General features: G+C 52.8%; 49 protein-coding genes, 1 other RNA gene, 2 pseudogenes and 1 other annotated feature (2 of these 53 only partly in view). Of the genes and pseudogenes, 31 read left to right on the top strand and 21 right to left on the bottom strand.

What is annotated here, in order from left to right:
- From cyoA to ACO7SM_RS16405, 3 genes are all read right to left on the bottom strand, one after another.
- Positions 1-828, bottom strand: partial view of a cytochrome o ubiquinol oxidase subunit II gene (gene cyoA / locus ACO7SM_RS16415; protein ID WP_203358667.1) — the 5' portion only. 129 nt of this gene lie to the left of the window's left edge; only the first 828 of its 957 coding nucleotides appear in the window; it begins with the start codon at positions 826-828; the stop codon falls past the left edge of the window.
- Between the two features lie 455 nt (positions 829-1,283).
- On the bottom strand, positions 1,284-2,759 hold the full coding sequence (gene ampG, locus ACO7SM_RS16410; protein WP_490468410.1) for a muropeptide MFS transporter AmpG: 1,476 nt from the start codon (positions 2,757-2,759) through the stop codon (positions 1,284-1,286).
- 43 nt (positions 2,760-2,802) lie between these two features.
- A complete protein-coding gene (locus ACO7SM_RS16405) occupies positions 2,803-3,381 on the bottom strand; it encodes a lipoprotein (protein WP_162378947.1) in 579 nt (192 codons plus the stop codon).
- 319 nt (positions 3,382-3,700) lie between these two features.
- Between ACO7SM_RS16405 and bolA the strand changes: the two genes are divergently transcribed.
- From bolA to ACO7SM_RS16355, 10 genes and pseudogenes are all read left to right on the top strand, one after another.
- On the top strand, positions 3,701-4,018 hold the full coding sequence (bolA, locus tag ACO7SM_RS16400; protein WP_192611381.1) for a transcriptional regulator BolA: 318 nt from the start codon (positions 3,701-3,703) through the stop codon (positions 4,016-4,018).
- 347 nt (positions 4,019-4,365) lie between these two features.
- The gene (tig, locus tag ACO7SM_RS16395; RefSeq protein WP_490468409.1) at positions 4,366-5,664 is read left to right on the top strand and encodes a trigger factor; all 1,299 of its coding nucleotides are present in this window, start codon (positions 4,366-4,368) and stop codon (positions 5,662-5,664) included.
- 247 nt (positions 5,665-5,911) lie between these two features.
- Entirely contained in the window at positions 5,912-6,535 is a 624-nt protein-coding gene (clpP, locus tag ACO7SM_RS16390; RefSeq protein ID WP_003021624.1) for an ATP-dependent Clp endopeptidase proteolytic subunit ClpP, read from the top strand.
- Between the two features lie 126 nt (positions 6,536-6,661).
- Positions 6,662-7,936: an ATP-dependent protease ATP-binding subunit ClpX gene (gene clpX, locus ACO7SM_RS16385; RefSeq protein WP_203358665.1), complete on the top strand. Its 1,275-nt coding sequence runs from the start codon at positions 6,662-6,664 to the stop codon at positions 7,934-7,936.
- A 184-nt stretch (positions 7,937-8,120) separates the two neighbouring features.
- Positions 8,121-10,475, top strand: a complete 2,355-nt coding sequence (gene lon, locus ACO7SM_RS16380) for an endopeptidase La (protein WP_203358664.1) — start codon at positions 8,121-8,123, stop codon at positions 10,473-10,475.
- Between the two features lie 208 nt (positions 10,476-10,683).
- Positions 10,684-10,956 carry a nucleoid-associated protein HU-beta gene (gene hupB / locus ACO7SM_RS16375; RefSeq protein ID WP_003021629.1) on the top strand — a complete coding sequence of 91 codons (273 nt, stop codon included), beginning with the start codon at positions 10,684-10,686 and terminating at the stop codon, positions 10,954-10,956.
- A gap of 201 nt (positions 10,957-11,157) precedes the next feature.
- Positions 11,158-13,032: a peptidylprolyl isomerase gene (gene ppiD, locus ACO7SM_RS16370; RefSeq protein ID WP_490468408.1), complete on the top strand. Its 1,875-nt coding sequence runs from the start codon at positions 11,158-11,160 to the stop codon at positions 13,030-13,032.
- A gap of 145 nt (positions 13,033-13,177) precedes the next feature.
- A complete protein-coding gene (locus ACO7SM_RS16365; RefSeq protein WP_490468407.1) occupies positions 13,178-13,552 on the top strand; it encodes a helix-hairpin-helix domain-containing protein in 375 nt (124 codons plus the stop codon).
- A gap of 103 nt (positions 13,553-13,655) precedes the next feature.
- Positions 13,656-14,054, top strand: a complete 399-nt coding sequence (fadM, locus tag ACO7SM_RS16360; RefSeq protein ID WP_490468406.1) for a long-chain acyl-CoA thioesterase FadM — start codon at positions 13,656-13,658, stop codon at positions 14,052-14,054.
- A 4-nt stretch (positions 14,055-14,058) separates the two neighbouring features.
- Positions 14,059-14,223: pseudogene (locus ACO7SM_RS16355) on the top strand (hypothetical protein); the annotation flags it as partial.
- Here ACO7SM_RS16355 and queC read toward each other — a convergent pair.
- Together queC and ACO7SM_RS16345 are read right to left on the bottom strand one after the other, a co-directional pair.
- Entirely contained in the window at positions 14,163-14,858 is a 696-nt protein-coding gene (gene queC, locus ACO7SM_RS16350; RefSeq protein ID WP_490468405.1) for a 7-cyano-7-deazaguanine synthase QueC, read from the bottom strand. The pseudogene ACO7SM_RS16355 and the gene queC sit on opposite strands and share 61 nt — an antisense overlap.
- 26 nt (positions 14,859-14,884) lie before the next feature.
- The gene (locus ACO7SM_RS16345; RefSeq protein WP_490468404.1) at positions 14,885-16,621 is read right to left on the bottom strand and encodes an SgrR family transcriptional regulator; all 1,737 of its coding nucleotides are present in this window, start codon (positions 16,619-16,621) and stop codon (positions 14,885-14,887) included.
- A gap of 98 nt (positions 16,622-16,719) precedes the next feature.
- On the opposite strand from ACO7SM_RS16345, the gene cof reads away from it, so the two are divergent.
- A complete protein-coding gene (gene cof / locus ACO7SM_RS16340) occupies positions 16,720-17,538 on the top strand; it encodes an HMP-PP phosphatase (RefSeq protein WP_490468403.1) in 819 nt (272 codons plus the stop codon).
- A 59-nt stretch (positions 17,539-17,597) separates the two neighbouring features.
- On the opposite strand, the gene ACO7SM_RS16335 is transcribed toward cof, so the two are convergent.
- The gene (locus ACO7SM_RS16335) at positions 17,598-18,650 is read right to left on the bottom strand and encodes a PLP-dependent cysteine synthase family protein (RefSeq protein WP_490468402.1); all 1,053 of its coding nucleotides are present in this window, start codon (positions 18,648-18,650) and stop codon (positions 17,598-17,600) included.
- A 115-nt stretch (positions 18,651-18,765) separates the two neighbouring features.
- Here ACO7SM_RS16335 and decR point away from each other — a divergent pair, with 115 nt between their 5' ends.
- The 5 genes from decR to amtB all read left to right on the top strand — a co-directional run bounded on the left by decR (position 18,766) and on the right by amtB (position 24,714).
- Positions 18,766-19,224, top strand: a complete 459-nt coding sequence (gene decR / locus ACO7SM_RS16330; RefSeq protein ID WP_490468401.1) for a DNA-binding transcriptional regulator DecR — start codon at positions 18,766-18,768, stop codon at positions 19,222-19,224.
- Between the two features lie 44 nt (positions 19,225-19,268).
- Positions 19,269-21,041 (top strand): SmdA family multidrug ABC transporter permease/ATP-binding protein, encoded by a 1,773-nt coding sequence (locus tag ACO7SM_RS16325; protein ID WP_490468400.1) that lies wholly within the window; start codon positions 19,269-19,271, stop codon positions 21,039-21,041.
- Positions 21,034-22,812: a SmdB family multidrug efflux ABC transporter permease/ATP-binding protein gene (locus tag ACO7SM_RS16320; RefSeq protein ID WP_490468399.1), complete on the top strand. Its 1,779-nt coding sequence runs from the start codon at positions 21,034-21,036 to the stop codon at positions 22,810-22,812. Before ACO7SM_RS16325 ends, ACO7SM_RS16320 begins: the two co-directional genes overlap by 8 nt.
- Positions 22,813-23,056: 244 nt before the next feature.
- Positions 23,057-23,395, top strand: coding sequence for a P-II family nitrogen regulator (gene glnK / locus ACO7SM_RS16315; protein ID WP_192611395.1), 339 nt, complete (start codon positions 23,057-23,059; stop codon positions 23,393-23,395).
- Between the two features lie 32 nt (positions 23,396-23,427).
- The gene (gene amtB, locus ACO7SM_RS16310) at positions 23,428-24,714 is read left to right on the top strand and encodes an ammonium transporter AmtB (RefSeq protein ID WP_490468398.1); all 1,287 of its coding nucleotides are present in this window, start codon (positions 23,428-23,430) and stop codon (positions 24,712-24,714) included.
- A 76-nt stretch (positions 24,715-24,790) separates the two neighbouring features.
- Here the strand turns inward: amtB and tesB are convergent, their stop codons facing one another.
- On the bottom strand, positions 24,791-25,651 hold the full coding sequence (tesB, locus tag ACO7SM_RS16305; RefSeq protein ID WP_490468397.1) for an acyl-CoA thioesterase II: 861 nt from the start codon (positions 25,649-25,651) through the stop codon (positions 24,791-24,793).
- A gap of 212 nt (positions 25,652-25,863) precedes the next feature.
- Between tesB and ACO7SM_RS16300 the strand changes: the two genes are divergently transcribed.
- The gene (locus ACO7SM_RS16300) at positions 25,864-26,385 is read left to right on the top strand and encodes a YbaY family lipoprotein (RefSeq protein ID WP_490468396.1); all 522 of its coding nucleotides are present in this window, start codon (positions 25,864-25,866) and stop codon (positions 26,383-26,385) included.
- Between the two features lie 763 nt (positions 26,386-27,148).
- Here the strand turns inward: ACO7SM_RS16300 and ACO7SM_RS16295 are convergent.
- Positions 27,149-27,538, bottom strand: a pseudogene (locus ACO7SM_RS16295) (MGMT family protein).
- 84 nt (positions 27,539-27,622) lie between these two features.
- On the opposite strand from ACO7SM_RS16295, the gene ffs reads away from it, so the two are divergent.
- An RNA gene (gene ffs / locus ACO7SM_RS16290) (signal recognition particle sRNA small type) lies at positions 27,623-27,719 on the top strand.
- Positions 27,720-27,747: 28 nt separating this feature from the next.
- Here ffs and yczR read toward each other — a convergent pair.
- Positions 27,748-29,175 (bottom strand): MocR-like transcription factor YczR, encoded by a 1,428-nt coding sequence (yczR, locus tag ACO7SM_RS16285; RefSeq protein WP_490468395.1) that lies wholly within the window; start codon positions 29,173-29,175, stop codon positions 27,748-27,750.
- Between the two features lie 84 nt (positions 29,176-29,259).
- Between yczR and yczE the strand changes: the two genes are divergently transcribed.
- Together yczE and ACO7SM_RS16275 are read left to right on the top strand one after the other, a co-directional pair.
- On the top strand, positions 29,260-29,889 hold the full coding sequence (gene yczE, locus ACO7SM_RS16280) for a membrane protein YczE (RefSeq protein ID WP_490468394.1): 630 nt from the start codon (positions 29,260-29,262) through the stop codon (positions 29,887-29,889).
- Between the two features lie 65 nt (positions 29,890-29,954).
- A complete protein-coding gene (locus ACO7SM_RS16275) occupies positions 29,955-30,308 on the top strand; it encodes a DUF1428 domain-containing protein (protein WP_490468393.1) in 354 nt (117 codons plus the stop codon).
- Between the two features lie 39 nt (positions 30,309-30,347).
- On the opposite strand, the gene ACO7SM_RS16270 is transcribed toward ACO7SM_RS16275, so the two are convergent.
- On the bottom strand, positions 30,348-31,898 hold the full coding sequence (locus ACO7SM_RS16270) for an EAL domain-containing protein (protein ID WP_490468392.1): 1,551 nt from the start codon (positions 31,896-31,898) through the stop codon (positions 30,348-30,350).
- Between the two features lie 347 nt (positions 31,899-32,245).
- Between ACO7SM_RS16270 and ykgO the strand changes: the two genes are divergently transcribed.
- Entirely contained in the window at positions 32,246-32,386 is a 141-nt protein-coding gene (gene ykgO, locus ACO7SM_RS16265; RefSeq protein WP_192611404.1) for a type B 50S ribosomal protein L36, read from the top strand.
- Positions 32,387-32,458: 72 nt separating this feature from the next.
- Here the strand turns inward: ykgO and ACO7SM_RS16260 are convergent, their stop codons facing one another.
- The 6 genes from ACO7SM_RS16260 to acrA all read right to left on the bottom strand — a co-directional run bounded on the left by ACO7SM_RS16260 (position 32,459) and on the right by acrA (position 39,266).
- A complete protein-coding gene (locus ACO7SM_RS16260; RefSeq protein ID WP_490468391.1) occupies positions 32,459-32,929 on the bottom strand; it encodes a YlaC family protein in 471 nt (156 codons plus the stop codon).
- Between the two features lie 114 nt (positions 32,930-33,043).
- Positions 33,044-33,595 (bottom strand): maltose O-acetyltransferase, encoded by a 552-nt coding sequence (gene maa / locus ACO7SM_RS16255; RefSeq protein WP_490468390.1) that lies wholly within the window; start codon positions 33,593-33,595, stop codon positions 33,044-33,046.
- A gap of 183 nt (positions 33,596-33,778) precedes the next feature.
- Positions 33,779-33,997 (bottom strand): hemolysin expression-modulating protein Hha, encoded by a 219-nt coding sequence (gene hha, locus ACO7SM_RS16250; protein WP_002892050.1) that lies wholly within the window; start codon positions 33,995-33,997, stop codon positions 33,779-33,781.
- A gap of 27 nt (positions 33,998-34,024) precedes the next feature.
- Complete coding sequence (tomB, locus tag ACO7SM_RS16245; RefSeq protein ID WP_012133514.1) at positions 34,025-34,399, bottom strand: Hha toxicity modulator TomB; 375 nt, start codon at positions 34,397-34,399, stop codon at positions 34,025-34,027.
- 501 nt (positions 34,400-34,900) lie between these two features.
- Positions 34,901-38,050, bottom strand: coding sequence for an efflux RND transporter permease AcrB (acrB, locus tag ACO7SM_RS16240; protein ID WP_490468389.1), 3,150 nt, complete (start codon positions 38,048-38,050; stop codon positions 34,901-34,903).
- A 22-nt stretch (positions 38,051-38,072) separates the two neighbouring features.
- Positions 38,073-39,266, bottom strand: coding sequence for a multidrug efflux RND transporter periplasmic adaptor subunit AcrA (gene acrA, locus ACO7SM_RS16235; protein WP_490468388.1), 1,194 nt, complete (start codon positions 39,264-39,266; stop codon positions 38,073-38,075).
- Between the two features lie 139 nt (positions 39,267-39,405).
- Here acrA and acrR point away from each other — a divergent pair, with 139 nt between their 5' ends.
- A complete protein-coding gene (acrR, locus tag ACO7SM_RS16230) occupies positions 39,406-40,059 on the top strand; it encodes a multidrug efflux transporter transcriptional repressor AcrR (protein WP_490468387.1) in 654 nt (217 codons plus the stop codon).
- A gap of 120 nt (positions 40,060-40,179) precedes the next feature.
- Complete coding sequence (gene mscK, locus ACO7SM_RS16225) at positions 40,180-43,542, top strand: mechanosensitive channel MscK (RefSeq protein ID WP_490468386.1); 3,363 nt, start codon at positions 40,180-40,182, stop codon at positions 43,540-43,542.
- Positions 43,543-43,581: 39 nt separating this feature from the next.
- Here the strand turns inward: mscK and ACO7SM_RS16220 are convergent, their stop codons facing one another.
- The 3 genes from ACO7SM_RS16220 to priC form a co-directional block, all read right to left on the bottom strand.
- A complete protein-coding gene (locus ACO7SM_RS16220; RefSeq protein WP_490468385.1) occupies positions 43,582-44,517 on the bottom strand; it encodes an Rpn family recombination-promoting nuclease/putative transposase in 936 nt (311 codons plus the stop codon).
- Between the two features lie 69 nt (positions 44,518-44,586).
- On the bottom strand, positions 44,587-44,754 hold the full coding sequence (rsmS, locus tag ACO7SM_RS16215) for a pleiotropic regulatory protein RsmS (RefSeq protein WP_490468384.1): 168 nt from the start codon (positions 44,752-44,754) through the stop codon (positions 44,587-44,589).
- Between the two features lie 14 nt (positions 44,755-44,768).
- Positions 44,769-45,296 carry a primosomal replication protein N'' gene (gene priC, locus ACO7SM_RS16210; protein WP_490468383.1) on the bottom strand — a complete coding sequence of 176 codons (528 nt, stop codon included), beginning with the start codon at positions 45,294-45,296 and terminating at the stop codon, positions 44,769-44,771.
- Between the two features lie 69 nt (positions 45,297-45,365).
- On the opposite strand from priC, the gene ACO7SM_RS16205 reads away from it, so the two are divergent.
- The 6 genes from ACO7SM_RS16205 to htpG all read left to right on the top strand — a co-directional run bounded on the left by ACO7SM_RS16205 (position 45,366) and on the right by htpG (position 51,558).
- A complete protein-coding gene (locus ACO7SM_RS16205) occupies positions 45,366-45,743 on the top strand; it encodes a DUF454 family protein (protein WP_490468382.1) in 378 nt (125 codons plus the stop codon).
- A gap of 151 nt (positions 45,744-45,894) precedes the next feature.
- Positions 45,895-46,446 carry an adenine phosphoribosyltransferase gene (gene apt / locus ACO7SM_RS16200; RefSeq protein WP_490468381.1) on the top strand — a complete coding sequence of 184 codons (552 nt, stop codon included), beginning with the start codon at positions 45,895-45,897 and terminating at the stop codon, positions 46,444-46,446.
- A gap of 209 nt (positions 46,447-46,655) precedes the next feature.
- Complete coding sequence (dnaX, locus tag ACO7SM_RS16195; protein WP_490468380.1) at positions 46,656-48,584, top strand: DNA polymerase III subunit gamma/tau; 1,929 nt, start codon at positions 46,656-46,658, stop codon at positions 48,582-48,584.
- Positions 47,917-47,981, top strand: a sequence feature (DnaX frameshifting element). (Overlaps the previous gene by 65 nt.)
- 53 nt (positions 48,585-48,637) lie before the next feature.
- Positions 48,638-48,967, top strand: a complete 330-nt coding sequence (locus ACO7SM_RS16190) for a YbaB/EbfC family nucleoid-associated protein (RefSeq protein ID WP_003021764.1) — start codon at positions 48,638-48,640, stop codon at positions 48,965-48,967.
- On the top strand, positions 48,967-49,572 hold the full coding sequence (gene recR, locus ACO7SM_RS16185; protein ID WP_490468379.1) for a recombination mediator RecR: 606 nt from the start codon (positions 48,967-48,969) through the stop codon (positions 49,570-49,572). The genes ACO7SM_RS16190 and recR overlap by 1 nt, the downstream gene beginning before the upstream one ends.
- Positions 49,573-49,683: 111 nt before the next feature.
- Positions 49,684-51,558, top strand: coding sequence for a molecular chaperone HtpG (gene htpG / locus ACO7SM_RS16180; RefSeq protein WP_490468378.1), 1,875 nt, complete (start codon positions 49,684-49,686; stop codon positions 51,556-51,558).
- A gap of 171 nt (positions 51,559-51,729) precedes the next feature.
- Here the strand turns inward: htpG and ACO7SM_RS16175 are convergent, their stop codons facing one another.
- Together ACO7SM_RS16175 and ACO7SM_RS16170 are read right to left on the bottom strand one after the other, a co-directional pair.
- Complete coding sequence (locus ACO7SM_RS16175; protein WP_490468377.1) at positions 51,730-52,416, bottom strand: GntR family transcriptional regulator; 687 nt, start codon at positions 52,414-52,416, stop codon at positions 51,730-51,732.
- Positions 52,417-52,453: 37 nt separating this feature from the next.
- The gene (locus ACO7SM_RS16170) at positions 52,454-54,367 is read right to left on the bottom strand and encodes a PTS fructose transporter subunit IIABC (RefSeq protein WP_490468376.1); all 1,914 of its coding nucleotides are present in this window, start codon (positions 54,365-54,367) and stop codon (positions 52,454-52,456) included.
- A gap of 243 nt (positions 54,368-54,610) precedes the next feature.
- Between ACO7SM_RS16170 and ACO7SM_RS16165 the strand changes: the two genes are divergently transcribed.
- Complete coding sequence (locus ACO7SM_RS16165; protein ID WP_490468375.1) at positions 54,611-56,902, top strand: pyruvate formate lyase family protein; 2,292 nt, start codon at positions 54,611-54,613, stop codon at positions 56,900-56,902.
- A gap of 8 nt (positions 56,903-56,910) precedes the next feature.
- Positions 56,911-57,671 carry the 5' portion of a glycyl-radical enzyme activating protein gene (locus ACO7SM_RS16160; protein WP_490468374.1) on the top strand. The gene runs 145 nt beyond the window's last position, so the window shows 761 of its 906 coding nt (coding positions 1-761); its start codon is at positions 56,911-56,913; the stop codon falls past the right edge of the window.

Genomic DNA, 57,671 nt, shown 5'->3' with positions numbered 1-57,671 from the left:
GTCTTTAAACAAATCCGGTTTCACAGTGGAGAAATATTCCACCTGGTTGTATTCGCTTGGTGCAGCCACTTTATCGAACGCTGCCATGTCATTCATGGTGTTCGAAGACTGTTTCGCTTTAGCAACCCATTGATCGAATTCGGCGCGGTCCTTTGTTGCGATAGCCTTGAACTTCATGCCGGAGAAGCCTGGTCCGCTGTAACTTGCGGAGATACCATCATAAGTACCGACTTCGTTGGCAATCAGATGCAAACGTGTTTGCATACCGGCCATGGCATAGATCTGGCTGCCCAGACGCGGGATAAAGAAGGAGTTCATCACGGAGTTGGAGGTCACTTTGAACTCAACCGGTGTATTCGCCGGGAAGGCGATTTCATTTACGGTTGCAATGCCCTGTTCCGGGTAGATGAAGAACCATTTCCAGTCCATGGAAACCACTTCGATGGTAATCGGCTTCTCGTCATGCGCCAGCGGTTTGCTTGGCTCAAGAGCGTGAGTGGTTTTCCAGGTCAGTACGGCAAGGAAGATGATGATTAAGATAGGCACCGTCCAGACCACAGCTTCCACTTTATTGGAGTGTGACCAGTTCGGGCTGTACTTCGCATCTTTATTGCTCGCACGGTACTTCCAGGCGAAACCAACAGCCATCAAGATGGCGGGAATAACGACAATCAACATCAGGCCAAATGCCGTCAGTATCAATGAACGTTGTTCCAGTCCAATCTGTCCTTTAGGGTCAAGCAGCGCAGAATTACAGCCACTGAGTAATGCAGTGCCTGCAATTAATGACAACCATCCCAAACTTTTATTGTATTTCCTGAGTCTCATTTAACGACCTCAATTCCACGGGACCGGGTGGCGTTTAAAGTGTGTGGGCATTTTACGGGAAGGTTACATTACTGTAAACATCATTGGATCTGTGTTACTGGTTCTGCCGCACGTGTCACATATGTTGCATGGTGTGTTGAATTGACTTTAAGAACCTGTTGCAACATGACGTTATAACGAAAGTGGGTGATCCGATGAGTCAGGGAGGGCAATTGGTATAACCAATGTGAAAATAAAACAATTAATTAACAATCCATTATCAATAAATGGACAATTAAAAAACGGAAAATTAAATACTCATTGGCTGAATCGTGTAAGGAAAATAGGGGGGGTGAAATTGTCAATAATTTCCAAATTCTATTGAGCACAAAAGAACAAATATAATTTTTATCAATTGGTGGTTATTTGACCGTTATAATTACGGCATGTTATTACAACGGCAAATAACATTTTCTTTACAGCAAGCGTGTTTTCCGTAGCGCCAGATAATCGAGCAATCCGCCGAACACAATACCGCACACGGCGACCACCACGCCCGTTTCCAGCATCTCAGGCAGGAACGAGAAATTGGTGTAATCTGCAGCATTCATTGTCAGCAACAGCAGCCACACAACCAGTAAGCAACAGCCTGTTGTCAGCGTGAGCAACGCCAGGCTATAGGCTCTGCGAAATTCCGTTCGCGGAATAAAGTTTTCGCTCTCCCAACTGTGTTCCAGCGTTTGACGACAAACCAACAGCAGCAGCAGCCCCGGAACGGCGGCGACGACGGAAAAGAGATAGAACGTTGGCCAGCCGTGAGCCTCGACAAACCAGCCCGCGACGGGGCCGACATAGACGCGGCCAACCGCAGAGAGCGCGGAGAGAAGGGCAAATTGAGTGGCGGAAAATGATTTGTTGCACAAGGTCATGAGCAGCGCGACAAAAGCTGCCGTCCCCATACCGCCGCACAGGTTTTCGAAAAACACGGCCGCGCCCATGCTGAACATGTGCTTATCGGTGACGGACAGTAACCAATACCCGGCATTTGACGCGCCCTGAAGCATGCCGAAAATCAATAACGCGCGAAACAGCGAAAGACGCTGCATCAAAACTCCGCCGTACAGCGCACCGACAATGGTCGCCAACAATCCCAGCGTTTTATTCACCACGCCAACTTCACCAGCGTCAAAACCGACACCGCGAATCAAAAAGGTGGTGGTCAGACTCATGGCGAAGGCGTCGCCCAGTTTATAGAGCACGATGAGCAGCAAAATCAGCCAGGCGTTGTTACGACCAAAAAAGTCGCGCAATGGCGCAGCGACCGCCTGTTCCAGCGTTTTGGGCACCGGGATGCTATCGGTGGGTTCAGGGGCGAGCAGCGTGGCAATAATGCAAGGGATCAGTAAGGCCGCCATCAGCCAGTACATGCCTTGCCAGCCGAGCCAGCGGTCTGCCATCCAGAGTGCCAGCCCGCCGGATACCAACATCCCCAGACGATAGCCTAACACGCTGATTGCCGCGCCAGTTCCACGTTCCTCGGCGGGCAGCACATCGGTCTTCCAGGCATCAAAAACAATATCCTGTGACGCAGAGCAGAAGGCGATAACAACCGCCAGCGCGGCCATCCAGCGCAATTGCGTGCCGGGTTCCAGGAAACCCATTGCCGCAATTGAAATCAGCAACAGAAACTGTGTGGTGAGCAGCCAGCCGCGACGACGACCTAAGAAAGGCGGCGTGTAGCGGTCCATGATCGGCGACCAGAGAAACTTAAAAACGTAGGCCTGTCCCACTAAGGAAAAGAAGCCAATGGTTTTAAGATCGATGTTCTCAACGGTCATCCAGGCCTGGAGCGTGCCTGACGTCAGCGCGAGAGGTAAACCGGAAGCAAACCCCAGAATCAACAGGATAGCGGAACGCGGTTGCTGAAATATACGTAAATAGTGACTGGACATGGGCTTCTACGGGCCCGGCGTATGCCGGGCCTGAGGGCAGAAATTAACGTGCGTTCTGCTTAATGAAATCGTGAACGCTGGTGTCCTGAGACATATCAGCGATGGTGTCGGTCAGCACGCTGTTAACGGCGTCAGCGATATTTTTGTTAGAGGCCTGCAGTGCGCCTTCGACAGAGTAGCTGGCACGGTAGTTTTTGGTCATCTTGTTCCCGTTTGCCGCCGTCGCGATGATAGCGATGTCGGCTTTGGTCGCGATGTTGTAGCGGACGCTGCCCTGAGACACATCGGCGTACAGTTGGCTCACAATGATTTGCAGGTTAACCGGGCCGTTCGGTCCCACCATGTAGCCACGCGCGGTCATCTGTTTTTCCAGAACTTCTTGCAGCAAGAAACGCAGATCGCGAGACGCGGTCAGAGTCACCATCTGGTTGTCGCGGGTCACTTTCGCCAACGCCTGATCCGGACGCTGATCGGCACCGTTAATGCTGACGGTAACGCCCATCAGACTCGGGTCCTGCTGCGGCAGGGAAATTTTGGGAGAGACATCAATCGTTGTTGGCGGTGTTGCGCATCCTGCCAGCATAACCAGAGCAACTAACGGAAAGAGGATTTTTTTTAACATGTTCGAACTCTCAGTGACTCTTAAACGTGATAGAAATTAAGCGTGATAGAAAAAATTCACGCCATCATAACATCGCTAACGGCGAGGGGAAGTGCTCAACGCATGTAAATTCATTGCGTTGTCGGTTTTCTGACCCACACGGCACAATGCCCCGGTTGTTGGCCATCAAATGGGCAGGTAAGTCAGTAAACTTCATACGTTTGAATGAGAAAATCAGACGAACGCTAAATTTTTGTTGTAAGAGTGTAATGGAAGCGGTAAAAGCGGCTAGTATTTAAAGGGATGGGTGACATCTCAGCGTTGTCGGAGGAGATATTTCATGATGATACGTGAGCAAATAGAAGAAAAATTAAGGACAACGTTCCAACCCGTGTTCCTTGAAGTTGTGGATGAAAGCTATCGTCACAATGTTCCGGCAGGCTCTGAAAGCCATTTTAAAGTTGTGCTGGTCAGCGATCGCTTCATTGGCGAACGTTTTCTTAATCGTCATCGGATGATTTACGGTACGTTAACGGCGGAACTCTCCACAACCGTACATGCGCTGGCGCTGCATACCTACACCATTAAGGAGTGGGAAGGATTGCAGGATACGATATTCGCGTCGCCTCCCTGTCGTGGAGCGGGAAGCATCGCGTAGAAAAACGCATTTGCAACAACTGACGCTTTTCCAGTATGTTGCTACAGATTATGTGAAAACGGCCTGCGGGCCGTTTTGTTTTGTCTGAATTTTGAACGCGCAGTACAGTATTCAGACCAAAATTAGCCGGGAATTGTGAAAAAAGCCGCAGCAACGCGCGATAACCGTTCTCGACTCATAAAAGTGATGCCGCTATAATGCGGCGTCTTATTTTTCGGAATGTCTTCGGGATGATTCTGACGACAGGGAATGTGATTGATTAAGAGAACATCCCAGTTCCGCTAAGCTAACAACCTGTGCTTGCGGAGTAGAGTTGACCGAGCACTGTGATTTTTTGAGGTAACAAGATGCAAGTTTCAGTTGAAACCACTCAAGGCCTTGGCCGCCGTGTAACGATTACAATCGCTGCTGACAGCATCGAGACCGCTGTGAAAAGCGAGCTGGTCAACGTAGCGAAGAAAGTACGTATTGACGGCTTCCGTAAGGGCAAAGTACCGATGAATGTTGTTGCTCAGCGTTATGGCGCTTCTGTTCGCCAGGACGTTCTGGGTGACCTGATGAGCCGTCACTTCGTTGACGCGATCATCAAAGAAAAAATCAACCCGGCGGGTGCTCCGAACTATGTTCCGGGCGAATACAAGCTGGGCGAAGACTTCACCTACGCGGTAGAATTTGAAGTCTATCCGGAAGTTGAGCTGTCAGGTCTGGATGCAATCGAAGTTGAAAAACCGGTTGTTGAAGTAACTGACGCTGACGTTGATGTGATGCTGGATACTCTGCGTAAGCAGCAGGCGACCTGGAAAGATAAAGACGGCGCTGTTGATGCAGAAGACCGTGTTACTGTCGATTTCACCGGTTCTGTAGACGGTGAAGAATTCGAAGGCGGTAAAGCGACTGACTTCGTACTGGCAATGGGCCAGGGTCGTATGATCCCGGGCTTCGAAGACGGTATCAAAGGTCACAAAGCGGGCGAAGAGTTCACCATCGACGTGACCTTCCCGGAAGAATACCACGCTGAAAACCTGAAAGGTAAAGCGGCTAAATTCGTTATCAACCTGAAAAAAGTTGAAGAGCGTGAGCTGCCGGAACTGACTGCAGAATTCATCAAACGTTTTGGCGTTGAAGATGGTTCCGTAGAAGGTCTGCGTGCTGAAGTTCGTAAAAACATGGATCGCGAGCTGAAAGGCGCGGTACGTAACCGTGTTAAATCTCAGGCTATCGAAGGTCTGGTAAAAGCGAATGACATCGACGTTCCTGCTGCACTGATCGACAGCGAAATCGACATTCTGCGTCGTCAGGCTGCTCAGCGTTTCGGTGGCAACGAGAAACAAGCTCTGGAACTGCCGCGTGAACTGTTCGAAGAACAGGCTAAGCGCCGCGTTGTTGTTGGCCTGCTACTGGGCGAAGTGATTCGTACCAACGAGCTGAAAGCTGACGAAGAGCGTGTTAAAGGCCTGATCGAAGAGATGGCTTCTGCTTACGAAGATCCGACAGAAGTTGTTGAGTTCTACAGCAAAAACAAAGAGCTGATGGACAACATGCGTAACGTCGCTCTGGAAGAACAAGCTGTTGAAGCCGTTCTGGCGAAAGCGAAAGTGACTGAAAAAGCCACTTCCTTCAACGAGCTGATGAACCAGCAGGCGTAATTCGTTGCTTAAATAGCGCGAAATTCGCACAAAAGCCCGTCACCGCCCGGTGGCGGGTTTTTTTTTGTCACGCATTTTGCATGGGAAGAGTGCGAAAACAGCGTTTCAGTGTTAGCGTTACAACAAAAGATTGTTATGCTTGAATTATGGCGATGCCGTACCCATAACAGAGGGACTAGCTGATAATCCGTCCATAAGGTTACAATCGGTACAGCAGGTTTTTTCATTTTTTATCCAGGAGACGGAAATGTCATACAGCGGCGAACGAGATAACTTTGCACCCCATATGGCGCTGGTGCCGATGGTCATTGAACAGACCTCACGTGGTGAGCGCTCTTTTGATATCTATTCTCGTCTACTTAAGGAACGTGTCATTTTCCTGACCGGCCAGGTTGAAGACCACATGGCTAACCTGATTGTGGCGCAGATGCTGTTCCTGGAAGCGGAAAACCCGGAAAAAGATATCTATCTGTACATCAACTCCCCTGGCGGGGTGATTACCGCAGGGATGTCTATCTATGACACCATGCAGTTCATCAAGCCGGACGTCAGCACCATTTGTATGGGCCAGGCGGCCTCAATGGGGGCGTTCTTGCTGACTGCAGGCGCAAAAGGTAAACGTTTCTGCCTGCCGAATTCTCGCGTCATGATCCACCAGCCTCTGGGCGGTTACCAGGGCCAGGCGACGGATATTGAAATTCATGCCCGTGAAATTCTGAAAGTGAAAGGGCGCATGAATGAACTTATGGCGCACCATACGGGTCAATCTCTTGAGCAGATTGAGCGTGATACTGAGCGCGATCGCTTCCTCTCCGCTTCTGAAGCGGTGGAGTATGGATTAGTCGACTCGATTTTGACCCATCGTAATTGATGCCCAGGGCGCAAGTGTGCCGCTATAATATCTAAGGGCGGCACAACGCTGATAAGCGACTTGCGCCTGAGAATGGCATTTGCGTCGTCGTGTGCGGCACAAAGAACAAAGAAGAGGTTTTGACTCATGACAGATAAACGCAAAGATGGCTCGGGCAAATTGTTGTACTGCTCTTTTTGCGGCAAAAGCCAGCATGAAGTGCGTAAGCTGATCGCCGGTCCATCCGTGTATATCTGCGACGAATGTGTTGATTTATGTAACGACATCATTCGCGAAGAGATTAAGGAAGTGGCACCGCACCGTGAGCGTAGTGCGCTGCCGACGCCGCATGAAATTCGCAATCACCTGGACGATTATGTTATCGGCCAGGAGCAGGCGAAAAAAGTGTTGGCGGTCGCGGTATACAACCATTACAAACGTCTGCGCAACGGCGATACCAGCAATGGCATCGAGTTGGGCAAAAGTAACATTCTGCTGATTGGTCCAACGGGTTCCGGGAAAACGTTGCTGGCCGAAACGCTGGCGCGCCTGTTGGACGTACCGTTCACCATGGCCGATGCCACCACCCTGACCGAAGCGGGTTATGTGGGTGAGGATGTTGAGAACATCATTCAGAAGCTGTTGCAGAAATGCGACTACGACGTGCAGAAAGCACAGCGCGGTATTGTCTACATCGATGAAATCGACAAGATTTCCCGTAAATCAGACAACCCGTCCATTACCCGTGATGTTTCCGGTGAAGGCGTACAGCAGGCACTGTTGAAACTGATCGAAGGGACGGTTGCCGCGGTTCCGCCGCAGGGCGGTCGTAAACACCCGCAGCAGGAATTCTTGCAGGTTGATACCTCTAAGATTCTGTTTATCTGTGGCGGTGCGTTTGCGGGGCTGGATAAGGTTATCTCCCATCGTGTGGAAACCGGGTCGGGCATTGGTTTTGGTGCGACGGTGAAAGCGAAGTCTGATAAGGCCAGCGAAGGCGAACTGCTGTCGCAGGTTGAGCCAGAAGATCTGATCAAATTCGGTCTGATCCCTGAGTTCATTGGTCGTCTGCCGGTCGTCGCAACGCTGAACGAACTGAGCGAAGAAGCGCTGATCCAGATTCTGAAAGAGCCGAAAAACGCGCTGACCAAGCAGTATCAGGCGCTGTTTAATCTCGAAGGCGTAGATTTAGAATTCCGTGATGAAGCGCTGGACGCTATCGCCCGTAAAGCGATGGCGCGTAAAACCGGGGCGCGTGGCCTGCGTTCTATCGTAGAAGCCGCTCTGCTCGACACGATGTACGATCTGCCTTCAATGGAAGATGTTGAAAAAGTGGTGATCGATGAGTCCGTCATCGGCGGCCAGAGCAAGCCGTTGCTGATTTATGGTAAGCCAGAAGCGCAGCAAGCATCTGGTGAATAATTAGCCATTTCATACAATCAGTTAATCAAAAAGGGGGGATTTTATCCCCCCTTTTATTTTTCCTGTAAACATGCCGTTGAATGTATGGGAAACATCCCCATATACTGCTTACATGTTAATGGTTGTGTGAAACACAGTCGCATAACCAGATTACCTGGCGGACACTAAACTAAGAGAGAGCTCTATGAATCCTGAGCGTTCTGAACGCATTGAAATCCCCGTATTGCCGTTGCGCGATGTGGTGGTTTATCCGCACATGGTCATACCCTTATTTGTAGGGCGGGAAAAATCTATCCGTTGTCTGGAAGCGGCTATGGACCATGATAAAAAAATCATGCTGGTCGCCCAGAAAGAAGCATCAACGGATGAGCCGGGTGTAAACGATCTTTTCACCGTCGGGACCGTGGCCTCTATTTTGCAGATGTTGAAACTGCCTGACGGTACCGTAAAGGTTCTGGTCGAGGGGTTACAGCGCGCGCGTATTTCTGCGCTGTCGGACAATGGCGAGCATTTCTCTGCGAAGGCAGAGTACCTCGAGTCGCCTGCCATTGACGAGCGCGAGCAGGAAGTGCTGGTACGCACCGCGATTAGCCAGTTCGAAGGCTACATCAAACTGAACAAAAAAATTCCGCCAGAAGTGCTGACATCGCTCAATAGCATTGACGATCCTGCCCGTCTGGCTGACACCATCGCTGCGCACATGCCGCTGAAACTGGCAGACAAGCAATCTGTGCTGGAAATGTCCGACGTCAACGAACGTCTGGAATATCTGATGGCGATGATGGAGTCCGAAATCGATCTGCTGCAGGTTGAGAAACGCATTCGCAACCGTGTGAAAAAGCAGATGGAGAAATCTCAGCGCGAGTACTATCTGAACGAGCAAATGAAAGCTATTCAGAAAGAACTCGGCGAAATGGACGACGCGCCGGATGAAAACGAAGCGCTGAAACGCAAAATCGACGCGGCGAAAATGCCGAAAGAGGCAAAAGAGAAAGCGGAAGCAGAACTGCAGAAGCTGAAAATGATGTCTCCGATGTCGGCAGAAGCGACCGTGGTGCGCGGCTATATCGACTGGATGGTGCAGGTTCCGTGGAATGCGCGTAGCAAGGTCAAAAAAGATCTGCGTCAGGCGCAAGAAATCCTCGACACCGATCATTACGGTCTGGAACGCGTGAAAGACCGCATCCTTGAATACCTCGCGGTACAAAGCCGTGTGAACAAAATCAAGGGGCCAATCCTGTGTCTGGTGGGGCCGCCGGGGGTAGGTAAAACCTCTCTGGGTCAGTCTATTGCGAAAGCGACCGGGCGCAAATACATCCGTATGGCGCTGGGCGGCGTGCGTGATGAAGCCGAAATTCGCGGTCACCGTCGTACGTATATCGGCTCAATGCCGGGCAAACTGATCCAGAAAATGGCGAAAGTGGGGGTTAAAAACCCGCTGTTCCTGCTGGATGAGATCGACAAAATGTCGTCCGACATGCGTGGCGATCCTGCTTCTGCATTGCTTGAAGTACTGGATCCTGAACAGAACGTGGCGTTCAGCGACCACTATCTGGAAGTGGACTACGATCTCAGTGACGTGATGTTTGTCGCGACCTCTAACTCCATGAACATTCCGGCGCCGCTGCTGGATCGTATGGAAGTGATCCGTCTGTCCGGTTATACCGAAGACGAGAAACTGAACATTGCGAAGCGTCACCTGCTGCCGAAGCAAATTGAGCGTAACGCACTGAAAAAAGGTGAATTGACGGTCGATGATAGCGCCATTATTGGCATTATTCGTTACTACACCCGTGAAGCGGGCGTGCGTAGCCTGGAGCGTGAAATCTCCAAATTGTGCCGTAAAGCCGTTAAGCAGTTGCTGCTGGACAAATCACTGAAACACATTGAGATCAATGGCGATAACCTGCACGACTACCTCGGTGTACAGCGCTTCGACTATGGTCGTGCGGACAGCGAAAATCGCGTGGGTCAGGTGACGGGTCTGGCGTGGACTGAAGTAGGCGGTGATCTGCTGACCATCGAAACGGCCTGTGTACCGGGTAAAGGGAAACTCACCTATACCGGTTCTCTGGGCGAAGTCATGCAAGAGTCTATTCAGGCTGCGCTGACGGTGGTGCGTGCGCGTGCGGAAAAACTGGGTATTAATCCGGACTTTTACGAGAAACGCGATATCCACGTTCACGTACCAGAAGGTGCGACGCCGAAAGACGGCCCGAGTGCCGGTATTGCGATGTGTACCGCGCTGGTTTCCTGTCTGACCGGTAACCCGGTTCGCGCTGATGTGGCAATGACCGGTGAGATAACCCTGCGTGGTCAGGTGCTGCCTATCGGTGGTTTGAAGGAAAAACTGCTGGCTGCGCACCGTGGCGGGATCAAAACCGTGTTAATTCCTGACGAAAATAAACGTGACCTGGAAGAGATCCCGGACAACGTTATTGCCGATCTTGATATTCACCCGGTAAAACGTATTGAGGAAGTTCTGGCGCTTGCGCTGCAAAATGAACCCTCAGGCATTCAGGTTGTAACCGCAAAATAGTGACCTCGCGCAAAGAGCGCTAATAAAAACAGGGCTGGCAGGCCATTTCGGACTTGCCAGCCTTTTTTTGTATCGCTAACTTAGATGCTGAATTAGGCTTGCCATCATTCACGGGTGTTGTAAGGTTATGGCAGGCCTGATATAACTGCTGCGCGGTCGCACTTTGAAGGATTCTGGTGCGATATAAATTATAAAGAGGAAGAGAAGAGTGAATAAATCTCAACTGATCGACAAAATTGCTGCAGGGGCTGATATCTCTAAGGCTGCTGCTGGACGTGCGTTAGATGCAATTATTGCTTCTGTTACTGAGTCTCTGAAAGAAGGGGATGATGTTGCACTGGTAGGTTTTGGTACTTTTGCTGTTAAAGAGCGTGCTGCCCGTACTGGTCGCAACCCGCAAACAGGTAAAGAGATCACCATTGCTGCTGCTAAAGTGCCGGGTTTCCGTGCAGGTAAAGCGCTGAAAGACGCGGTAAACTAAGCGTGATCCCCTTCCGGGGATGGGAGACAGTACAAGGGCGCATCATTTGATGTGCCTTTTTTATTTTTGAACCGATTTTCTACACGTTGTGGGCTGACAATTGCCCTCGTTTCTTGTCACAATAGGTCTTTCCGCGCAGCGTTCTGGAAACGCTATGCTGCGTGAGGTTTTACATCACCTACAGCGGAGTGTGGTTACACCATGATGGACAACTTACGCACGGCTGCTAACAGTCTCGTGCTCAAGATTATTTTCGGTATCATTATCGTGTCGTTCATTTTGACCGGCGTGAGTGGTTACCTGATTGGCGGAAGCGATAACTACGCCGCAAAAGTGAATGGCCAGGAAATCAGCCGCGGGCAGTTTGAGAATGCGTTTAACAATGAACGCAACCGCATGCAGCAACAGTTAGGCGAGCAGTTCTCTGAACTGGCAGCGAACGAAAGCTACATGAAAACGCTGCGTCAGCAGACGCTGAACCGTCTTATCGACGAAGCGCTGCTGGACCAGTATTCACGCGAACTCAAACTGAACATCAGCGATGAGCAGGTCAAGCAGGCTATCTTTACCACGCCAGCCTTCCAGGTCGACGGTAAATTTGATAACAACCGCTATAACGCGATTGTTAACAAAATGGGAATGACGGCCGATCAATACGCCCAGGCGCTGCGTAACCAACTGACGACGCAACAGGTGATCAACGGCGTTGCAGGCACTGAGTTTATGCTGAAAGGCGAAACTAACGAACTGGCGGAATTGGTTGCCCAGCAGCGTGTCGTTCGTGAAGCAACGATCGATGTGAATGCCCTGGCGGCGAAGCAGCAGGTGACCGATCAGGAAGTTTCCAGCTACTACGAGCAGAATAAAAATAGCTTTATGACGCCGGAGCAGTTCCGCGTGAGCTATATCAAACTGGATGCCGCAGCGATGCAGGAGACGGCCAGCGATGCCGATATCCAGGCATATTATGACCAGCACCAGGATCAGTTCACTCAGCCGCAGCGTAACCGTTACAGCATCATTCAGACTAAAACGGAAGATGACGCGAAAGCAGTACTGGATGCGCTGAACAAAGGCGGTGATTTTGCTGCCCTGGCGAAAGAGAAATCCGCTGACATCATTTCGGCCCGTAACGGTGGCGATATGGGGTGGCTGGAAGACGCCACGACGCCAGATGAGCTGAAAAATGCCGGCCTGAAAGAAAAAGGCCAGTTGTCCGGTGTCATCAAATCGTCTGTCGGTTATCTGGTGGCTCGTCTGGATGACGTCCAGCCTGCAAAAGTCAAACCGCTGAGCGAAGCGCGCGACGACATTGCCGCGAAAGTGAAGCAAGAAAAAGCACTGGATGCGTACTATGCGTTGCAGCAGAAAGTGAGCGATGCGGCGAGCAATGACAACGAATCTCTGGCGGGCGCAGAACAGGCCGCTGGCATGAAAGCAGTTATGACCGGTTGGTTTAGTCACGACAGCTTGCCGGAAGAACTGAATTTCAAACCGGTTTCTGATGCGATCTTTCACGGTGGCCTGGTGGGGCAGAACGGTACGCCGGGGAACAACTCCGACGTTATCACCGTTGATGGCGATCGTGCTTTCATACTGCGTGTTGCTGAGCACAAAGCAGAAGCGGTTAAACCGCTGGCTGAAGTGAAGGAGCAGGTGACTGCGCTGGTTAAGCACAACAAAGCGGTGCAACAGGCGAAGCTGGATGCCGACAAACTGCTGGTTGAGCTGAAAGCCGGTAAAGGCGATGAGGCGATGAAAGCGGCGGGTCTGAGCTTTGGTGAGTCTAAAACGCTGAGCCGTACGGGTCAGGATCCGGTGAGCCAGGCTGCGTTTGGTCTGAGCCTGCCAGCGAAAGATAAGCCTGTCTACGGTGTTGCCAATGACATGCAGGGTAACGTGGTTCTGCTGGCGCTGGATGCAGTGAAAGCGGGTTCAATGCCGGAAGAACAGAAAAAAGCGATGGTTCAGGGGATCACCCAGAACAATGCGCAAATTGTCTTTGAAGCACTGATGAGTAACCTGCGTAAAGCGGCGAAAATTAAAGTGGGTGATGCGCTGGAACAGCAGCAGTAATCGAGACGCTTCGCAAAAACTTGCAAAAAATTGTAATCCCCAAAGGCCGCTTTCGCGGCCTTTTCCATTTCTGATATTTGTCGTTTGTACCTGTTTCTTCGTGCCGTTATCGTGGCTTCGCTGTTAATAAACAAGGAGAAACAGTATGAAACGTGGAATCAAAACTTTGCTGGTAGCGCTGTCCCTGACCTGTACTGGCGTGACAGGCAGCTCGCTTGCCGCTGAGTCAGCGGCAAAAAATCCGGCTGTACAAACCAAGGCTGAAGCACCTGCTACGGCGCAAACTAAAGCGTCAGCCCCTGCGAAAGCCAGCGATGAAGAGGGTACCAGGGTGAGTATCAATACCGCTTCAGCAGAGGCGTTAGCGCGGGCAATGAATGGTGTTGGGTTGAAAAAGGCGCAGGCTATCGTCAGCTACCGGGAAGAGTACGGCCCGTTTAAAACCGTTGATGATTTAAAACAGGTGCCAGGGATGGGGAGTTCGCTGGTGGAACGTAACCTGGCGGTTTTAACACTTTAATAACTTGCGTAGTGGCAAAAATTTGCCATGCTATAGAGGTCATACCAGTTGTGGCCTCTATACAGTCATCTTACCCATAAAAACACACTAAGGTTTCTGCGCTATGCAAACACAGATTAAAGTCCGTGGTTATCATCTTGATGTCTATCAGCATGTCAACAATGCCCGCTATCTTGAGTTTCTGGAAGAGGCGCGCTGGGACGGCCTGGAAAACAGCGACAGCTTTCAGTGGATGACGGCCCATAACATCGCTTTTGTGGTGGTAAACATCAATATTAACTACCGTCGCCCGGCGGTGCTGAGTGACTTGCTGACCGTGACCAGTCAGGTGCAACAAATCAACGGGAAGAGCGGTGTGTTAAGTCAGGTCATTACGTTGGAGCCAGAAGGGCAAGTCGTGGCGGATGCGCAGATTACGTTTGTATGTATTGATTTGAAAACGCAGAAAGCGCTGCCGCTGGAAGGCGAGTTACGCGAAAAACTGGAACAGATGGTTCAGTAACGTCTTATTGCCTGATGGCGCTGCGCTTATCAGGCCTACATGTTCATCTTGCGTAACGAGTAGGCCGGATAAGGTGTTTACGCCGTCACCTGGCAAAACCGGGAGAAATTACTTCAGTCCGGTTTTTTGCTTCATCGCCGCCATGACTGCGGGTTTATCTGCCAGATAGTGGGTCAGTCCGTTCGCTCGCAGGGTACAGGCGGCACAGTGTCCACAGCCGTCGCCTTTGATCCCGTTATAGCAGGTCAACGTCTCCTGACGGACGAGTTCCAGTTTGCCCCAGTAATCGGCCAGCGCCCAGGTTTCGGCTTTATCAATCCACATCAACGGCGTTTCAAAGCGGATATCCTTTGCCATCCCCAGGCTAACCGCGTGATTTAGCGCTTTGACAAACTCATCGCGACAATCGGGATAACCGGAGAAATCCGTTTCACACACACCGGTGATCACTGCCTCGGCTTTTACCTGGTAGGCGTAGATGGCCGCCAGCGTCAAAAACAGGATATTGCGCCCAGGCACGAAGGTGTTGGGAATGCCATCCGCGTCCGGTTCGTAGTCCGGCACCGGAATGTTGTCGCGAGTCAGGCTGCTGACCGCCAGTTCGTTCAGTAGCGTGACATCGAGCACTTTGTGCGAACGGGCACCGAGTTTTAAAGCCAGGTCACGTGCGACATCAATCTCAGCGCGATGGCGCTGACCATAATCAAAGGTGACGCAATGGACTTCATCATATTGATGTAGTGCTTGCGCCAGGCAGGTTGTGGAGTCCTGACCCCCACTGAATACTACGACGGCACGTTTCATGGCTTATCCAGACAAATGATAAAACGCTATGGTAGCGTCTGAGGAGGACGCCGACCAGCTTCTTCATGACGAGGGGGCGGCAGCCATGCTTCGGTGAAGTCAAACCAGCCTCGTGCGTTCAACCGGACTCCATTGACGCCCGGCGGTGCGCTAATGCGATAGTGATAATTGAAGAGTGGTGTGAGCGTGGCATCATTCATCAGATTTGCGAACACCTGCGCAAGTGCAGCATTACGATCTTTTTCGTCGGGTTGAACCTGTAGCGCATCCAGCGTTGCCTGTAGATGGGAGAAGGCGGGCGCGTCTAAGACATGCGGCCATAGCTGATCGCAGCGTAGCCATTGCTCAAGCGTGTACTCTGGCGCTTCGCCAATGAGTCGGTCGCCCATCATCAAATCGGCATATGCCAGAATAGCGCTGTTGTCCCAGTTCTTAGCGTTATGAAAAATAAGCGTTAATTCGCAGCCGAGCGCGGACAGATAGTGTTTGAGCTGTTCTGCCATGGTATGCAGTTCAACGGGCAGATGGTAGACCAGCGTGAGTCTTTCCGGCAGTTCTACCTCATCCAGACCTTCCCACTGGGGTATGCTCCAGTCGGGCAGCAACGCCTGGCTTGGCGTAATCAAATTTTCATCAACAGGCAGCGTTTGCAGGAGCGATGTGTGATGGATGATATCCACCAATCTTCTCGCCTGTTGCAGACTCAGCCCCGGCCCTTTCTTGAGGGTTAAATAACAAAATCCGAGGCTGATTCCGCTACTTACCTGAGTGAGCGTGGTCAGTTCTTCACGTTTCCCGATCGCTATCTGCACCGGGTGACGGCAACTGGTTCCCAGGTCTTGTGCAAAAAGCTGCGGTGTTATCCAGTATTCAACTGCCTTTAGCAGCGGGTGGCTCCGATGAAAATGGTCGTGACTTTCAAGGCGAACCAGCTCCGGCGTAAATAATGCCAGCCGAAAAGGGCCTGTACCGACCAGTGGTAATTGTGGATGCGCCAGACGGCTGCAGTAGCTCGCCAGGCGGTGCGCCAGCCAGTAATCAGGTCGATGCAGAATGAACGTCAGACATTGCGGGTGGCTTTTCTCAATACGCTTCACGCTAATGAACAGCTTATTGAGCGCCGGGAGGTTGAGCAGCATCAGCAGTTGTTCATGTAGCTGCGAGGTTGCCACCACATCGCCATTATGCCAGTAGAGCGTAGAGCGAATATAAAAATCCCAGCGTAAACCGTCGGGGGAGACATCCCAGTGATGCGCCAGATCGCCACACGGGCGCTGATTATGACTGTCGAAACGGGTTAATCCGGAAAAAATCTGCCCGGCGAGATGTTGTTCCGCGCGCCCGGGGAGAAATCCCGGTTGGAGTGGATCAAGCGGGCGATAATAGGGAATACGTAGCGTCGGCGTATCGTTTTGCCATTGCCCGCCCATAAACGGTTGCAACATTGTGCGCAGTTCGCCTGGCGCCAGTTGCGCCAGCTCCAGCACATTGAGTTGCTGCCCTTTCTCCAGCGCTTGCTCCATCATGGTATTGCGCAATGATTCCGGCGTGACCAAAAAGCGGAGTTGCCCGCGTTTACCCCGCCCGGACTGCGACTCCCACGTCAGCCATCCTGCGTCCTGCGACTGGCGAAGCAGTGTTCGTACATGACGTTCGCTGCAAAAACAGCGTTCAGCCAGTTCGCTCACGGTAACAAACTGAGGTTCGCCAGCGGAAGGTTGCCAGAGGCGCTGGTATTGTTTGAGTCGATTAAGCAGTCGCATAAACCCGGAACAATTCCTTTTATCTATTCACTATTACTTCCGTATATCTCAGGTGATACTGAACCACAAGTTAACCGTGTCACAGAGTGGAGAAAGAGATGGCTCGTCTGGCAGCATTTGATATGGATGGCACGCTACTGATGCCAAACCACCATTTGGGCGATGAAACCCTTTCAACTCTGGCGCGATTGCGTGAACGCGACATTACCCTGACCTTTGCGACGGGGCGACATGTGCTGGAGATGCAGCATATTTTGGGCTCGTTTTCGCTGGAAGCCTTCCTGATAACCGGTAACGGCACGCGCGTTCATTCGCTGGAGGGCGAGGTTTTGCATCGCCAGGATCTTGACCCGGACATCGCGGATATTGTGCTGCATCAGGCGTGGGACACGCAGGCCAGCATGCATATTTTCAATGACAACGGCTGGTTCACGGGAGCGGAAATCCCGTCGATGTTGCACGCGCATGTCTATAGCGGTTTTCGGTATCAGATTGTGGATGTCAAACGGATCCCGGCTCATCAGGTGACGAAGATCTGTTTCTGTGGCGATCACGACTCCCTGATCCGGCTTCGTATTCAATTAAACGACGCGCTGGGCGAGCGGGCAAACCTCTGCTTTTCCGCGGTCGATTGCCTGGAAGTTTTACCTCTGGGCTGCAATAAAGGCGCCGCCCTGACGGTACTGAGCAATCATCTGGGCTTTACCCTGGCGGAGTGTATGGCGTTTGGCGATGCCATGAACGATCGCGAAATGCTGGGGAGCGTCGGGCGCGGTTTGATCATGGGTAACGCCATGCCGCAGTTGATTGCCGAGCTACCTCATTTATCGGTGATTGGGCATTGCCGTAATCAGGCAGTCTCTCACTATTTAACACATTGGCTGGATAATCCACATCTACCTTATTCCCCCGAATGAGAGATCCCTTCCAGCAAGCCAGACATGAGTACTCATTGTCTGGCTTTTTTTATACGGGCTTAGCGGACGTTCAGCATCCCGGCAAGTTCCGCCTGCCACGGCGCTAAATCGCCGATATGTGCGCTGACCCATTGCGGGTTGTAGTAGGTGTCGAGATAACGTTCGCCGCTGTCGCACAGCAACGTCACGAGAGAACCGGTTTCTCCGGCATCGCGCATACGGGCCGCGAGTTGCAGCGTTCCCCACATATTGGTGCCGGTTGAGGCGCCCACTTTACGACCCAACTGCGTTTCCAGCCAGTGCGCGGTGGCGATACTGGCAGCATCCGGCACACGTAACATCTCATCCACCACGTCCGGAATGAACGACGGCTCCACGCGTGGGCGGCCGATACCTTCGATTTTACTGCCGACCGGACTGCGCAATGCGGCATCACGTTCCTGCCAGTAGGGTAAAAAGACCGAGTTTTCCGGGTCAACGACCATCAGACGCGTGTCGTAGCCCTGGCAGCGAATGTAGCGGCCAATGGTGGCTGAAGTCCCGCCCGTGCCTGCGCTCATAATAATGTGTCTGGGCACCGGGTTTGGCTCGCACTGCATCTGGCGAAAAATACTGTCGGCAATGTTGTTATTCCCGCGCCAGTCGGTAGCGCGTTCAGCATAGGTGAACTGATCCATATAGTGACCATTCAGTTCACGCGCCAGGTGTTCTGAGGCGGCGTAAATTTCGCAGGCGCTTTCAACAAAATGGCAGCGGCCGCCGTAAAACTCTATTTGTTCAACTTTGCGTTTTGCCGTGCAGGATGGCATGACAGCGATAAAAGGCAGCCCCAGAAGCCGGGCGAAATACGCTTCGGAAACCGCGGTTGAACCGGAGGATGATTCAATGATTGGCGTGCCTTCTTTGATCCAGCCATTACACAGTCCGTACAGGAACAGTGAACGAGCCAGTCGATGTTTCAGACTGCCGGTGGGGTGTGTACTTTCATCTTTCAGATAGAGCTGAATCCCCGGGAACGCAGGCAGCGACAGTCGGATAAGATGCGTATCTGCTGAACGCTGATAGTCGGCGTTAATTTCGTTGATTGCGTTTTTAACCCAGGCGTTATTCATCGGTATTTTCCATTTGTCATTTTGTGCCCAGATTAGCGAAAAGCACGGAAAAAATTGTTGCCATTTAACCTTTAAAATAGAATGTAGGGAGAAAATTCTTCTCTGTGAGGTGGGCATGTTAGATAAAATTGACCGTAAACTGCTCGCCTTGCTGCAGCAGGACTGTACCCTCTCTTTGCAGGCGCTAGCCGATGCCGTTAATCTGACCACCACACCCTGCTGGAAACGACTGAAGCGTCTGGAAGATGACGGTGTTCTGGTGGGCAAAGTCGCGTTGCTGGACCCCGAAAAATTGGGGCTGGGCTTAACGGCCTTTGTGCTGATAAAAACGCAGCATCACAGCAGCGAATGGTACTGTCGATTCGTGACCGAAGTCACCGGGATGCCGGAAGTTCTGGGCTTTTGGCGCATGGCGGGTGAATACGACTATCTGATGCGGGTTCAGGTGGCTGACATGAAACGCTATGACGATTTCTACAAACGTCTGGTGAACAGTGTTCCCGGACTGTCAGATGTCACATCAAGCTTTGCGATGGAACAGATTAAATATACTACCGCTCTACCCATTGAATAATTCTCCCGGCGCTGATTGCCGGAAATCTTGTCAGGACAGAATACGTGCGATTATTTGTTCAATTAAGCTGGTACTTTCGCCGGGAGTGGCGTCGCTATCTCGGTGCTGTTGCCTTGCTTATCATCATTGCTATCCTGCAACTGATCCCGCCTAAGGTGGTCGGTATTGTCGTGGATGGCGTAAGCGCACAACGCTTTACCCCTTCGCAGGTGTTGATGTGGGTGGGAACCATCGCGCTGATTGCCGTCGTGGTCTATCTATTACGCTACGTCTGGCGTGTTCTGCTGTTTGGCGCGTCTTATCAACTGGCGGTGGAATTGCGTGAAGATTATTACCGCCAGCTCAGTCGTCAGCATCCTGAATTCTATCTACGACATCGCACCGGGGATTTAATGGCGCGCGCCACCAATGATGTGGATCGCGTGGTCTTTGCCGCCGGGGAAGGGGTGTTAACGCTGGTGGACTCATTGGTCATGGGGTGCGCCGTATTGATTGTGATGTCCACGCAAATCAGTTGGCAACTGACGCTGTTTGCCCTGCTACCGATGCCGATTATGGCGCTGATGATCAAGCGCTACGGCGACCGGCTACACGATCGTTTCAAACTTGCGCAGGCGGCATTTTCCAGCCTGAACGTTCGGACTCAGGAGAGCCTGACCAGCATTCGGATGATCAAAGCGTTTGGTCTTGAAGACCGACAGTCGGCGCTTTTTGCAGCCGATGCGGCAGATACTGGCAGGAAAAATCTGCGGGTCGCCCGTATCGACGCCCGATTTGATCCGACGATTTATATCGCCATCGGTATGGCAAACCTGCTGGCGATTGGCGGTGGCAGTTGGATGGTGGTTCATGGCGCGTTAACGCTCGGGCAACTGACCAGCTTCATGATGTACCTCGGCCTGATGATCTGGCCGATGCTGGCGCTGGCGTGGATGTTTAATATCGTTGAGCGAGGCAGCGCCGCTTATAGCCGAATTCGCGCCATGCTGGCGGAAGCACCGGTGGTGAATGACGGTGCAGAGCCCGTACCGGAAGGGCGTGGTGAGCTGACGGCGGCGATTGGCGAGTTTCGTTATCCGCAGGCGACGCATCCCGCGCTGGAAGAAGTCCAGTTTCACCTCAAACCCGGTCAAATGCTGGGGATTTGTGGGCCGACCGGCGCCGGAAAAAGCACGGTACTTTCGTTGATTCAGCGTCATTTTGACCTCTCGCAAGGCGATATCCGTTTTCACGGCATTCCATTGACGCAGTTGCAACTGGATAGCTGGCGTAGCCGACTGGCCGTGGTCAGCCAGACACCGTTCCTGTTTTCAGATACGGTCGCCAACAACATCGCGCTGGGGCGTCCAAATGCGACGCAGGACGAAATTGAACATGTTGCACGATTAGCCAGCGTTCATGAGGACATTTTACGTCTGCCGCAGGGTTACGACACCGAAGTCGGCGAACGTGGGGTCATGCTTTCCGGCGGGCAAAAACAGCGTATTTCCATTGCCCGGGCGTTGTTGCTTAATGCGGAGATCCTGATTCTGGATGATGCCCTGTCGGCAGTGGATGGCCGTACCGAACATCAGATTTTGCATAACCTGCGCCAGTGGGGAGAGGGGCGTACGGTGATTATTAGCGCGCACCGCTTGTCCGCCCTGACGGAAGCCAGCGAAATTATCGTAATGCAGCATGGGCGCATTGCTCAGCGAGGCGAGCATGACGACTTAGTCCTGCAACCCGGCTGGTATCGCGACATGTACCGTTATCAGCAGTTAGAAGCTGCGCTGACGGACGCCCCTGAAATGTCAGAGGAGGCGGCGAATGCGTAGTTTTGGACAGTTATGGCCAACGCTGAAAAGGCTGTTGGCGTACGGTTCTCCGTGGCGAAAACAGCTTTCCATTGCGGTGGTCATGCTGTGGGTCGCGGCGGTGGCGGAAGTGAGCGGGCCGCTGCTTATTAGCTATTTCATTGACCATCTGGTGGCGAAAAACAATCTGCCGTTAGCCATGGTGGCGGGGTTGGTCGCGGCCTACATTGGCTTACAACTTCTGGCGGCTGGTCTGCATTACGCGCAGTCGCTGTTGTTTAATCAGTCCGCCGTTGGCGTCGTACAACAACTGCGTACCGACGTGATGGATGCGGCACTCCGTCAGCCGTTGAGCGAGTTTGACACCCAGCCTGTCGGGCAGTTGATTTCTCGCGTCACCAATGACACTGAAGTGATCCGCGATCTTTACGTTACGGTGGTGGCGACAGTGTTGCGCAGCGCCGCGCTGATTGGCGCGATGCTAGTGGCGATGTTCAGCCTGGACTGGCGCATGGCGCTGGTGGCGATGGCAATTTTCCCCGCGGTGCTGGTGGTGATGGTGATTTACCAGCGCTACAGCACGCCGATCGTTCGCCGTGTGAGAGCGTATCTGGCGGATATCAATGACGGTTTCAATGAAGTCATCAACGGCATGAGCGTCATTCAGCAGTTTCGCCAACAGGCGCGCTTCGGGGAGCGTATGGGAGAGGCCAGCCGTTCTCACTACATGGCGCGAATGCAGACCCTGAGGCTGGATGGCTTTTTACTGCGCCCGTTGCTGAGCCTGTTCTCGGCGCTGATTCTGTGTGGGCTGCTGATGTTGTTCAGCTTTACCTCGGCGGGAACCATCGAAGTCGGGGTGTTATATGCGTTTATTAGTTACCTTGGTCGGCTGAACGAACCGTTAATTGAACTGACGACGCAACAATCCATGTTGCAGCAGGCGGTTGTTGCGGGTGAGCGCGTTTTTGAACTGATGGATGGCCCCCGCCAGCGTTACGGTGAAGATACCCGGCCTCTGCGCACCGGACAGATAGACGTCGATCAGGTTTCTTTCTCCTACCGCGACAATCATCTGGTATTGCAGGATGTCAGCCTGTCAGTGCCTTCCCGTGGTTTTGTGGCACTGGTCGGGCATACCGGGAGCGGTAAGAGTACGCTCGCCAGTCTGTTGATGGGCTATTATCCGCTGACTCAGGGCGAGATCCGTCTGGATGGGCGGCCACTCTCTACGCTGAGCCACAGTGTTCTGCGCCAGGGCGTGGCGATGGTGCAGCAGGATCCGGTGGTGATGGCAGACACTTTCCTGGCAAACGTCACGCTGGGCCGCGATATTTCCGAAGCGCGCGTCTGGCAGGCGCTGGAAACTGTTCAACTGGCGGAACTGGCGCGCGGCCTGAGCAATGGTATCCATACGCGTCTGGGCGAGCAGGGAAACACCTTATCGGTGGGGCAAAAGCAACTGCTGGCGCTGGCGCGTGTGCTGGTTGAGACGCCGCAGGTGCTGATCCTGGATGAAGCGACGGCCAGCATCGACTCGGGAACCGAACAAGCGATTCAGCAGGCGCTGGCGGCCGTTCGTGAGCACACCACGCTGGTGGTGATTGCGCACCGGTTGTCGACGATCGTCGAGGCTGACACCATTTTGGTGCTGCATCGCGGCCAGGCGGTTGAACGTGGCACCCATCAACAATTGCTGGCAGCGCAGGGGCGTTACTGGCAAATGTATCAATTACAGTTAGCCGGAGAAGAACTGGCCGCCAGCGCGCGCGAGGAATCGCTTACCGCCTGATGCACCCGCGTTGCCCGTCACTCCCGCGGGTGGTGCAAAAATGAAACGCATCATGCACTGGCATGGTGCGTTTTTTGTTTCCTGCTTCGCTTATGACGCACTTCACATTTCTCCCTCCCTGGTTTGCTGCCTGTTTTTTGTGCAATCCCGTCCCGGAATGGCGCATTTCTCAATGTGGCACACCCCTTGCAACAGTTCACTCGTGTCGCTGCAGCTATTACCCATTTCAGACAGGAGGGGATCTATGAAGCTGGTTACCGTGGTAATCAAACCGTTCAAACTGGAAGACGTTCGTGAAGCGTTGTCTTCCATAGGCATTCAGGGGTTAACAGTCACTGAAGTGAAAGGTTTTGGGCGTCAGAAAGGGCATGCCGAGCTGTATCGCGGCGCGGAATACAGCGTCAACTTTCTCCCAAAGGTAAAAATTGATGTGGCTATCGCGGACGATCAGCTTGAGGAGGTGATCGATATCATCAGCAAGTCTGCATGGACCGGAAAAATTGGCGACGGCAAAATTTTCGTTGCTGAACTGCAACGCGTTATTCGTATTCGTACCGGTGAAGCCGACGAAGCGGCACTGTAACTTTCAGGCTACACAGTGATAGGAACGAAAAAATGAAGATAGCAACGATGAAAATGGGCCTGGCTTCACTGGCGCTGCTGCCAGGTCTGGCGATGGCGGCTCCTGCGGTCGCCGACAAAGCCGATAATGCCTTTATGATGATTTGTACCGCGCTGGTGCTGTTCATGACGATCCCCGGCATTGCCCTGTTCTACGGTGGTTTGATTCGTGGAAAGAACGTGCTGTCAATGCTCACCCAGGTCACCGTGACGTTCGCGCTGGTCTGCATTTTATGGGTTGTTTACGGCTATTCGCTGGCCTTTGGCGAAGGCAATAATTTCTTCGGTAACTTCCACTGGACGATGCTGAAGAATATTGAACTCACGGCGGTGATGGGCAGTTTCTATCAGTATATTCACGTTGCGTTCCAGGGGTCGTTCGCCTGTATCACTGTTGGGTTGATCGTGGGGGCACTGGCTGAGCGTATTCGTTTTTCGGCGGTGCTGATTTTCGTGGTGGTCTGGCTGACGCTGTCCTACATTCCTATCGCACACATGGTGTGGGGCGGCGGTTTGCTCGCATCGCATGGCGCGCTGGATTTCGCGGGCGGCACCGTGGTGCATATTAACGCGGCGATTGCCGGTCTGGTTGGGGCTTATCTGATCGGTAAACGCGTTGGCTTTGGCAAAGAGGCGTTTAAACCGCATAACCTGCCGATGGTCTTTACCGGTACGGCAATCCTGTATGTTGGCTGGTTCGGTTTTAACGCCGGTTCCGCCAGTGCGGCGAATGAGATAGCTGCGCTGGCTTTCGTCAACACCGTGGTTGCAACGGCGGCGGCGATCCTCGGATGGATATTTGGCGAATGGGCGCTGCGTGGTAAACCGTCTCTGCTAGGGGCCTGTTCTGGCGCCATAGCCGGTCTGGTTGGTGTTACGCCTGCCTGCGGCTACATCGGTGTCGGCGGCGCGTTAATTATTGGCGTTGTGGCGGGGCTGGCAGGATTATGGGGCGTGACCATGCTTAAACGCCTGCTGCGCGTTGACGATCCTTGCGATGTGTTCGGCGTTCACGGCGTATGCGGCATCGTCGGGTGTATCCTGACCGGGGTCTTCGCCTCTCGTTCGCTCGGTGGTGTGGGCTTTGCCGAAGGCGTCACGATGGGACATCAGGTGCTGGTACAGTTAGAAAGTATTGGCATTACGATCCTCTGGTCCGGCGTGGTCGCGTTTATCGGTTATAAACTGGCGGATTTAACCGTGGGGCTGCGCGTACCGGAAGAACAAGAGCGCGAAGGGCTGGATGTGAACAGCCACGGCGAGAATGCGTACAACGCGTAATGCAGATTGCCCGGTGGCGCTGTCGCTTACCGGGCTCACAGAAAGCCGGATAAGCGTCAGCGCTATCCGGCTTTTTTCAGTTGTGATTACGCATAACCCCTTCTTGCACAGTAGATGCAACCAGCACGCCGTCTTGCGTGTAAAACTCTCCGCGCACAAAGCCGCGGGCGCTGGAAGCAGAGGTGCTCTCTACGCTGTACAGCAGCCATTCATTCATACTGAACGGACGGTGGAACCACATGGAATGATCGATGGTGGCAATCTGGATCCCTTTTTCGAGAAAACCAATACCGTAAGGCTGCAACGCCACCGGCAGGAAATTAAGATCAGAGGCATAGCCCAGCAAATACTGATGCGCGCGAAGGCTATCCGGCATGGCGCCGTTTGCGCGGATCCAGACCTGACGTGTCGGCTCCGCGACATGGCCTTTTAGCGGATTATGAAATTCGACCGGGCGAATCTCTAAGGGACGATCGCAGAGAAATTTCTCTTTTAACATTGGCGGCAGCAAATGCGCCACTGAGCGGGCAATTTCGGTTTCCGATTTCAGGGATTCCGGCCCTGGTGCGGCGGGCATTTTTTTCTGGTGCTCAAATCCCTCTTCCTGAGCCTGGAAAGAGGCGGTCATGTAAAAGATGGGTTTTCCGTTCTGGATTGCAGCCACCCGGCGGGCGCTAAAACTGTTGCCATCACGCAGCACTTCTACATCGTAAATAATCGGTTTTTGACTATCACCCGGGCGTAAGAAATAGCTGTGGAAAGAGTGTACATGGCGCTCTTCGGCGACCGTTTCTTTGGCGGCACACATCGCCTGGCCGACAACCTGTCCACCAAAAACCTGACGTAACCCCAGGTCTTCACTTTGGCCCCGAAAGAGTCCTTCTTCAATTTTTTCCAGATTTAACAATGTCAGCAAATTTTTCAGTGCCAGACTCATACTTACTCTCCAGGTAATGACGGCGCCGCAGCGATATGGCCACAGTATAACGCAATTTTGAAAGTGGTCGGATGGGTGCAATAGTCTGAATAACTGACTTATTTCAGGAATAAATAGGTAATTTGTGCCAAACTTAATTACGTTATGTGTTTGTTAACCGTGCTCTGACGAGGAAAAAACCGCGCCGGAGCTCGGGTGAGAAGGAGAATTTAATGAAACTTGTGCACATGGTAACGGGTTTAGCGATGGCGGTTGCTCTGGCGGCCTGCGCAGACAAAAGCGCAGATGTTCAGACCCCTGCGCCGAACCCAGGCACGTCTGGAGTGGCGACGCAGCCTGCAATTCAGCAACCTTCAGTTTCAGGTACCGTCTGGATCCGTCAGAAAGTGGCCCTGCCACCGGATGCCGTATTAACCGTGACACTGTCGGATGCTTCACTGGCTGATGCGCCGTCGAAAGTGTTGTCGCAGCAGGCGGTTCGTACTGAAGGCAAACAGGCGCCGTTTAGCTTCGTTCTGCCGTTCAATCCGGCAGATGTACAGCCAAACGCCCGGATCCTGCTGAGTGCAGCGATCACCGTTAATGACAAACTGGTCTTCATTACCGATACCGTGCAGGAAGTGATTAATCGGGGGGGGACAAAAGCCGATCTGACGCTGGTTCCGGTTCAGCAAACGGCCGTGCCGGTTCAGGCTGGCAGCGGAGCGACGGCAACGCCACCTACAGATTACTGATCTGAAATAAACCCTCTTCGATACGGAGCAATGCCAATAAGTTAAGCACTGGCACACCGAAAGGGCTGAGGTATTTATCCAGAACGGACAACATGCTGGTTTTGCGAAGGGTTCCGTTCACCTTATGTTCTTCGCTTCTCTGGCATTTCATGTCCCGTGAACGGGTTAAGGGTGCTATCGCCGCACCCTTAACAATCCCGGCTCCCGGCAGGAAAATTGCCGCTTCGCGGTGTACCTCCGCTTATTCCTCCAGGCTACCGGGTCGGGCGCGAGGTAACGTCCCTGTAAAACGCGCCCTGAACCCGCATCCCTGCGGGTTCCCCCGACCTTACGGAAACACGTCGGCAATTTTCGGCCGGACTCTCCCCACACCTGACCACCTGAATCGTTGTTTAAGCAGCCAAACGGAAATGACTGAAAGTCAGAATGCGAAAGCGACACCACCGTCCGGCTGAAAATCGATGAGACGTTGACGGCTGACCGGGGCCGCCCGCAGGGACGCGGGCGGAGGGGGCGGCCTGCAAGGATGCAGGCTCGACCCCGACCCGAAAGGCAGACGGAATAAGGCGAATATATCGCGAAGCGACGATTTTCCCGCCGGGAGCCAGGGTTGCAAGGGAGGCGGCGGTGAGCCTCCCTTGCACGTTCACAGATAGGATGATTGCAGAGAGGCTGTGAACATAAGGTGAACGTCACCCTTCACCAGAGTGACAGGTTCTACCTAAATTCTTAACTGACCTGCATTACTTCGATAAGGAGAGGGTTAATACACCCAGCGGTATCGCTGTAAATCGATCTGCCCGCTCCCCGAAACCATCACCCCTTCAGATAATAAAGCCTGGCGTTGACGCTGAAGGTCGGGGCCGGTCAACGAGATCGCACCGTGGCGATTCACGACCCGGTGCCAGGGGAGGGCGCTGCCTTCTGGCAACCGCTTTAACACGCCGCCGACCTGGCGAGCGGCACGGGGTGAACCTGCGAGCCGTGCGACATCACCGTAGGTGGTCACAAACCCTTCGGGAATAGAGGCGACAATTTGCCAGACGCGTTGGGGGAAAGAGTCTTGCATATCCATGGTGTATTCCTGCGCTAATCCTTCAGCATAATCCTCAACAGAGGCGGAGTGAAGTCACATTGCGCAAGAAAACAGCATCCGGTGCAGGATCGGTTGCATTTAGCGGGGACAGCAGTGATAATGCGCCTGCGCGTTGGTTAACAACGCTCTCAATGGGGGCTCTGTTGGTTCTCCCGCAACGCTACTCTGTTTACCAGGTCAGATCCGGAAGGAAGCAGCCAGAGCAGACGACGTGTGTGCCGGGATGTAGCTGGCAGGGCCCCCACCCAATTCTGCCGTCCGGCAGGTCAAATAATCTTACGCATTTTTCCCGCACCGGTTTGAAAACGCAACCCGTCCCACAGGGGCTGTAACGTGCTGAATGCCGCGCGCATTGTCTCATCCGGCAAGGCAAATGGCATCCGCAAGAAACGATCAAACGCGCCGGCCAGACCAAAGCGGGTGCCCGTGCCGAGCTGAATACCTGCGCTTTCGGCATGAGAAGCGAACTGGGTGGCTAAGGTATCAGGCAATTCCACCCAAAAAGAGAGTCCTCCCGCAGGCTGGGAAAAAGTCCATTCCGGAAAGTGTGTACGCATCAGTTCGCCACATAACGCGCGCTGTCTGGCCAGTTGTTGTCGCCGTTCAGGAAGGAAGGTTCCGGCGTTTTCAATCAGCCAGCCGGTCGCCAGTTGTTCCAGTACGGGCGAACCGAGGTCAAACGTATCGCGGGTTTGCACCAGTGCGGCAATGGTGCGTGATGATGCACGAACCCAGCCCAGACGCAGTCCTCCCCAGAAACTTTTACCGGCTGACCCCAGCATAATAATGGGCGCATCGGCGTTGTAGCAGGCGAGCGGCGGCGGTGGAGGCGCATCAAACCAAAGATTCACCATCGTTTCATCCACCACCAGAGTGGTGCGCGTTCTGGCGGCAATATCCGCCACGGTCTGGCGAGTCGCGGTATCCATACAGCGCCCGGTTGGGTTATGAAAATCCGGCATCAGATAGGCCATTCTGGGCGACGTTTGCGCAATAGTGGCGACCAGACCGGCGGTATCCCAGCCATGCTCAGGTAAAGAGACGCCCACCGGACGACACGACGCGCCCTGAATGGCGGCGATGGCGAGCGGGTAGGTGGGGTGATCCACGACGACGCGGTCACCAGGCCCGGTCAGCAGACGCAGGATCAACGCCAGGCCACTCACTGCGCCATTGACGACCATTATTTCATCCGGGTGAGTGGGCAGCCCTCGTTCACAATAGTGCCCGGCAATGGTTTCACGTAGCGACAATAATCCCTGCGGTAAATAGCCCGAACTCTGCAGATGCTGGGGCATGGCACACAGCGCCTGGTGGTAGGCCTGATGAATCTCCGGCCCTGCACTCAGCGTGGCAGTGGAAAGATCCAACGCCATGCCGGTACTGGTGCGGGTAGGCACCCGGTGGATATGTTGTGGCAGGATAACTCGCGAGCCACTCCCCTGGCGGCTTTCCAGATAACCTTCTTCACGCAGTTGCGCCAGCGCGCTGGCAATGGTGGTTCGGCTCACGTCCAGCACGGCGGCCAGTTCGCGCTCGCCGGGAAGACGGCTATCAAGTGCCAGACGACCATCCAGAATGAGCAGACGTAGCGCACTCGCAAGCTGGCGCCAGAGAGGGATATGTGAAGCGGTTTCCTGCCAGTGTCCGAGCAAGCGCTGCAGAGATTGGCTTCCATGACGGCGAGATGACATAACAGTCCACTTTTTGAAAACTGGACATTAATCATAGTGCCAATTGCGAAGAAGATGAGTGTTATCTGGCAAGGGGGAAAAATTATGCTGCGTCGATTGGTTCAATTGTATCTGGGGCTGGCGCTTTACGGTGTCTCGACCGCCATGTTTGTGCGTGCGGATTTAGGCGCCGACCCCTGGAATGTCTTTCATCTCGGCGTGGCGAATCTGCTGTCGATGAACATCGGTATTGTGATGATTGGCGTTGGCGTTCTGGTCTTGCTGTTATGGATTCCCTTGCGACAACGTCCAGGGCTCGGAACACTCAGCAACGTTATTGTCATCGGCCTGGCGGCAGACGCCGCCCTCGCGATCATGCCTGAATTTGAATCTCTGCTCGTGCGCACGGTTTTGTTAGTTTCTGCGGTGATCGTCAATGCGCTGGCAACCAGTATGTATATTGGCGCAGGTTTTGGCGCGGGTCCGCGTGACGGCCTGATGACAGGGATTCATGCGCGCACTGGCTGGCCCGTGCGCGCTATTCGTACGGCGATTGAAGTTTCCGTCTTGTTGAGCGGCTGGCTTCTTGGGGGCGCATTGGGGGTCGGAACCGTGCTGTATGCGCTGGCGATTGGGCCGCTTATCCAGATTTGCCTGCCCTGGTTTCGTTATTCGCCAGCGGCGCGTATTCCGCTGCGCAATGCTTCTACGGCACAGTACCGCAATGGCGACTAAACTTAACTGCGACTGACACGGCCAGAATTGTCTTGCCGTGCAGTAACACTTCGGAGGTTTATCTCATGAAGTATGTTGATGGTTTTGTGGTCGCCGTACCTGCCGAAAACAAGGAGGCCTACGTGGCAATGGCGGCAAAAGCTGTCCCGCTCTTTAAAGAGTTTGGGGCATTGCGCGTTGTTGAATGCTGGGCCGACGATGTTCCGAACGGCAAACTGACCGATTTTCGGATGGCGGTGAAAGCAGAAGAGCACGAAGAAGTGGTCTTTAGCTGGATTGAATACCCCTCGAAAGAGGTTCGCGACGCGGCGAATCAAAAGATGATGTCGGATCCACGAATGAAAGAGTTTGGCGAGTCGATGCCGTTTGACGGCAAGCGCATGATTTACGGTGGCTTCTCTCCCATTCTGGATGACTGATGTGACTGGCTGTGCGGCGTGCCGCCAGCCACCCTGACATCACCGATGTTGTTCAGCCCACAGAATAAACTCTGATTTGCCCAGCGCTTTACTGTATAGCCAACCCTGACCGTACTGCACGCCATGCTCACGTAACCAACTCTCCTGGCGGGGAGTCTCAATACCTTCGGCGACCATCTCCAGTTTGAGGGTTTTTGCCATCTCAATAATGTGCGTCGTGACATTTTTATATTCCAGCGCATCGACAAACGATTTGTCGATTTTGAGGATATCCACTTCCAGATTCTGCAAGTAGCTAAGGCTGGAATAGCCCGTACCAAAATCGTCGATATAGATTGCGTGTCCAGCTTTACGGTATTGGGTAATGATTGGCGCACAGGTTTTTGGGTCGGCAAATTCACGTTCGGTGAGTTCCAGCGCGATTTGTGAGGGGGCAACGTGATACCGATTCAGCAGCTTGCTTAAATGCGACGGCAGCGTCTGCGAGGCCAGATCGCTGGACTCAAGGTTGATCGAAATATGCAGCCCGGGGTTCTGTTGCAACCATTTTCCCATCTCCTCGAAGACCGTGTCGATAATCAGATGACTGAGTGATTCTGACAGCCCGGTCTCTTCTGCCAGCGCGATAAAAATGTCTGGCGACAGGTAGCTACCATCGGTTTGCGGCCAACGCGCCAGCGCTTCGGCGCCGACAACTTTACCGGTACGTAATGAAACAATCGGCTGGTAGTGGACTTTTATGTCACGATTTTGAATGGCATCCTGCAGGCGATGGCGGGGCGACTGGATACGGCGCAGAATACGCAGAATAAACGCGGCGCTCAGTAGACCTATTGCAAGACCGATCGGCAGCCAAATAAGGGCCTGACGATACCAGTTTTTTTGCAGTGAAAGCGAGGAAGACCAGGTCACAATAGAAATGCGCATTTCCGGGAAAGGCTGAATATTATAGAGCGTGCCGTTACTCTCCATATGCTGGCCCGCGGTTTGCTGCAAATGCTGAATTATCTCGGGTTTGAGGTGATCGTCGCTGCTGACCACAATGTTGTGCGCTTCCCCAATAATGGCCGCATCAATTCGCGAGGCGCCAAAGGGAATAACATCAATGAAGGATGCGGGATCAATCATCACGATATAGCGCTCTGTGCCCAGCGCCACCATATAGCGTTTTATCCCTAAATCATTCTGTGACGTTAGCCATACACGATAGCCATCCCGGACGATTTTCGCGGGTTCAGGCAGTGCGGCGGCGTGGCTTTTTTGCTCCAGTGATGAACAGACGGGAACGTTATTCTCCAGATATAAGACTTCCTGGACGTAGCGGTAGCTATAAGATACCCGGCGCATCGCCAGCAAATGCTCATTGCTGCAGGGAGTGCCCTCGAAGTGCTCCATCTGCTGTAGCGCGAGTTTTCCCTGAGAGGCGACTTTATCTGCCAGTAAAGCGACACGTGATGAATAGGTATTTAGCTCTTCGATAAATTTCTGTTCAACCTGACGATGTGCCAGCCAAAGGCTTAATCCAATAGGAACAAGGACAGATAAAATAAGTATACCCGTCACCAGACCGGCCAGATGTCGTGTCGTCACGTCACTACCTCTATTTATAAAGCGTAGGCAAAGTATATCTGATCGGGAAAGATCGCCTTTCGTTGATGTCGTTATTCTATGATTTTTTTGGATAACGTGTCTTTCATCGTCAGAAAAAGTGACATTCTGGTTTAATTCCCATTGTGTTAGCAAGGTTGAATTGTCGCTGTTGACAAAGTATTGTTATGTTATAACATAAATTTCAGGGGCGGCTATGAAACCTGATATTCATCCTGTTTATTGCACTGTGTTTTTCCATAACACCAGCGTGCATGCATATTTTCACGTCGATTCAATTATTCGAACCGATCGTGAGGGACATTTTAGTGGAACAAAGCGGGGATAAGATGAAGGTCGTAAATTCACTTCGCAGTGCAAAGCAACGGCATCCGGATTGCCAGGTCGTCAGACGCAAAGGACGCGTGTATGTGATTTGTAAAACGAATCCGCGTTTCAAAGCGGTGCAGGGGCGTAAAAAAAGACGTTAACGGTTTTGCCAACATTTCAGGGAACCCGGTGCGCACCAGGGAAGGCGCGCACTTTTTCTGACCGCGCGAGGATTACGGAGTTGCCTGTGCGCGTGTAAGCGTAAATACATCGTAGAAAGAGAGTTCACCTTTACGCGATATCATTTTTTGCAATTGCGCTTTATGGTCGCTGTCTACACGCGGGGAATGAAGAATAGCGGTGATAAGCGTGGGAGGAACAAAGCGGGTGTTATACCACTCACCGTTATAACAAACTCTAAAATCCAGCACGTCGATATCTTCGAAACGGTAGCGTGGCGCGACGTCAAAAAAGAAAAAGCCATTTAACAATACAAACAAGACCACCAGCAACCAGACGGAATCCACCAGCGTTTCGGACTGGAGCATCACCGCCAGCGTGGCAAACCAGGCGACATACATGCCGACAAACAGTCCAGGATGTTTGCGAATGAAGCTAATGCTAAAACGCGGTCGGTTATCACGTTTTTCACGCGTGTTGAGATCGTCAATGGTTTCGGTAAGCAGGCGTTGTATCTCTGTCATCTTTTGCCTTCGTGATTTCAGCAACATTCAGGGGAACAGCCCATTTTAAAAGGGTGTGCCGAATGAAAAAAGTAACAGATTAACCTCAATTTAGCATAACAGTTACATTTCACCTTACAGCGTTTTGATAATGCGAGCAGGGTTCCCGCCAACCACGACATTTGCCGGAACGTCTTTCGTCACTACCGCGCCTGACGCAACGACCACATTATCGCCAATGGTCACGCCAGGATTAATCACGGCGCGTCCACCGATCCAGACGTTGTTCCCAATAGTGACAGGTTTTCCCAATTCTCTGCCGCTGTTGCGTTCAGTGGCGTCCAGCGGATGTGTGGCCGTGTAGATATGTACGCCGGGCGCAAGCATACAGTTATCGCCGATATGAATGGGGCAGACATCAAGCATCACGCAGTCGAAGTTAGCGTAGAATTCTTTCCCGAGATAAATGTTATAGCCGTAGTCGCAGCGAAACGAGGGTTCGATACTGGCGCCATTTGCGCGCCCCAGTAATTCATTCAGGATTGCCTGGCGTTCATGCTTTTCATCAGGCGAAGTGTGATTGTATCGATGGGTTAACTGACGCGCCCGCAGACTGTCTCTGCGTAAGGTCTCGTCTGCCGGGCGATACATCTCGCCAGCAATCATCTTTTGTTTTTCTTCACTCATCACGCGCTCTCCTGTGGGTTGCCTGAATGTCGCAATACAGTAAAGCGCAGCACACGAAAAGGGAACGTTCCCATCCAGCCGGTGTGATCCAGCTCACGTGAATAAACGTAAGAATTAACAGTAAATACGGAAAATCAGCCTGTCTGGCTGCACGCGTATCTTCCCTGAAAAATGCTTAACCAATTAACGAATAAATTTCCAGACCGAGGTGGGGATCTTGTCGTAAAGCTTATTCATCGTCAATTCTGCGAGGCGGTGGTCTGCTGCTGAGTAAAATACAGCCAATTCATTGTCAGATAATTCATATTTATTTTTCTCAATAACACGTTCAAGCGTGTCAATAGTCTGACAGCGTCGCAAGCGCATCAAATAATCAGTTTTAGTTAATGGTTTATCGGACATAAATCTTACCTATGATTGTAATAGTTTTTAACAAGACAAACTAACAGGATTAGCCCTGGTGGCGTTCACAAAACAGCGAAACAGACGGTTGCCCGATTTTCGCCATTTCTGAAGATCCTGCGCATTAATGCCATAACTGCTGAACAACATAAACGTGTCGTCCAGATATTCATCTATCTGCGCAATCAGCTTATTGTCCTCATTGTACTTAATTTTATAATTAAGTGCGAAGGTTGCAATATGCTCTATCAGCTCATTAAGCTGGAGATTGATCGCCGATGTTGGGTCGTTAACCCAGCCATGGTTACTTTCTTCAAGGTTTGCAAGGCAGTCATGATACAGGGTTTCACAGAGAAACTTAAGCTGTGCGATATCATGTCTTTTGGGTGAGTATTCATCCATAACGCATCCCCTTCTTAGTGGCTTGAACTAACCGAACACCTTCGGGATGGATACAACTTACTGACCTGGAACTTACCCTCATCTCCTGATGATTTAACTATAATCCACTCTAAAAAAGATTTCATCGTCATATTACGAAAAATTACAATTAGGGCGAATTAGGTCACTGTAGCCAATTTTACCCATTTTAGCAGACATATGCGCTGGCGCGGAATGAGGAAAAATCTTTATTACGTTTGCAATTCATGACGTTATCCCCTATGAACGGCAAAACCTGCGCTAACTGCTTGTCGTAACGTAGAAACTACCAGGAATAGTCTCAATATTTCTTAATTAATGAGAATATAAGAAATTACCAAACTGTTCAGGAATAGCCTTTGGTAATCCATGGATTATATGCCTTATTTATCCTGGATAAAATAAATGAACTGACAATAAGCGTTTTTTATGAATTTTATCCAATAAAAAGGCCGCTTGCGCGGCCTTTGTTAAGAGGATGAATTAGTGATTCTCTACCGAATGGCTATGTTCAATGTCTTCATTCTTGCGGCTAAAGCGGCGGCGAACCACCACAAAGAAGACCGGCACGAAGAAGATTGCCAGAACGGTTGCAGTAACCATCCCGCCCATTACCCCTGTACCAACGGCGTTCTGTGCGCCGGAACCTGCACCGGAGCTGATGACCAGCGGCATAACCCCCAGGATAAACGCCAGAGACGTCATCAGAATTGGGCGTAAACGCATACGAACGGCGTCCAGCGTTGCCTCAATCAGACCTTTACCTTCTTTATCCATTAAGTCTTTGGCGAATTCGACGATCAATATCGCGTTCTTCGCCGACAACCCAATGGTTGTCAACAGGCCTACCTGGAAGTAAACGTCGTTGGTCAGGCCGCGGAAGGTAGCGGCAAGCAAGGCACCGATAACACCCAGCGGAACCACCAGCATGACGGAGAACGGAATTGACCAGCTCTCGTACAGTGCTGCCAGACACAAGAACACGACAATCAGTGAAATTGCATACAGGGCAGGGGCCTGGTTGCCTGACAAGCGTTCCTGATAAGACATACCTGTCCAGTCATAACCAATACCGGATGGCAGTTTGCTTGCCAGTTGCTCCATCATCGCCATGGCTTCACCGGTACTCTTACCTTCTGCCGCCTGGCCGAGAATTTCCATTGAAGGCAGGCCGTTATAGCGTTCCAGACGCGGTGAACCGTATTCCCAGCGAGAAGTGGAGAAGGCGGAGAACGGTACCATCTGCCCATTGCTACCACGCACATACCAGTTACCAATATCTTCCGGCAACATACGGTATTTGGCTTCAGACATGACGTAAACTTTCTTCACACGACCGCGGTCGATAAAGTCGTTTACGTAGCTTCCGCCCCATGCTGCGCCAAGCGTTGTATTAATGTCACTGATAGAAACACCAAGCGCCTGTGCTTTTTCCTGATCGATGTCGATCTTGAATTGCGGCGTATCTTCCAGACCGTTAGGACGAACGCCAACCAACAAATCAGGATGCTTAGCCACTTCGCCAAACAGTTGGTTACGCGCCTGGGTCAGTTTCTCGTGCCCCAATCCCGCCTGGTCAATTAGCTGGAAGTCGAAGCCGGTCGCTGTACCCAGTTCCACAATCGCAGGCAAGTTAAAGGCAAAGACCATGGCGTCTTTAATCTTCGAAAACGCCCCCATGGCTCGACCCGTAATCGCCTCTACCTTGTTCTCTTTACCTGGACGTTGGTTCCAGTCTTTCAGAGAGACGAACGCGATACCGGTGTTCTGACCACGACCCGCAAAACCGAAGCCGTTAACGGCAAAGACCGATTCAACGTTGTCTTTTTCTTTGGTCAGATAGTAGTCCGAGACTTCGTCCAGCACCTTCTGCGTACGTTCCTGTGTCGCACCCGCCGGTAGCTGGGCCATCGTCATGAATACGCCCTGATCTTCATCAGGTAAGAAGGAGCTTGGCAGGCGAACGAACAGGTATGCCATACCGACCACAATGATCAAATAGAGCAGCAGATAACGACCGGTGCTGCGCAGAATGTTGCCTACGCTGTCGGTGTAATGGTGCGTACTCTTATCAAACATGCGGTTAAACCAGCCGAAGAAGCCTTTCTTGCCTTCGCCGTGATCGCCTTTGGCGATAGGTTTGAGCATGGTGGCACACAGGGCTGGCGTCAGGATCAAGGCCACCAGTACCGACAAGGCCATTGCCGAAACGATGGTGATAGAGAACTGACGATAAATTGCACCGGTAGAGCCGCCAAAGAAGGCCATCGGAATAAATACCGCAGACAGCACCATCGCGATACCGACCAGTGCGCCCTGAATCTGGCTCATGGACTTACGCGTGGCTTCTTTTGGCGGCAGGCCTTCTTCCGCCATAACACGTTCAACGTTCTCGACCACCACGATGGCGTCATCCACCAACAGGCCGATGGCGAGCACCATCCCGAACATCGTCAGGGTGTTTATCGAGAAGCCGAATATCGCGAGGATGGCGAAGGTACCCAACAGAACCACCGGAACTGCAATGGTCGGAATCAACGTCGCGCGGAAGTTCTGCAGGAACAGATACATTACCAGGAACACGAGGATGATAGCTTCCGCCAGTGTTTTCACCACTTCGTGAATAGAGATTTTCACGAAGGGAGTGGTGTCATACGGGTAAACAATCTTCAGACCCGATGGGAAGAACGGCTCCATCTTCTTCAGTTCGGCACGGATCGCCGCAGCGGTATCCAGCGCGTTTGCGCCGGTCGCCAGCTTGATCCCCAGACCGGAGGCCGGTTTACCGTTGAACTTCGCAATAATGTCGTAGTTCTCACCGCCCAGTTCCACTTTCGCGACGTCACGCAGGCGAACCTGAGAACCGTCCTGATTCACTTTCAGCAGAATTTTGCTGAACTCATCGGCGGAAGTCAGACGCGTTTGCGCGATAATTGACGCGTTAAGCTGCTGGCCTTTCACCGGCGGCGTACCACCCAACTGACCGGCAGCAACCTGGGCGTTCTGCGCTTTGATAGCGTTAATCACATCAACCGGCGTCAACTGGAAGTCGTTCAGTTTGTTCGGATCCATCCAGATACGCATCGCGTACTGAGAACCGAACAGCTGAACGTCACCCACACCGGACGTACGGCTGATGGCATCTTTCATGTTGGCGCCGACGTAGTCCGAGATATCTTCCTGAGTCATGGTGCCGTCAGTGTTAATGACGCCCACGACCATCAGGAAGCTACTGGATGATTTCTCAACGCTAACACCCTGCTGCTGAACTTCCTGAGGAAGTAGCGGCATTGCCAGTTGCAGTTTGTTCTGCACCTGAACCTGTGCGATATCCGCATCGGTACCAGACTGGAAGGTTAAGATGATCTGCACGGTACCCGTGGAGTCACTGTTTGAGGACATGTACATCAGGTTATCGATACCGTTCATGTTCTGTTCGATAACCTGTGTCACAGTGTCCTGCACTGTTTTGGCATCCGCGCCAGGATAGGTCGCGGATATCGATACTGCAGGCGGCGCAATCGTAGGATATTGCGCTACCGGCAGCTTGAGGATCGCGAGTCCCCCTGCCAACATGATGATGATGGCGATCACCCACGCAAATATAGGGCGATCGATAAAGAAATTAGGCATGTCTTAACGGCTCCTGTTTAAGTTAAGACTTAGACTGTTCAGGCTGGCTTCCGCTCGCGGCTTGCTGTTCGTTATCAGCAGTCACTTCTTGTGCTTTTACCTGCGCGCCAGGACGCACTTTTTGCAGCCCAGTTACAATCACGCGGTCGCCCGACTTAAGACCTTCAGTCACCAACCACTTGTCGCCGATCGCCTGAGTGGCGACGATCTGACGGGTTTCCACTTTGTCATCCGCACCGACAACCAACGCACTGGCTTCACCACGCGGGGTACGAGTGACACCCTGCTGCGGAACCAGAAGTGCGGTTGGATTCGTCCCTTCTTCCAGGCGAGCGCGAACGAACATGCCTGGCAGCAAGGTGTGGTCAGGGTTCGGGAAGATGGCGCGTAACGTAATTGACCCTGTGGTTTGGTCAACGGTCACGTCAGAGAACTCCAGCGTACCGGATTGCGGGAATTTGATGCCGTCGTTGGTAACCAGATCGACTTTAGCTTTCCCGTTCTCCTGCTTCAGCGTGCCATTCGCCAACTCTTGCTTCAGACGCAGGAAATCATTGCTCGACTGTGTCACATCGACATAGATAGGGTCGAGTTGCTGGACGGTGGCAAGCGCAGTGGCCTGGCCATTCTGTACCAGTGCACCCTCGGTGACAGACGATTTACCAATGCGACCGCTGATAGGCGAGGTCACTTTGGTGTATGCCAGATTGATACGTGCGGATTCGACGGCGGCTTTTGCGGCCACAACAGCGGCATTCGCCTGTTGTGCATCCGCCTGCGCGGTATCGTAATCCTGTTGACTGATGTACTTGGTGCCCAACAGTTTCTGGTAACGCTTAACGGTCAGCTGTGCGATGTTCGCCGCCGCCTGCGCTTTGGCTAAATCACCTTTTGCACTTTCGTAAGCTGCCTGATAAGTCGCAGGATCAATCTGATAGAGAGACACACCTGCTTCGACGTCACCGCCTTCCGTGAAATTGCGCTTCAGGATAATACCGCTTACCTGAGGGCGAACTTCCGCGATACGGAAAGCGCTGGTGCGACCCGGGAGTTCAGTCGTAATCTGCAGAGGTTCAGTTTTGAGCGTCACAACTCCAACTTCTGGCTTCTGCTGGCCCCCTTTTTGGGCCTCTTTGTCGTCACATCCTGTTAGCGCTAAGCTGCCTGAGAGCATCAGAACGACCGCCAGAGGCGTTAACCCTCTGTTTTTGTTCATATGTAAACCTCGAGTGTCCGATTTCAAATTGATCAATGGTCTAGCCCATAAACCCATTACTGCGTTTATATTATCGTCATGCTATGGTACATACATTCACAAATGTATGTAAATCTAACACCTGTAAATTCACCAACATATGGCACGAAAAACCAAACAACAAGCGCTGGTAACACGACAACACATACTGGATGTAGCTCTGCGGTTGTTCTCGCAACAAGGTGTATCATCCACCTCGCTCGTGGAGATTGCAAAAGCTGCTGGCGTCACGCGCGGTGCAATCTATTGGCATTTCAAAAACAAGTCGGAATTATTTAGCGAAATCTGGGAACTATCAGAATCCAATATTGGTGAGCTTGAGATTGAGTATCAGGCAAAATTCCCCGACGATCCACTATCAGTATTAAGAGAAATTCTAGTCTATCTTCTTGAAGCCACTGTGACAGAAGAGCGCCGACGGCTGCTGATGGAGATTATATTCCATAAATGCGAGTTCGTTGGGGAGATGGTTGTCGTTCAGCAGGCTCAGCGCAGCATCTGTCTGGAAAGCTATGATCGCATTGAACAAACGCTAATGAATTGTATTAATTCGCAAATGTTACCCGAAAACCTTAACACCCGCCGGGCGGCGATATTAATGCGCAGTTATATCTCTGGCATTATGGAAAACTGGTTATTCGCCCCGCAGTCTTTTGACCTGAAAAAGGAGGCGCGCGATTATGTCGCTATTCTGTTGGAGATGTATCAATTTTGTCCAACGCTGCGGATGCCGTTATCTGGCGAAACGCCCTGAGACCCTTTCCAGGATTTTTCCTGGACGCTTTCCATCCTGCTATTTTGTCTGTCAGAGCCGTGATATTCTTGCGGCCTGACTATTTTCGGTCGTTCTTTCGGTTCAGAAACCTTCATTCTCATGACTATGTTGCAGCTCAATAAACGTTTACAGCATCTTGTTTTTATAACCTTTTTTTTCTTCATCCTGCTGCTGTCCTGCCAGTCATCTGTATTTGCGCGCGCGCAATCGAATGGTGACTTGCCGACGAAAGCCGATGTGCAAAGCCAGCTAGACGCGCTGAGCAAACAAAAAGACCTCTCTGCGCAGGACAAACTGGTACAGCAGGATCTTCTTGAGACACTGGAGGCGCTGGACAAAATTGAGCGGGTGAAAGATGAAACCGTTCAGTTGCGTCAGAAAGTGGCGCAGGCTCCGGAAAAAATGCGCCAGGCGTCTGACGCGCTCAATGCACTGAGCGATGTCGACAATGATGATGAAACGCGAAAAACATTAAGCACACTCTCATTGCGTCAGCTTGAATTGCGCGTTGCGCAATTGCTGGATGATTTGCAAAGCGCGCAAAACGATCTGGCGGCCTATAACAGCCAGCTCGTCTCCCTCCAGACGCAGCCAGAGCGGGTACAAAATGCGATGTACACCGCTTCTCAGCAACTGCAGCAAATTCGTAATCGACTGGATGGCACCAATGTGGGCGAAGCGGCGCTACGCCCAAGCCAGCAGGTGCTGCTCCTGGTGCAGCAGGTGTTGCTTAATGCGCAGATAGATCAGCAGCGTAAGAGTCTGGAAGGCAATACGGTCTTGCAGGATACTCTGCAAAAACAACGCGATTATGTCACGGCAAACAGCAACCGACTGGAACACCAGCTTCAGCTATTACAGGAAGCTGTAAACAGTAAACGCCTTACGTTGACGGAGAAAACGGCGCAAGAAGCGGTCAATCCGGATGAGACGGCGCGTATTCAGGCGAATCCGCTGGTGAATCAGGAGCTGGAGATCAACCACCAGTTGAGCCAGCGGCTGATCTCGGCCACGGAAAACGGCAACTCGCTGATGCAGCAAAATATTAAAGTCAAAAACTGGCTTGACCGCGCGCTGCAATCGGAACGCAATATTAAGGAACAAATCGCGGTCCTCAAAGGCAGCCTGTTGTTGTCTCGTATCCTTTATCAGCAGCAGCAAACCCTGCCGTCAGCCGACGAATTGAAAGACATGACCAACCGCATTGCGGATTTGCGTCTTGAGCAATTTGAAGTCAACCAGCAGCGTGACGCGCTGTTTCAGAGCGATGCCTTTGTTGCCAAGCTGGAAGAAGGGCACGCCAATGAGATCAATGATGAAGTTCACGACGCGCTGGTACAGGTGGTCGAAATGCGCCGCGAACTGCTCGATCAGCTGAACAAACAGCTCGGCAACCAACTGATGATGGCCATTAACCTGCAGATTAATCAGCAGCAGTTAATGAGCGTCTCCAAAAACCTGAAAGAGATCCTCACCCAGCAAATTTTCTGGGTTAACAGTAACCGCCCGATGGACTGGGACTGGATTAAATCCTTCCCACAGACGCTGAAAGATCAGTTTAAGTCGATGAAAATCACCGTCAACTGGCAAAAGGCCTGGCCTGCGGTGTTTATTGCTTTTCTGGCGGGATTACCCTTATTACTGATTGCCGGACTGATACGCTGGCGCCTGGGATGGCTCAAAGCGTACCAGCAGAAATTAGCCGTAGCGGTGGGGTCATTGCGTAATGACAGCCAGCTCAACACGCCAAAAGCGATTCTCATCGATCTGATTCGCGCCTTACCGGTGTGTCTGGTTATCCTCGCTGCCGGCCTGATCCTGCTTACCATGCAGCTTAACATCAGCGATCTCCTGTGGGCGTTCAGTAAAAAAATGGCGCTTTTCTGGCTGGTGTTTGGACTGTGCTGGAAAGTGCTGGAAAAAGAGGGCGTCGCCGTACGTCACTTTGGTATGCCAGCACAACTGACCAGCCACTGGCGCCGCCAGATTGTGCGTATCAGCCTCGCGCTACTGCCCCTGAATTTTTGGTCAGTGGTGGCGGAACTCTCACCGTTGCATCTGATGGACGACGTGCTGGGCCAGGTCGTCATTTTCCTGAACCTGCTGTTGATTGCGTTCCTGGTGTGGCCGATGTGCCGTGAAAGCTGGCGCGACAAGGAATCGCACGGGCTGCGACTGATCACCATCACAGTGTTATCAATCGTGCCTATTGCGCTGATGGTCTTAACCGCGACCGGTTATTTCTATACGACGCTGCGTCTGTCTGGTCGCTGGATTGAAACGGTCTATCTGGTGATTATCTGGAACCTGCTGTACCAGACGGTATTGCGTGGATTGAGCGTTGCCGCCCGCCGTATTGCCTGGCGTCGCGCGCTGGCGCGTCGTCAGAATCTGGTCAAAGAGGGCGCAGAAGGCGCCGAGCCGCAGGAAGAGCCGACCATTGCGCTTGAACAGGTCAACCAGCAAACGCTGCGTATCACCATGTTGCTGATGATTGCGCTGTTCGGCGTGCTGTTCTGGGCCATTTGGTCTGATTTGATCACCGTGTTCAGCTATCTCGATAGCATTACGCTCTGGCATTACAACGGCACAGAAGCGGGTGCCGCGGTGGTGAAAAACGTCACCATGGGCAGTCTGCTGTTTGCCATTATCACCTCAATGGTGGCCTGGGCGCTGATTCGCAACTTGCCAGGGTTACTGGAAGTACTGGTACTCTCGCGGCTAAAATTGCACCAGGGGGCGTCTTACACCATCACCACGATCCTCAATTATGCGATCATTGCCATTGGCGCAATGACGGTGTTTGGATCGCTCGGCGTCTCGTGGGACAAACTGCAGTGGCTGGCCGCGGCCCTGTCGGTTGGTCTTGGTTTTGGTTTGCAGGAGATCTTCGGTAACTTTGTTTCGGGTCTGATTATTCTGTTTGAACGCCCGGTACGTATTGGGGATACGGTCACGATTGGAACCTTCTCTGGAACGGTAAGCAAGATCCGCATTCGCGCCACCACCATTACTGACTTTGATCGTAAAGAAGTGATTATCCCGAACAAAGCGTTTGTGACCGAGCGTCTGATCAACTGGTCACTCTCGGATACCACCACGCGTCTGGTGATCCGCCTTGGCGTGGCCTACGGTTCGGATCTGGACAAAGTGAAAAGCGTGCTGTTGCAGGCAGCGGCGGAACATCCGAAAGTGATGCACGATCCGGAACCGGCGGTATTCTTTACCACCTTTGGCCCCAGCACGCTGGATCACGAGCTGCGCTTATATGTGCGTGAGCTGCGCGATCGTAGCCATACGGTAGATGAACTGAACCGCGCTATCGATCGTTTATGCCGTGAAAACAACATCGACATCGCCTTTAACCAGCTTGAAGTGCATCTGCGCAACGAGAAGGGGGATGAGGTGACAGAAGTGAAACGCGAGATCAAAGGCGACGATCCGACGCCAGCGATGCGCTAGAACCGGTTCAGGGCGGCAAGGGAGTCGCCCTGAACGTGTTTAATGAGTGAGCGTGACAAGTTCTTTAGGGGTAAGCCCGGTAAGCTGCGAAATTAACTCTGGCGCCAGGCCACTGGCGAGCATTTTGCGAGCAATACTGCGTGCTTCGGCCAGGCGGCCTTCCTCTACACCTTGTTCAAGCCCCTGCTCAAGTCCTTGCTGTACACCTTCCGCTCTGCCTTTTTCTTCCAGCCATTCAGCGATAGTCATTAGCTGTTCCTTGTAGTGTGGCGCGCTCTGCGCCAACTGGCGAATAAGAACGCCGGGTTCCGTCGTATTTCCAGCCTTCAACATATAATTCATCAGTACGTCGATCTGCGCTGTCGTCAGATTCTCCTGTGTCAGGAGAGTGATTAATTGATCCAGCAATTCGCTCAGATCCCGGTGACGAATATGTTTTTGCAGGAGTTCCAGCATCGCGATCCGTTGATGCGACAGGATCTGATTATCGGGGATTATGGTCAGGTCTACCAGTGTAAATTCGTGACTGTAAAGTGCCGTCGCCAGGTCGGGGTCACTGAACAGGTGATGCCAGTTGAGACTGAAGGGCCAGGGGCTTTCCGTGCCATGGTTAAACAGGATGGGAACAACCAGCGGTAGGGTTTTATGACCAGAGTCGAGATGATGTTGCATGGCGGCAATTGCATAGCGCATCAGGCGAAAAGCCATCAGTTTATCGGGTTTGCTCTGGTGTTCGATCAGCGCATAAACGTAACCGGGCCCATCTTTTGTTTGCAGGGAGTAGAGGATATCGGAATAACTGGTACGCAAATTGTCTTCAATAAAGCTCCCTGATTCCAGCGTTAAGGAGTCCAGATTGCAGATGTTGAGAAACATTTTCGGCAAATGGATCCGTAAAAAATCCCGGGCTATATCTTTTTGTGTCAGCATTTGCCGAAAGACCGCATCGTGCGGCGTGGTGGGGAGTCGTTCCATGTTCTGTCCGCCAATGTCGTCATATGCCGGCGAGTCTGGCATCAACGATAGCGGCAGACCAGAGGGCAATTAATGCGTTTGCGAGGTGTCTTCCACACGTTTTAATTTGTTTTCATAATCACGCTTTACAATCTCCAGCGCGCCTAGCACCGTTCGCACAGGCAACTGGTTTTCTTCAAGCAAGGCAATCAAATCAACGGCCAGTTTGACCTCATCAGGGGCATTTTCAAGCGACATAGCGTCTCCAGGTGTTAGCGGGTTAAACGTGCCAGAACGTTTTCTATTTTTTCCAGCGCGTGGCGACAGCGTGCCAGTCGGGCCTCATAGGCTTCGACTTCACGATGCAATCTCTGTTGTTCATCCAGGCGGGTTGCCCTGGCGAGCAGGGCTTTACGCTCCTGGGTCATTTCCAGCAGACGGCGTTCAAATTGCTGGTGCTGAACCCGTTTGCGTTGCCAACGAGCAAGTGCAGGAGAGCCACTGTCCCATTCCCGGAGTGACCACGAGGCGGTTTCACGAGAGATCGCTTCCATCTGGGAGGCAAGATGCTCAGCAAGCCAGGCGATTTGGGGCAACTGCTGCTTTTCAACGGCATGGCGCAGGGCGGTCAGGTTTTCCCCGGCTTCCTCCAGACAGGCCTGTAGCAATGTGCTGCGCGTATGAAAAAGCTGACGGTCAAAGCGAGGACTGAGCGTTGCATGCAATGCCTGTGGCGCGCAACGCTGGCGCAGGTCAATGAGTTGCTCTTCCAGCTTCTGTAACAGCATGTCGGTTTTCAATTTAACACTCCGATGAAAATGATAACCGTTATGCTAAAGTAGCATTCAGGTGTTCCAGATACTTTTATTATGCAACGTATTATTTTAATCATTATTGGCTGGCTGGCGGTAGTGTTGGGGACATTGGGTGTTGTACTGCCGCTGTTGCCCACCACGCCTTTTATCTTGCTGGCGGCCTGGTGCTTCGCCCGTTCATCGCCACGCTTTCACGACTGGTTACTCTATCGTTCGTGGTTTGGCGGATACCTTCGTTATTGGCAACAGCATCACGCGATGCCTCCTGGTGCCAAACCTCGGGCGATCATCCTTATTTTGATTACCTTCGGTGTTTCTCTTTGGCTGGTCAATATGATGTGGGTACGGATCCTGTTACTGGCAATTTTAAGCTGTCTGCTGATTTTTCTGTGGCGGATCCCGGTGCTTGATGAAAAGCAACAAAAGCACTGAAGCACCATAATCGCTGTTGCAATTGTTGCCAACAGCCAGTAAATTCGACCGTTTTCGAGCACAGGCGCAGGCGGTCAAAGGTTAAACAATCGTTACCTTGACCTGATATGATTGCGCCGTGAGTAACACCGTTCTTAGCAGGCATACATCCATGACCGCGACTGCACAGCAGCTTGAGTTTCTTAAAAATAGCATCAAAAGCATTCACGACTACCCAAAACCGGGCATTCTTTTCCGTGATGTCACCAGCTTACTGGAAGACCCGAAAGCGTACGCGCTTAGCATTGAATTGCTGGTTGAGCGATACAAAGATGCGGGCATCACCAAAGTCGTCGGCACTGAAGCGCGTGGCTTCCTGTTTGGCGCGCCGGTAGCACTGGGCCTGAACGTCGGCTTTGTTCCCGTGCGTAAACCACGTAAATTGCCACGTGAAACGATCGCTGAGAGCTATGAACTGGAGTACGGTACCGATCAGCTTGAAATTCATGTCGATGCCATCGAACCGGGCGACAAAGTTCTGGTGGTTGATGATCTGCTGGCAACGGGTGGAACCATTGAAGCGACCGTAAAACTGATCCGTCGTCTGGGCGGTGAAGTGACAGATGCGGCGTTCATCATCAATCTGTTCGATCTCGGCGGCGAGCAGCGCCTGGAAAAACAGGGTCTGACGTGCTATAGCCTGGTGCCTTTCCCGGGACACTGATTCAGGCTATCTTATTTGCCATTTTGGCCCCGGGCAGTGCTCAAAATCCTCACGTACTGCATGTACGCTCCGGTTTCTGCGCGCTGTCCGTAACCAAACTGGCTGCAACGATAACGCCTGAATATTACCTGTCAACCTCGCTGTATCTGCGAGGTTGTGTTAGCATTACCCCTTCGTGAATCCACCTTCCAGCGTTTCAGAGCCTGCCAATGAGTTATCAGGTCTTAGCCCGAAAATGGCGCCCACAAACCTTTGCTGACGTCGTCGGCCAGGAACATGTGCTGACCGCACTGGCGAACGGCTTGTCGTTAGGGCGTATTCATCATGCTTATCTTTTTTCCGGCACCCGTGGCGTCGGGAAAACCTCTATCGCCCGTTTGCTGGCGAAAGGGCTGAATTGTGAAACCGGCATTACCGCCACCCCCTGCGGCGTGTGTGATAACTGCCGTGAAATCGAACAGGGGCGTTTTGTCGATCTGATTGAGATCGATGCCGCGTCGCGCACCAAAGTTGAAGACACCCGTGACCTGCTGGATAACGTCCAGTACGCGCCCGCGCGTGGTCGTTTCAAGGTTTACCTGATCGATGAAGTGCACATGCTGTCGCGCCACAGCTTTAACGCGCTGCTCAAAACCCTTGAAGAACCGCCCGCCCATGTGAAGTTTCTGCTGGCGACCACCGATCCGCAGAAGCTGCCAGTGACGATCCTCTCGCGCTGTCTGCAATTTCATCTCAAAGCGCTGGATGTCGATCAAATCCGCCATCAGCTTGAGCATATTCTCAACGAAGAGCACATCAGCCATGAACCGCGTGCGCTGCAATTGTTGTCCCGCGCGGCGGACGGCAGTTTGCGCGATGCGTTGAGTCTGACGGACCAGGCGATCGCCAGCGGCGACGGTCTGGTTTCCACTCAGGCGGTGAGCGCGATGCTCGGAACGCTGGACGATGACCAGGCGCTTTCGCTTGTTGAAGCCGTGGTGGAAGCCAACGGCGAACGAGTGATGTCGCTGGTCAATGAGGCGGCCGCGCGGGGTATTGAATGGGAAGCGCTGTTGGTTGAAATGTTGGGACTGCTGCACCGTATTGCGATGGTACAGCTTTCGCCTGCGGCGCTCGGTAGCGACATGGCGGCCATTGAACAGCGCATGCGTGAACTGGCACGGGTCGTGCCGCCAACCGACATTCAGCTCTACTATCAAACGCTCTTGATCGGTCGTAAAGAGCTGCCTTATGCGCCGGACAGGCGAATGGGCGTTGAAATGACGCTACTGCGTGCGCTGGCGTTCCACCCGCGTATGCCGCTCCCGGAGCCAGAGGTTTCGCAACCTGCTTTTGCGCCGGTCGCCCCAACCGCAGCCGTGACCCCGACTCCGGTGCCACAACACGCTGCGCCTGCGTATCAGGCACCTGCGGCCCCACTGCCAGAATCTACCAGTCAGGTACTGGCGGCGCGTAATCAGCTACAGCGTGCTCAGGGAGCAACCAAAGCAAAAAAGAGTGAACCGGCAGCCGCTACCCGCGCGCGGCCGGTGAATAATGCTGCGCTGGAAAGACTGGCCTCCGTGTCTGAACGAGTTCAGGCGCGCCCGGCAGTCTCTGCGCTGGAAAAAGCGCCCGCGAAGAAAGAAGCTTATCGCTGGAAGACAACCAATCCGGTTGTTGAAGTGAAAGAGGCGGTCGCCACGCCGAAAGCGCTGAAAAAAGCGCTGGAGCATGAAAAAACGCCGGAGCTGGCGGCCAAGCTGGCGGCGGAAGCGATTGAGCGCGACCCGTGGGCTGCACAGGTGAGCCAGCTTTCACTGCCAAAACTGGTGGAGCAGGTCGCGTTAAACGCGTGGAAAGAGGAAAACGGCAATGTCGTGTGTTTGCACCTGCGTTCTACGCAGCGACACCTCAATTCCAGCGGCGCGCAGCAAAAGTTAGCCGAGGCGTTAAGTGCCTTAACGGGCTCACCGGTTGAACTGACCATCGTTGAAGACGATAATCCTGCGGTGCGAACGCCGCTGGAGTGGCGTCAGGCAATTTATGAAGAGAAACTCGCGCAGGCGCGTGAGTCGATTATTGCGGATAATAACATTCAGACGTTGCGCCGTTTCTTCGACGCAGATCTGGATGAAGAGAGTATCCGCCCCATTTGATCGTAAGCTGTGCTTATGGTCGTCATCCCTTAACGTGATTGAGAGAGAAGCCTATGTTTGGTAAAGGCGGTCTGGGTAACCTGATGAAACAGGCCCAGCAGATGCAAGAAAAAATGCAGCAGATGCAGGAAGAAGTCGCCAAGCTGGAAGTGACTGGCGAATCGGGTGCTGGCCTTGTGAAAGTGACCATCAACGGCGCGCATAACTGCCGTCGCGTGGAGATCGATCCAAGCCTGCTGGAAGACGACAAAGAGATGCTGGAAGATTTGGTTGCTGCGGCATTCAACGATGCGGCACGTCGCATTGAAGAAACCCAGAAAGAGAAAATGGCATCCGTCTCCTCCGGCATGCAACTGCCACCAGGCTTTAAGATGCCGTTCTGATGCAAACCAGCCCGCTGTTAACTCAGCTGATGGAAGCGCTGCGTTGTCTGCCGGGCGTTGGCCCGAAGTCTGCGCAGCGTATGGCGTTCACGTTATTGCAACGCGATCGCAGCGGGGGGATGCGCCTGGCGCAGGCGCTGACGAAGGCGATGTCGGAGATCGGCCACTGTGCCGATTGCCGCACCTTCACCGAGCAGGACGTATGTAACATCTGTTCGAATCCGCGTCGTCAGGAGAACGGTCAAATTTGTATCGTAGAGAGTCCTGCGGACATCTACGCCATTGAGCAAACCGGGCAGTTTTCCGGGCGTTACTTCGTGCTGATGGGGCATTTGTCGCCGCTGGACGGTATTGGCCCGGATGATATCGGTCTTGATCGTCTGGAGCAGCGACTGGCAGCCGAGCAACTCAGTGAAGTGATCCTCGCGACCAACCCAACGGTCGAAGGGGAAGCCACGGCAAACTATATTGCCGAGCTTTGCGCGCAATATGACGTTGAAGCCAGCCGTATCGCCCATGGCGTACCGGTCGGCGGTGAGCTGGAGATGGTTGATGGCACTACGCTGTCGCACTCTCTTGCCGGGCGTCATAAGATTAAATTCTGAACAAACGGAGGTCGTCCCCGCGGCCTCCGCTTGAAATCTTTTCTCTTCGTCCCCATTTCCCTCTCAACGTGTTTTTTACCATTAAAAATGGCATTGTTGAGGTAGATCTACATGAAAGGACAAGAAACCCGTGGTTTTCAGTCAGAAGTAAAACAGCTTCTGCACCTGATGATCCATTCTCTGTATTCCAATAAAGAAATCTTCCTGCGTGAGCTTATCTCTAACGCCTCGGATGCGGCAGACAAGCTGCGTTTTCGCGCGCTGTCTAACCCTGACCTGTATGAAGGCGACGGTGAGCTGCGTGTGCGTGTCTCCTTCGATAAAGATAAGCGTACGTTGACCATTGCCGATAACGGCGTGGGGATGAACCGTGACGATGTTATCGATCATCTGGGTACCATCGCGAAGTCCGGCACCAAGTCCTTCCTCGAATCCATGGGCTCCGATCAGGCGAAAGACAGCCAGCTTATCGGTCAGTTCGGGGTTGGTTTCTACTCCGCGTTTATCGTCGCCGATAAAGTGACCGTACGCACCCGTGCGGCGGGTGACAAGCCGGAAAATGGCGTGTTCTGGGAATCTGCCGGTGAAGGCGAATACACGGTTGCCGATATCACGAAAGCGGATCGCGGAACGGAAATCACCCTGCACCTGCGTGAAGGGGAAGACGAGTTCCTCGATGACTGGCGTGTACGCTCTATCATCAGCAAATATTCCGACCATATCGCACTGCCGGTAGAGATTGAAAAACAGGAAGAGAAAGACGGTGAAACCGTGGTTTCCTGGGAAAAAATCAACAAAGCGCAGGCGTTGTGGACGCGTAACAAGTCTGACATTAAAGACGACGAATACAACGAATTCTATAAGCACATTGCTCACGACTTCACTGACCCGCTGACCTGGAGCCACAACCGCGTGGAAGGAAAGCAGGAGTACACCAGCCTGCTGTACATCCCGTCTCAGGCGCCGTGGGATATGTGGAACCGCGATCACAAACACGGCCTGAAACTGTACGTTCAGCGCGTGTTTATTATGGATGACGCTGAGCAGTTCATGCCGAACTACCTGCGCTTCGTCCGTGGTCTGATAGACTCCAACGATCTGCCGCTGAACGTTTCCCGTGAAATTCTGCAGGACAGCACGGTAACCCGCAATCTGCGCAGCGCGCTGACCAAACGCGTATTGCAGATGCTGGACAAACTGGCGAAAGACGACGCGGAAAAATACCAGACATTCTGGAAGCAGTTCGGTCTGGTGCTGAAAGAAGGCCCGGCGGAAGACAACGCTAACCAGGAAACGATCGCCAAACTGATGCGTTTCGCCTCTACGCACACCGACTCTTCCGCGCAGACCGTTTCACTGGAAGAGTACATCTCCCGGATGAAAGAAGGGCAGGAGAAGATTTACTACATCACCGCGGACAGCTATGCGGCGGCGAAGAGCAGCCCGCATCTGGAACTGCTGCGTAAGAAAGGCATCGAAGTACTGCTGCTTTCTGACCGCATTGATGAGTGGATGATGAACTACCTGACCGAGTTCGATGGCAAACAGTTCCAGTCTGTTGCCAAAGCAGACGAGTCCATCGATAAGCTGGCGGATGACGTGGACGAAAGTGCGAAAGAAGCGGAAAAAGCGCTGACCCCGTTCGTTGAGCGCGTGAAAACTCTGCTGGGCGATCGCGTTAAAGAAGTGCGTCTGACGCACCGTCTGACGGATACGCCAGCCATCGTGACCACCGATGCCGACGAAATGAGCACCCAGATGGCGAAACTGTTCGCTGCTGCGGGCCAGGCGGTACCAGAGGTGAAATACATCTTTGAACTCAACCCGGATCACGTACTGGTGAAACGTACGGCAGATACCCAGGATGAAGCGCAGTTCAAAGAGTGGGTTGAATTGTTGCTGGATCAGGCGCTGTTCGCCGAACGCGGCACGCTGGAAGATCCTAACCAGTTCATCCGTCGTATGAACCAGTTGCTGGTGTCGTAATTTTTACAAGGCACTGAGCATCACCACAAAAGGGCAACGCACGTTGCCCTTTTTTATGGCGGTTCATTACCGGCTGCACTGCACTTGCCCAGTCTACAAAACCGGAAAGTCCGTAGGCCGGTGTAAGGCGAAGCCGCCCCCCGGCACAGGCATCTCACACTTATTTGCGCTTTAGCGCATCGACACCGTCGTCACGCTATTTGTCGCCAGCGTTTCCTGCGTGTACTGCGCCAGTTCACCGCTTTGCAAATAGACCTTGTGGGTGATGCACAGACTCACTTGCCCTTCCGGTAACCGTAAAAGCCAGGCCTCATCTGCGTTGAGTATTTTTCCCGACCATATTTTGACGTCGTGGCTGATGGCGTAACCACAGGTTTGCTCAATGTAGTGAAGCACGGACTGGCGGCAGTTTTCCTGCGTAAAGTCAGGGAATAACGCCTGGGGCATCCAGGTTTCTTCAATGATGGTGGGCTGTTGGTTGATGATCCGCATTCGGCGATAGTGAATCAACGCGGTCCCTGGCGGTAAGTCAAACAGCGCCGCGACTTCAGTAAAGGTCGACTGGATATCATAACTGAGCACCACGTTATCCAGTGTTTGATCCCGGTGAATACGTTCCGACAGCGTGATGACGTTGTTGTCCTGGTAAAACTCGGGTGGATTAACGAAGATCCCTGAACCTTGTCGGGTATGGACGAACGATTCCCTTTTCAGGCGCGCAACGGCTTTCTGAATGGTGGGGCGGCTGACGCCGTAGCGCTCTGCGAGGGCATGTTCACCTTCTACCGGTTCACCGGCTGCGTATTCACCTTTAAGGATTTTCTCTCTTAACAACAGATAGATATCAAGATACTTCATGGCGTCCGTTGTGGCGCGTCTTACGACGCGCCCTTTGTTAGGCTTGCGGTTGAACGAGAAATTGCTGCTTTTTCGTCATTCTAAGTCGTTTGAGCGCAATAGCAATTGCAGCAGTGGTGATAATGCCGCTGCCCATCGCAACCAGCGCCATTAACGGCTGATCAAAACCGCCCAGCAGAACAATGATCGGGCCGCCATGTGCGACATTGCAATGCAGGCTGAAAACAAAGCCCAGTATGCATGCCACCGCAGAGCCAATCATATTGGCCGGGATCACCGACAGCGGATCGCGGGCGGCAAAGGGGATTGCGCCTTCTGAAATACCGACCAGCCCCATCGCTGCCGCCGCTTTACCGTTTTCGTACTCTTCATCGTCAAACAAATTCAATCGCTTGCCAATAAAGGCCGCCAGCGCCATGCCCAGCGGAGCAACCGGGATGGCTGCCGCCTGTGCGCCCATAAACTGCGTTTGCCCCTGGGCGATAAGACCCACGCTGAACATAAAGACCACTTTGCCAAACGGGCCGCCCATGTCAAAGCCCTGCATCAGTCCCATCACCAGACCAATCAGAATGATATTGCCGGTGGAAAGGTTGGTCAGCAGATGGTTCAGGAAAGCCATCAGGTCGGCCACCGGTGCGCCAATGACAAAGATAAATAAGGCGGCAATGAACGCGGTGCCCGCAATGGGGGCAATCATGATAGGCACCAGCGGTAGCAACATTTTGTGCCAGGAAAGATGGGTCAACCAGCGGATGAAATAGCCCACCAGCAGCCCGGCAATGATCGCGCCGATAAATCCGCATCCGGCGCTGGCGCCGTAAAACGAACCGGTATTGGCAATCCAACCGCCGATAAGTCCTGGCGCGAGCGCGGGCCGTTCACCAATCGCATAAGCGATATACCCGGCGAGGACTGGGATCATCAGGGTGAATCCGACGACGCCGACATTCAGCACCTGGTTCCATAAACTGCCTTCCGGGATAGCCAGTCCAGACGGTGTCGGTACGCCGCCCAGCGCCAGCGCCAGGGCGATCATTAAGCCGCCGGTCACGACAAACGGGATCATGTACGAAACCCCGTTCATCAGCGATTTGTATAACTGGCTACGTACCGTAGTGGTTGACGCCTGTGATTTGACCGTGCCTTTCGCCTGGTAAGGTTGTGCCGCCAGCGCCTGGTGAATTAACCCTTGCGCATCTTTGATGGCGGCTTTGACGCCCGTGATGACCACTTTCTTACCGTTAAAGCGATCCAGGTCGACCTGTTTATCGCAGGCGACAACAATCGCGTCAGCCCGGGCGATATCGTCCCCGGTCGGCGCATTTTTTACGCCAATAGAACCGTTGGTTTCGACAATGGCCTCATAGCCCATCTCCGCGGCTGCTTTTTCCAGCATCTCTGCGGCCAGATAGGTGTGGGCAATGCCCACAGGACAACCCGTCACGCCGATGATCAGCCCGCGTGAGGCGGCGGTGTTTACCGTCCCGGAACATGCGTCATCGTGCTGGCAGAAATAATCCATGACCGCCTGAACATCCTGACAGGCGAGGATCTGACTGACGCTGTCATCTTCCACCAGCCGGGAAGAGATCTGCGCCAGAACTTCAATGTGGGCTTCACTGGCCTGTTCCGCCGAGGCGATCATCAGGATCAGATGGGTGGGTTGCCCATCTTCAGCGCCGTAATCAATGCCCTGACGACTAATGCCAATCGCGACGGCAGGCGATAAAACACAGTGGCTACGGGCGTGCGGGAGCGCAACGCCGCCTTCAAATCCGGTATTTCCCGTCTCCTCTCTTGCCCATATTTCCTGGATAAATTCCCCGGTGTGGCGAATTTTATTCTCGCGGAACAAAAGGTCTGCGAGTTCGGCGATGGCTGCCTCTTTTTGGCTTGATTTGAGATCCAGACAAATCAACGCCGGATGAATCAGGTCGTTTATCTTCACAGTAGACTCTCATGATTATTTGTATTTACAACTTTCGCAGAGGCTAAAAGCTTCCCCTGAAAGGGATCTTGATATTGATCATGACTTTAGCCGCACAACATCCCGTTCATTTGGATTTGCTGGCGATTTCACACATTCCATTTGGCGATGATTTGCTCATTTCAGGATTCTTGATTTAGGTCAAAGACGGTTATTTGTAATTACAAGTTAATAGAGGGACGATGTTTATGTGGAGACAGAACTGTGAGCAAACAACCGATCATCGCCGAACAGGTCGACGTGAATAAAAAGATCCCGTGTGAAAAAAGCCCGCAAGAGCAACTCGCGATCATGGAAGCCTACACCCGGGCATTTCAGTCAACGCCGGAGCGCTTTGCGCGTGAAGTTCGCTGCCTGCAGGAACTCTATCCCACGTTGTTCCGCCGTCCCTTCGCCGACGATCTTATTCTGGGGCGTGTCGACGCGCTGCCGATTGGCTTTGGTTGCGTCACTTCGGTGGGCGGCGTTGGTCACTACTGCCATTTTGCGAAGTTAAGCCAGTTGCGGGACACGCTGGAAACCGAGGCCCTGCGGGAGAGGGTTGATGCGCTTGAGCACTTCTGGCGCGAGTATGACACCCGTACGGTCTATTTCCGTCAGGCGCTCACCGGCGACACGCTGGGCAAGTTTGTCGATGTTAACTTCCCGGCGATTGCTACTGCGCGTTTAAGCGGGATGTATCTGGATTACCCACAACTGATGGATCTGGGGATTGGCGGGCTGCTTTTGCGCATTGACCAACAACAGAAACTGGCTGAAAGCGTGAAGGATGAGACGGCGATTCAGTTGTACCAGGCCTTTCACGATGTGCTGGGCATTTTGCAGCAGGTGATTGACCGACACATTCAGCTTGCCGCAGAGGAAATGGTGAATTGCACGGATACCGATCGCTGCCGGCATCTGGTGCTGTTAATGAGTGAACTGGCGGCTATCCGCAGTGATAAACCGGCCACCTTTATTCAGGGGATTGAGTTGAGCTGGCTGTATAGCCTGTGCGCGGGCGTGGTGAACTATGGGCGCATGGATGACTATCTTGGCGATCTGCTGGTGGCGGATTTTCAGGCCGGGCGACTTACCGAACGGCAGGCTATTGACTGTATTCGCTCCCACTATCGTCTGATTGAAGCGCGTAAAACCACGGTGAATGGCCGTGTTGTCGTCGGCGGGAAAGGGCGACGTAACCCGAAAAATGCTGATGTCTATTGCCGGCTGGCGATTCAGGCCGTCGAGGAAAATGGCGATACGGAACCGCAATTTACATTGCGTATCTATGACGGGATGGACACCGCTATCTGGCAACAGGCGCTGGCGGTGATTGGCACCGGTTTGACCTATCCCATCCTGTATAACGATGACGTGAATATTCCGGCGGTGATGAACGCCATGCAGGTGCCGGAAGCGGAAGCCGAGCAGTATGTTCCCTTTGGCTGCGGCGAGTTCGTACTGGCCGGAAGGAGCGTCGGCACGCCGAACACCTGCATGAACTTACTTAAAATTCTCAATATTTCGCTCAGCGGCGGCATTGATTTTTGGGATGGCAAAGAGAAAAGCGGTGGCGTGGCATTCATTCAGCCCGAACAGATAACCTGCTTTGATGATGTGCTCAGTAACTATCAGCGCCTGCTGGATTACTACATTGACACCACGGCACGCGCCCAGGCGTTGTCTTATCAGGTGATGAATGAGCAAGTCGGGTTTTTATTCACCTCACTGCTGACGGCAGACTGCGTGGCGCGCGGCAAAGCCCTGCTTGATGGCGGCGTGCGTTACCTGGGCGGGACTAACGAAACCTACGGAAACACCAATGCGGCAGATTCCCTGACCGCCATCAAACAGGTCATTTTTACCGAACAACGCTACAGCTATATGACGCTGATTGCGGCGCTGAAAGCGGATTTTCAGGGGTACGACGACCTGAAACGCGCGCTGATTGCCGCGACGAAGTTCGGTAATGACGACAATGCCGCCGATGACCTGGCGGTGATGCAGCATCGCTATGTCTGCAACGGCGTGCGTGACGCGGCGAAGCGGGTGGGGCTGGACAGCTATCTGGTGGTGATCATCAACAACCAGGTCAATACCGAATGGGGGCGTGCCACCAGCGCCTCGGCGGATGGGCGGCACAAAGGCATTTATATGAGCAATGCCAACAACCCACAAAGCGGCGCGGATAAAAATGGCCCGACGGCGATGCTTAACTCGTTGCTGAAACTGGAGGCGAAATATCACGCCGGTTCGGTACAAAACATCAAGTTCAGTAAAGGGCTCTTCAACTCCCGTCGTCCATTGGTTGAGGCGTTGATGCACTCGTATTTTGAGCGGGGCGGGCCGCAACTGATGGTCAGTGTGGTAGGCAAGGGCGAACTGGAGGCGGCGTATCAGCACCCGGAACAATACCCCAACCTGATTGTGCGGGTCGGCGGATTCAGCGCGCGTTTCGTCAATCTGGACAGAGATGTTCAGCAGGAAATCCTCAACCGTACGCTTAACGACTGAGGTGCGCGATGAGCGAGACGGGTACGATTTTTGATATTCAGAAATTTTCTCTTCACGACGGGCCAGGGATCCGTACTACGGTATTTCTGAAAGGCTGCCAGATGCGCTGCGTCTGGTGCCACAATCCCGAATCGCTGAGGGCGGAAAAACAACTGGCGTTTATGGCGCATAAATGCCTGCAATGTCAGCGATGTGCTGAGGTTTGCCCGCACAATTGCCACCAATTTGTCCAGGGTCGGCATGAGATTGACTACTCTGCCTGCCAGGCGTGCGGACGCTGCGTTGAGGCGTGCCCGGCGCAAGCGCTTAAAATCTACGGTCAGACCCGGGATGTTGACGATATCATCGCCGAGGTCATTAAGGACAAGCCCTACTTTGAGAAAACGGGGGGGGGAATAACGTTATCCGGGGGAGAGGCGATGTTCCAGTTCCCCTTTGCGTTGGCACTTGCAAAAGCGGCGAAAGCCGCGGGTTTGCACGTCTGCATTGAAACCAACGGCGCATCGCGCCCTGAGCGCTATCGTGAAATCGCCCCGTGGGTGGATCTTTTCCTGCTCGATTATAAAGTGACTGATGCACGTGCGCATAAATCGCATACCGGTATCGCCAAACGCGTGGTGGAGACGACACTGGAAACGCTCAATGAGATGGGCGCCAGGGTTATCCTGCGCTGTCCGCTCATTCCGGGGTATAACTTCAATGATGAGCATCTTGCGGCGATCCGCGCTATCACCGCCCGTTACGACGCGATCCAGCATAGCGAAATATT

The sequence above is a fragment of the Citrobacter sp. LJND-P06 genome, assembly GCF_058188415.1.
Note: the sequence above shows the minus strand (reverse complement) of the source record. Positions and strands in the feature narration are given on the sequence as shown.

What these genes read in the sequence shown, in the direction of transcription:
- glnK (WP_192611395.1), top strand. Translation starts at nt 23,057, where the DNA reads ATGAAGCTGGTTACCGTGGTAATCAAACCGTTCAAACTGGAAGACGTT.
- ACO7SM_RS16335 (WP_490468402.1), bottom strand. Translation starts at nt 18,650, where the DNA reads ATGAATAACGCCTGGGTTAAAAACGCAATCAACGAAATTAACGCCGAC.
- htpG (WP_490468378.1), top strand. Translation starts at nt 49,684, where the DNA reads ATGAAAGGACAAGAAACCCGTGGTTTTCAGTCAGAAGTAAAACAGCTT.
- maa (WP_490468390.1), bottom strand. Translation starts at nt 33,595, where the DNA reads ATGAGTGAAGAAAAACAAAAGATGATTGCTGGCGAGATGTATCGCCCG.
- tesB (WP_490468397.1), bottom strand. Translation starts at nt 25,651, where the DNA reads ATGAGTCTGGCACTGAAAAATTTGCTGACATTGTTAAATCTGGAAAAA.
- ACO7SM_RS16175 (WP_490468377.1), bottom strand. Translation starts at nt 52,416, where the DNA reads ATGAAGTATCTTGATATCTATCTGTTGTTAAGAGAGAAAATCCTTAAA.
- ACO7SM_RS16275 (WP_490468393.1), top strand. Translation starts at nt 29,955, where the DNA reads ATGAAGTATGTTGATGGTTTTGTGGTCGCCGTACCTGCCGAAAACAAG.
- yczR (WP_490468395.1), bottom strand. Translation starts at nt 29,175, where the DNA reads ATGTCATCTCGCCGTCATGGAAGCCAATCTCTGCAGCGCTTGCTCGGA.
- ACO7SM_RS16320 (WP_490468399.1), top strand. Translation starts at nt 21,034, where the DNA reads ATGCGTAGTTTTGGACAGTTATGGCCAACGCTGAAAAGGCTGTTGGCG.
- lon (WP_203358664.1), top strand. Translation starts at nt 8,121, where the DNA reads ATGAATCCTGAGCGTTCTGAACGCATTGAAATCCCCGTATTGCCGTTG.
- ACO7SM_RS16300 (WP_490468396.1), top strand. Translation starts at nt 25,864, where the DNA reads ATGAAACTTGTGCACATGGTAACGGGTTTAGCGATGGCGGTTGCTCTG.
- acrA (WP_490468388.1), bottom strand. Translation starts at nt 39,266, where the DNA reads ATGAACAAAAACAGAGGGTTAACGCCTCTGGCGGTCGTTCTGATGCTC.
- decR (WP_490468401.1), top strand. Translation starts at nt 18,766, where the DNA reads ATGTTAGATAAAATTGACCGTAAACTGCTCGCCTTGCTGCAGCAGGAC.
- apt (WP_490468381.1), top strand. Translation starts at nt 45,895, where the DNA reads ATGACCGCGACTGCACAGCAGCTTGAGTTTCTTAAAAATAGCATCAAA.
- acrB (WP_490468389.1), bottom strand. Translation starts at nt 38,050, where the DNA reads ATGCCTAATTTCTTTATCGATCGCCCTATATTTGCGTGGGTGATCGCC.
- cof (WP_490468403.1), top strand. Translation starts at nt 16,720, where the DNA reads ATGGCTCGTCTGGCAGCATTTGATATGGATGGCACGCTACTGATGCCA.
- yczE (WP_490468394.1), top strand. Translation starts at nt 29,260, where the DNA reads ATGCTGCGTCGATTGGTTCAATTGTATCTGGGGCTGGCGCTTTACGGT.
- ACO7SM_RS16260 (WP_490468391.1), bottom strand. Translation starts at nt 32,929, where the DNA reads ATGACAGAGATACAACGCCTGCTTACCGAAACCATTGACGATCTCAAC.
- rsmS (WP_490468384.1), bottom strand. Translation starts at nt 44,754, where the DNA reads ATGTCGCTTGAAAATGCCCCTGATGAGGTCAAACTGGCCGTTGATTTG.
- tomB (WP_012133514.1), bottom strand. Translation starts at nt 34,399, where the DNA reads ATGGATGAATACTCACCCAAAAGACATGATATCGCACAGCTTAAGTTT.
- fadM (WP_490468406.1), top strand. Translation starts at nt 13,656, where the DNA reads ATGCAAACACAGATTAAAGTCCGTGGTTATCATCTTGATGTCTATCAG.
- ykgO (WP_192611404.1), top strand. Translation starts at nt 32,246, where the DNA reads ATGAAGGTCGTAAATTCACTTCGCAGTGCAAAGCAACGGCATCCGGAT.
- dnaX (WP_490468380.1), top strand. Translation starts at nt 46,656, where the DNA reads ATGAGTTATCAGGTCTTAGCCCGAAAATGGCGCCCACAAACCTTTGCT.
- ppiD (WP_490468408.1), top strand. Translation starts at nt 11,158, where the DNA reads ATGATGGACAACTTACGCACGGCTGCTAACAGTCTCGTGCTCAAGATT.
- ACO7SM_RS16365 (WP_490468407.1), top strand. Translation starts at nt 13,178, where the DNA reads ATGAAACGTGGAATCAAAACTTTGCTGGTAGCGCTGTCCCTGACCTGT.
- ACO7SM_RS16220 (WP_490468385.1), bottom strand. Translation starts at nt 44,517, where the DNA reads ATGGAACGACTCCCCACCACGCCGCACGATGCGGTCTTTCGGCAAATG.
- ACO7SM_RS16345 (WP_490468404.1), bottom strand. Translation starts at nt 16,621, where the DNA reads ATGCGACTGCTTAATCGACTCAAACAATACCAGCGCCTCTGGCAACCT.
- ampG (WP_490468410.1), bottom strand. Translation starts at nt 2,759, where the DNA reads ATGTCCAGTCACTATTTACGTATATTTCAGCAACCGCGTTCCGCTATC.
- clpX (WP_203358665.1), top strand. Translation starts at nt 6,662, where the DNA reads ATGACAGATAAACGCAAAGATGGCTCGGGCAAATTGTTGTACTGCTCT.
- bolA (WP_192611381.1), top strand. Translation starts at nt 3,701, where the DNA reads ATGATGATACGTGAGCAAATAGAAGAAAAATTAAGGACAACGTTCCAA.
- amtB (WP_490468398.1), top strand. Translation starts at nt 23,428, where the DNA reads ATGAAGATAGCAACGATGAAAATGGGCCTGGCTTCACTGGCGCTGCTG.
- recR (WP_490468379.1), top strand. Translation starts at nt 48,967, where the DNA reads ATGCAAACCAGCCCGCTGTTAACTCAGCTGATGGAAGCGCTGCGTTGT.
- ACO7SM_RS16190 (WP_003021764.1), top strand. Translation starts at nt 48,638, where the DNA reads ATGTTTGGTAAAGGCGGTCTGGGTAACCTGATGAAACAGGCCCAGCAG.
- tig (WP_490468409.1), top strand. Translation starts at nt 4,366, where the DNA reads ATGCAAGTTTCAGTTGAAACCACTCAAGGCCTTGGCCGCCGTGTAACG.
- hha (WP_002892050.1), bottom strand. Translation starts at nt 33,997, where the DNA reads ATGTCCGATAAACCATTAACTAAAACTGATTATTTGATGCGCTTGCGA.
- mscK (WP_490468386.1), top strand. Translation starts at nt 40,180, where the DNA reads ATGACTATGTTGCAGCTCAATAAACGTTTACAGCATCTTGTTTTTATA.
- acrR (WP_490468387.1), top strand. Translation starts at nt 39,406, where the DNA reads ATGGCACGAAAAACCAAACAACAAGCGCTGGTAACACGACAACACATA.
- ACO7SM_RS16205 (WP_490468382.1), top strand. Translation starts at nt 45,366, where the DNA reads ATGCAACGTATTATTTTAATCATTATTGGCTGGCTGGCGGTAGTGTTG.
- ACO7SM_RS16405 (WP_162378947.1), bottom strand. Translation starts at nt 3,381, where the DNA reads ATGTTAAAAAAAATCCTCTTTCCGTTAGTTGCTCTGGTTATGCTGGCA.
- queC (WP_490468405.1), bottom strand. Translation starts at nt 14,858, where the DNA reads ATGAAACGTGCCGTCGTAGTATTCAGTGGGGGTCAGGACTCCACAACC.
- clpP (WP_003021624.1), top strand. Translation starts at nt 5,912, where the DNA reads ATGTCATACAGCGGCGAACGAGATAACTTTGCACCCCATATGGCGCTG.